The organism is Pseudomonas sp. Root329 (genome assembly GCF_001424925.1).
Taxonomy (GTDB): domain Bacteria; phylum Pseudomonadota; class Gammaproteobacteria; order Pseudomonadales; family Pseudomonadaceae; genus Aquipseudomonas; species Aquipseudomonas arabinosi.
The window spans coordinates 1-57671 of sequence record NZ_LMCV01000015.1; the positions used below are offsets into that span (position 1 = coordinate 1).

The following is a 57671-nucleotide window of genomic DNA, read 5'->3' on the forward strand; positions in this document are numbered from 1 at the left end:
TCGTATCGCTTGCCCATTTTGGACATTGTTATGCACCTTCGCCCTCTTGAATGATTGAGTCAATCAACAAGGGCGACAGGTAGCCTGACACGGAGGGGTTTGTAAAAAAAGTGAGTCGCCGTAAGGGCGAAACCCTAAGTGGCCGTTACCGCAGGAACGGATATACACACCAGACCAAATCCCCACAGCAAACCCTTGCCCCAACGCCACAGCCGTCTAACATCAACCAAACGGAAAATATGTCCCAATCCCCCTCAAGTTGAAGGACCCAACAACCGACACAGTACGAATAGGCAAACACTCCAAGCCACAGCATTTCGGCCAAGCTACAGGCAAAACCCAATGTGATTGATTGTCCCTTTGACTGCCATCACCGGATTGCCAATACTCATGGCAACTTGACGCTACCCGCACGGAACAAGGAAATGACTCTTTGAAGCTGGAACTCAAGAACAGCTTGTCGGTGAAGTTGCTCCGGGTCGTGCTCCTGTCGGCATTGATCGTCGGCGTGGTCTTGAGCTGCGCGCAGATCGTTTTCGATGCCTATAAAACACGCCAGGCCGTGGCCAGCGATGCCCAACGCATCCTCGACATGTTCCGCGACCCCTCGACCCAGGCTGTCTACAGCCTGGACCGGGAAATGGGCATGCAGGTGATCGAAGGCCTGTTTCAGGACGACGCTGTGCGCAAGGCCTCCATTGGCCATCCCAACGAAGCCATGCTCGCGCAAAAGTCTCGCGAGCTGCAGCATTCCGACAGTCGCTGGCTGACCGACCTGATCCTCGGCAAGGAGCGCACCTTCACCACCCAACTGGTGGGTCGCGGCCCTTACAGCGAGTATTACGGCGACTTGAGCATCACCCTCGACACCGCCACCTACGGCCAGGGTTTCATCGTCAGTTCGGTGATCATCTTCATCTCCGGCGTGTTGCGTGCGATGGCCATGGGGCTGGTGCTGTACCTGGTCTATCACTGGCTGCTGACCAAGCCGCTGTCGCGGATCATCGAACACCTCACGGAAATCAATCCGGATCGCCCCAGCGCACACAAAATCCCGCTACTCAAGGGGCATGAAAAGAACGAACTGGGGATCTGGATCAACACCGCCAACCAGTTGCTCGAATCCATCGAGCGCAACACCCATTTGCGCCACGAAGCGGAAAACAGCCTGCTACGCATGGCCCAGTACGACTTCCTCACCGGCCTGCCGAACCGCCAGCAATTGCAGCAGCAACTGGACAAAATCCTGGTAGACGCCGGCAGGTTGCAACGTCGGGTCGCGGTATTGGTGGTCGGCCTGGACGACTTCAAGGGCATCAACGAACAATTCAGCTACCAGACCGGCGACCAACTGCTGCTGGCCCTGGCCGATCGCCTGCGCGCTCACAGCGGACGCCTTGGCGCCCTCGCCCGCCTCGGCGGCGACCAGTTCGCCCTGGTTCAGGCCGACATCGAACAACCCTACGAAGCGGCCGAACTGGCCCAAAGCATTCTCGATGACCTGGAAGCGGCCTTTGCCCTCGATCATCAAGAGATTCGCCTGCGCGCCACCATCGGCATCACCCTGTTCCCCGAAGACGGTGACAGCACCGAGAAGCTGCTGCAAAAAGCCGAGCAGACCATGACCCTGGCCAAGACTCGCTCGCGCAACCGTTATCAGTTCTATATCGCCAGCGTCGACACCGAGATGCGCCGCCGTCGCGAGCTGGAAAAAGACCTGCGCGACGCCTTGGCCCGAGGCCAGTTCTACCTCGTCTACCAGCCGCAGATCAGTTATCGCGATCACCGCGTGGTGGGTGTCGAGGCGCTGATTCGCTGGCAGCATCCCGAGCACGGGCTGGTTCCGCCGGACTTGTTCATCCCCTTGGCCGAGCAGAACGGCACCATCATCGCCATCGGTGAATGGGTGCTGGATCAGGCGTGCAAGCAATTGCGCGACTGGCATGACCAGGGTTTCGTCGACCTGCGCATGGCGGTGAATCTGTCCACGGTGCAGCTGCACCACGCCGAGTTGCCACGGGTGGTCAACAACCTCCTGCAGATGTACCGCCTGCCACCGCGCAGCCTGGAGCTGGAAGTCACCGAAACCGGCCTGATGGAAGACATCAGCACGGCCGCCCAGCACCTGCTGAGCCTGCGCCGCTCCGGTGCGCTGATCGCGATCGACGACTTCGGCACCGGTTACTCGTCATTGAGTTATCTGAAAAGCCTGCCGCTGGACAAGATCAAGATCGACAAGAGCTTCGTTCAGGACCTGCTCGATGACGACGACGATGCGACCATCGTTCGGGCCATCATCCAGTTGGGCAAGAGCCTGGGCATGCAGGTGATTGCCGAAGGCGTGGAAACCCCCGAGCAAGAGGCCTACATCATCTCCGAGGGCTGTCACGAAGGTCAGGGCTATCTCTACAGCAAGCCGCTGCCGGCGCGCGAATTGAGCGCGTATCTGAAACAGGCCCAGCGCAGTAACGCTGCTATTTTGTAAAAGATCAAAAGATCGCAGCCTCGTTTCACTCTGTAGGAGCTGTCGAGTGAAACGAGGCTGCGTTCTCTTGATCTACCTCACGCGTCCCCGCGAATAAGAAATATTTCCAAGCACAACCCTTTACACATAATGCGAAAGATTTGCATTATGTCGCAGTTTTGCGCGCTTGCTGCGCCATTCCACCCCTTCTCGAAGCAGGATGTTCGCCATGATTCGTATGCCTCTGGCTACCGCCAGTCTGTTGGCCATCGCTATTTCCCTCGCCGGTTGTGGCGAAGGCAAAGACAAAGCTGTCGCTGCGCAAGCACCGACTCCGGCCGCCAGCACCACGGCCCCGGCTGCTGCACCTGCCGCTGCCAGTAAAGTCGACGAAGCCGCCGCCAAAGCCGTTGTCGCGCATTACGCCGACATCGTCTTCGCCGTTTACAGCGATGCCGAATCCACCGCGAAGACCCTGCAAACCGCCGTCGACGCCTTCCTCGCCAAGCCGAACGCCGACACCCTGAAAGCTGCCAAGGCTGCCTGGATCGCTGCCCGCGTTCCTTACCTGCAGAGCGAAGTGTTCCGCTTCGGCAACACCATCATCGACGACTGGGAAGGTCAGGTGAACTCCTGGCCGCTGGACGAAGGCCTGATCGACTACGTCGACAAATCCTACGAGCACGCACTGGGTAACCCGGGCGCCACGGCCAACATCATCGCCAACACCCAGGTTCAGGTCGGCGAAGACAAGGTCGACGTGAAAGACATCACCCCGGCAAAACTTGCCAGCCTGAACGAGCTGGGTGGCTCCGAGGCCAACGTCGCCACCGGCTACCACGCTATCGAATTCCTGCTCTGGGGCCAGGACTTGAACGGCACTGGCCCTGGCGCCGGCAACCGTCCAGCTTCCGACTACCTGGAAGGCAAAGGCGCAACCGGCGGTCATAACGATCGTCGTCGCGCTTATCTGAAGTCCGTGACCCAACTGCTGGTCAGCGACCTGGAAGAAATGGTCGGTAACTGGAAGCCGAACGTGGCCGACAACTACCGCGCCACCCTGGAAGCCGAGCCAGCTGAATCCGGCCTGCGCAAAATGCTGTTCGGCATGGGCAGCCTGTCCCTGGGCGAACTGGCGGGCGAGCGCATGAAGGTTTCCCTGGAAGCGAACTCCCCGGAAGACGAACAGGATTGCTTCAGCGACAACACCCACAACTCGCACTTCTACGATGCCAAAGGCATTCGTAACGTGTACCTGGGCGAATACTCCCGCGTCGACGGCACCAAAATGACCGGCGCCAGCCTGTCGTCCCTGGTGGCCAAGGCTGACCCGGCTGCCGACACCGCGCTCAAAGCCGACCTGGCCGCCACCGAAGCCAAAATCCAGATCATGGTCGATCACGCCAACAAGGGTGAGCACTACGACCAACTGATCGCCGCCGGCAACACCGCTGGCAACCAGATCGTCCGCGACGCTATCGCTTCCCTGGTCAAGCAGACCGGTTCGATCGAAGCCGCCGCTGGCAAACTGGGCATCAGTGACCTGAACCCGGACAACGCTGATCACGAGTTCTGATCAACGCTGTTTGAATAAAAAGGCGACCTTCGGGTCGCCTTTTTATTGGCCCTAACGCAGATCAAAATGTGGGAGCGGGCTTGCTCGCGAAGGCGCCGTCACATTCAACATTATTGGTGACTGACAAACCGCTTTCGCGAGCAAGCCCGCTCCCACAGGGGATTGTGATTAACCTGATGATCATCGCAAAACCCTGCGCTACATCAACCAAACGATAATTCCTCTTATTCAATCTCCCCTGCCCTGTTAGACTTTGCGCCCCTTGTTTTGCTCGTCTTGCAGGATGTCTGATGCCCTCGCTGCCTCTTCGCTTTCCCGCACTGTTTCTGGCCCTGGGCCTGAGTGCCTGCGATGACGCCCCGCGTTTTACCCAGGCCGAACCCGGTGAAGCCCGGTCCGGTGGCAGTGCAACCGTGCGCAAGACCGATCAGAACTCATTTTCTTTGCCGTCCGCCAACCTGTCGCCGTCACGGCGCGTGGACTTCAGTGTCGGCAACAGTTTTTTCCGTAATCCCTGGGTGATCGCGCCGTCGACCACCACTGCCCGGGATGGCCTCGGGCCGTTGTTCAACACCAACGCGTGCCAGGGCTGCCACATCAAGGACGGCCGCGGTCATCCGCCCACGCCTGATGCGCAGAACGCCGTGTCGATGCTGGTACGCCTGTCGATTCCCGATGCGCCGGCCTATGCCAAGGTCATCGAGCAGCTCGGTGTCGTCCCGGAGCCGGTTTACGGCGGACAATTCCAGGACATGTCCGTGCCGGGTGTCGTGCCGGAAGGCAAAGTGCGCGTCGATTACACGCCCGTTCCGATTCGCTTCAAGGACGGCACCGAAGTCGAGTTGCGCAAACCGATGTTGCAGATCACCCAGCTCGGCTACGGCCCGATGCACCCTGACACGCGTTTCTCGGCCAGGGTTGCACCGCCAATGATTGGCCTGGGCCTGCTCGAAGCAATTCCCGACAAGACGATCCTGGCCAATGCCGAGGCTCAGGCAAAAGACAAAAACGGTATCGCCGGGCGCCCGAACCAGGTCTGGGATGACGCGCAGCAAAAAACCGTTCTCGGCCGATTTGGCTGGAAGGCCGGCCAACCAAACCTCAATCAACAGAATGTTCACGCGTTTTCCGGTGACATGGGTCTGACCACAAGCCTGAGGCCCGTCGACGACTGCACCGATGCGCAAACCGCCTGCAAGCAGGCACCGAATGGCAATGGCCCGGATGGCGAGCCGGAAGTCAGCGATAACATCCTGCGCCTGGTGCTGTTCTACAGCCGTAACCTCGCCGTACCGGCCCGCCGCGATGTCAGCGCCCCCGAGGTGCTGGCCGGCAAGAATCTGTTTTTCCAGGCCGGATGCCAGTCCTGCCACACCCCGAAATACACCACCGCCGCCAATGCCGCAGAACCTGAACTGGCCAATCAAGTGATTCGCCCTTACAGCGATCTGCTGCTGCATGACATGGGCGACGGTCTGGCCGACAACCGTACCGAATTCCAGGCCAGCGGCCGCGACTGGCGCACCCCGCCGTTGTGGGGCATCGGCCTGACGCAGGCGGTCAGTGGCCACACCCAGTTTTTGCACGATGGCCGCGCCCGCAATCTGCTCGAAGCCGTGCTCTGGCATGGCGGCGAAGCCACAGCGGCGCAGCAACAGGTTTTGTCTTTCAACGCCGAACAGCGCGCTGCGTTGCTGGCGTTCTTGAATTCCCTTTAATACGTATTCCATAGCGGGAGCCCGACATGTTCCGTCCCAAATTGTTGTTCACCAGCCTTGCCGCGCTAGCCTTGGGCGCCTGTTCCCCTCAGGATCCGCAGGCCGTCACGTCAGCAGCCATCGCCAAGTCGGTGATCCTGCCGACCTACACGCGCTGGGTTGAAGCCGACCGCCAGCTGGCTGTCAGTGCGTTGGCCTACTGCGAAGGCAAGGAAAACCTCGACACCGCCCGCGCCGACTTCCTGCATGCGCAGAAAGCCTGGGCCGAGTTGCAGCCGCTGCTGATCGGGCCGCTGGCCGAGGGCAATCGCGCCTGGCAAGTGCAGTTCTGGCCGGACAAGAAAAACCTCGTCGGCCGTCAGGTCGAGCAACTGGTCACCGCACAGCCGCAGATCGATGCCGCTGCCCTGGCCAAGTCCAGCGTTGTGGTTCAAGGCCTTTCTGCCTACGAATACATCCTGTTCGACAGCAAGCCTGATGTGGCCAACGCTGAACAGAAAGCCAAGTACTGCCCGCTGCTGATCGCGATTGGCGAGCGTCAGAAACAACTGGCCGAAGAGATTCTGAAAAGCTGGAACAACACCGACGGCATGCTCGCGCAGATGAGCAAATTCCCGAACCAGCGCTACGCCGATTCCCACGAAGCCATCGCCGATCTGTTGCGCGTGCAAGTCACCGCCATCGACAGCCTGAAGAAAAAACTCGGCACGCCGATGGGCCGTCAAACGAAGGGTGTGCCGCAACCGTTCCAGGCCGATGCATGGCGCAGCCAGTCGTCCCTGACCGGCCTCGAAGCCAGCCTCGCCGCCGCCAAAACGGTGTGGGAAGGCGTCGACAACAAAGGCCTGCGCGGCCTGTTGCCGAGCGAGCAGAAACCGTTGGCCGACAAGATTGACGCCGCTTACGCCGCGTCCCTGAAACTGTTCGCCAGCAATCAGCGCTCGCTGACCGAGATGCTCAATGACGATGCCGGTCGCCAGCAACTCAACGATCTCTACGACAGCCTCAACGTCGTCCACCGCCTGCACGAAGGCGAACTGGCCAAGGCGCTGGGCATCCAACTGGGCTTCAACGCCAACGACGGTGACTGATGAGGGCAAGTTCCATGCTGCGACGCCAGGCTCTGACGTTAGGTAGTTTGCTGCTGGGTGCGGTGACACTGGGCGGCTGGACGCTGTTCAAGCAGAAGGACAAAAGCCCGCTGCTGCTGTCGGCGCGGGACGACACCGACGGCAAGCACTACGCCGTCGGTTACCGGCTGGACGGCACCCGGGTGTTTGCCACCCAGGTCGGCCAGCGCTGCCACGACATCATCAACCACCCGACGCTGCCGATTGCGCTGTTCGTCGCCCGTCGTCCTGGCACCGAGAGTTACCTGATCGACCTGCGCGACGGCACGCTGCTGCAAACCGTGACCTCGCTGCCGAACCGGCACTTCTACGGTCACGCGGTGATTCACAAGAGCGGCGACTGGCTGTACGCCACCGAGAACGACACCTCCGATCCAGGTCGCGGCTTGCTCGGTGTGTATAAGTTCGAAGGTGAGCGGCTGGTGCACAGCGGCGAGATTTCGACCCACGGCGTCGGCCCGCATCAGGTGTCGTGGATGCCCGACGGTGAAACCCTGGTGGTGGCCAACGGCGGCATTCGCACCGAGGCCGAAAGCCGCGTCGAGATGAACCTCAACGCCATGGAACCGAGCCTGGTCCTGATGCAACGCGACGGCACCCTGCTGAGCAAGGAAACCCTGGCCCAGCAGATGAACAGCGTGCGGCATTTGGGAATTGCCAGCGACGGCACCATCGTCGCCGGTCAGCAGTTCATGGGGCCGTCTCACGAGTCGTCGGAGCTGCTGGCGATCAAGCGTCCCGGGCAGCCTTTCGTGGCCTTTCCGGTACCTGAGCATCAGTTGCAGGCCATGGGGCATTACACAGCCAGCGTCGCGGTGCACAGCGAATTGCGCCTGGTCGCGTTGACTGCGCCACGGGGCAACCGCTTTTTCATCTGGGACCTGGACAGCGGTGAAGTGCGCCTGGACGCGCCGCTTCCCGATTGCGCCGGGGTCGGCGCGGTAGCCGATGGCTTTGTCGTGACCTCGGGTCAAGGACGCTGCCGGTTCTACGATTGCCGCCAGACAAGCCTTGTAGCAAAACCCCTCGATCTACCCGCAGGGCTCTGGGACAACCACCTGCACCTCATCTAGACACGGTCCTTTGTAGCAGCTGGCGCAGCCTGCGTTCGGCTGCGAAGCAGTCGTGATATCAGGCGCCGCGATGTTTCATGAAAACCGAGGTGTCTGGATTTACGACTGCTTCGCAGCCGAACGCAGGCTGCGCCAGCTGCTACAGGTCGGGGTGACGCCCACCTGTAAGTTCTGCCAGTTGGAATCAATCTCCCACTCGGAGTAATGTGCCCCGACTGTCTCACCTGATTTTCTCCAAGGAAGTGGAAATATGCTGCGTCGCCGCATGCTGATCATGTTGGGTGTTGTTTTGCTGATCGTGCTGGTGCTGGCCGGTTACAAAGCCTTCTCCATCTATACGATGATTCAGGGCTTTGCTGTGCCGAAACCGGCGATCAGTGTCGCCGTGGCCACGGCCACCGAACGGCCGTGGCAAGCCCGCCTGCCCACCGTCGGCACGCTCAAGGCGCTGCAAGGCGTGGACCTGAGCCTGGAGACCGACGGCACCGTCATCGATTTGCAGTTCGAGTCAGGCCAGAAGGTCAAGGTCGGCCAACCGCTGCTTTTGCTTGATAGCGTGGTAGAAACCGCCCTGCTCGAAACTGCTCAGGCCGACCTGGGTCTGGCGCAGCTCGATTACGGTCGCGGCAGTCAATTGGTGGGCAGCCAGGCCATTTCCAAAGGCGAATTCGACCGGCTCTCTGCAGTGCTGAAAAAGAGCCGGGCCACGGTCAATCAGCTCAAGGCGGCGCTGGCCAAAAAACGCTTGCTCGCACCGTTCAGCGGGACCATCGGCATTCGTCAGGTGGACATCGGTGACTATCTCGCCAGCGGCACCATGATTGCCACCCTGCAAGACCTCAGCAGCCTCTATGTAGACTTCTTCGTGCCCGAGCAGTCGGTACCGAAAATCGCCCTCGGCCAACCGGTGCAGATCATTGTCGCGGCCTACCCGACACAAACCTTCCCCGGCACCATCAGCGCGATCAACCCGAAAGTCGAAAACAGCACGCGCAACGTCCAGGTCCGCGCGACCCTGGCTAATCCCGACGGCAAACTGCTGCCGGGGATGTTCGCCAGCCTGCAAGTGTTGTTGCCCGACCCGCAGCCGCGCATCGTCGTGCCGGAAAGCGCGATCACCTACACGCTGTACGGCAACTCGCTCTATGTCGTCGCGCAGAAAAAAGCCGAAGACGGCAGCCTGGAAAAAGACGACAAGGGCCAACCGATCCTGATCGCCGAACGACGTTTCATCGAAACCGGCGAGCGCCGCGATGGGCAAGTGATGATCACCAAAGGCGTGCAGAACGGCGAAAAAGTGGTCACGGCCGGCCAGATCAAACTGGACAACGGCGCACACATTGCGATCAGCGACGACAAGACCTTAGCCGAGAAGAACAGCCCGCCGCGCGCGGACTGATCAAGGAATCCCCATGGCTTTTACCGACCCGTTCATCCGTCGCCCGGTGCTCGCCACCGTAGTCAGCCTGCTGATTGTGCTGCTGGGCTTCCAGGCCTGGAGCAAGTTGCCGCTGCGCCAATATCCACAAATGGAAAACGCCCTGATCACGGTAACCACCGCTTATCCCGGGGCCAACGCCGAAACCATTCAGGGCTACATCACCCAACCGATGCAGCAAAGTCTGGCGAGCGCCGAAGGCATCGATTACATGACCTCGGTCAGTCGCCAGAACTTCTCGGTGATCTCGATCTATGCGCGCATCGGCTCCAACAGCGACCGCTTGTTCACCGAACTGCTGGCCAAGGCCAACGAGGTGAAGAACCAACTGCCTCAGGACGCCGAAGACCCGGTACTGAGCAAGGAAGCCGCCGACGCCTCGGCACTGATGTACATCAGCTTCTTCAGCAAGGAACTGAGCAACCCGCAGATTACCGACTACCTGTCGCGGGTCATCCAGCCGAAACTGGCGACCCTGCCGGGCATGGCTGAAGCCGAGATTCTCGGCAACCAGGTATTTGCCATGCGTCTGTGGCTGGACCCGGTCAAGCTCGCCGGTTTCGGCCTGAGTGCCAGCGACGTGACCGATGCCGTACGCAAATATAACTTCCTCTCCGCCGCCGGCGAAGTGAAAGGCGAGTACGTCGTCACCAGCATCAACGCCAACACCGAGCTCAAATCCGCTGAAGCCTTTGCCGCGATTCCGCTCAAGGTCGAGGGCGACAGTCGCGTGCTGCTCAGCGATGTGGCGCGGGTTGAAATGGGTGCGGAAAACTACAACTCGATCAGCTCCTTCGGCGGCACACCTTCGGTGTACATCGGCATCAAGGCCACGCCCGGCGCCAACCCGCTGGACGTGATCAAGGAAGTGCGCAAGATCATGCCGGACCTGGAAGCCCAGCTGCCGCCAAACCTTAAAGGTGAAATCGCCTACGACGCCACACTGTTTATCCAGGCCTCGATCAACGAGGTGATCAAAACATTGTTCGAAGCGGTGTTGATCGTGATCGTGGTGGTGTTCCTGTTTCTCGGCGCGCTGCGTTCGGTGGTGATCCCGGTAGTCACCATCCCGCTGTCGATGATCGGCGTGATGTTCTTCATGCAGATGATGGGCTACTCGATCAACCTGCTGACGTTGTTGGCGATGGTATTGGCCATCGGCCTGGTGGTGGACGACGCCATTGTGGTGGTGGAAAACATCCACCGGCACATTGAAGAAGGCAAGACACCGCTGGATGCAGCCATCGAAGGCGCCCGGGAAATCGCCATGCCGGTGGTCTCGATGACCATCACCCTGGCAGCGGTCTATGCGCCGATCGGCTTCCTGACGGGGCTCACGGGGGCGCTGTTCAAGGAGTTCGCCCTGACCCTGGCCGGCGCGGTGGTGATCTCCGGCATTGTCGCCCTGACCCTGTCGCCGATGATGTGCGCCTTCCTGCTGCGTCACGACGAAAATCCCAGCGGCCTGGCCCATCGCCTGGACCTGATATTCGAAGGTCTCAAGCGCCGTTACCAACGCATGCTGCACGCAACCCTGAGCACCCGGCCGGTGGTGCTGGTGTTCGCGGTGATCGTGCTGTGCCTGATTCCGGTACTGCTCACGTTCACCAAGTCGGAACTGGCGCCGGACGAGGACCAGGGCATCATTTTCATGATGGCCAACGCCCCGCAACCGGCCAACCTCGACTATCTGAGCACCTACACCGACGAGTTCGTCACGATCTTCAAGACGTTTCCCGAGTACTACTCGTCGTTCCAGATCAATGGCTTCAACGGCGTGCAATCGGGGATCGGCGGCTTCCTGCTCAAGCCGTGGAACGAACGCAGCCGCACTCAGATGCAAATCCTGCCCGAGGTCCAGCGCAAACTGGAGAGCATTTCCGGGTTGCAAATCTTCGGCTTCAACCTGCCTTCCCTGCCCGGTACCGGCGAGGGGCTGCCGTTTCAGTTCGTCATCAACTCCGCCAAGGATTACGAGTCGCTGCTGCAAGTGACCGACCGGGTGAAAAAGCGGGCAATGGAATCCGGCAAATTCGCCTTCGTCGACGTCGACCTGGCGTTCGACAAACCTGAAGTGGTGGTGGATATCGATCGCGCCAAAGCCGCACAGATGGGTGTTTCCATGCAGGATCTGGGCGGAACGCTCGCGACATTGCTGGGTGAGGCGGAGATCAACCGTTTCACCATTGAAGGTCGCAGCTACAAAGTCATCGCGCAGGTCGAACGGCCCTTCCGGGATAACCCCGACTGGCTGAACAATTATTATGTGAGGAACACCCAAGGCGAACTGCTGGCCCTGTCGACCCTGATCACCGTGACTGACCGGGCGCGTCCACGGCAGTTGAACCAGTTCCAGCAACTCAACTCGGCCATCCTGTCCGGGGTGCCGCTGGTCAGCATGGGTGAAGCCATCGACACCGTGCGCCAGATCGCTCGGGAAGAGGCCCCGGTGGGTTATGCCTTCGACTATGCCGGCGCATCCCGGCAATACGTCCAGGAAGGCAGTGCGCTGTGGGTCACCTTCGCCCTGGCGCTGGCGATCATTTTCCTGGTACTGGCCGCCCAGTTCGAAAGCTTCCGCGATCCGCTGGTGATTCTGGTGACCGTCCCCTTGTCGATCTGTGGTGCGCTGATCCCGCTGTTCCTGGGCTGGTCGAGCATGAATATCTACACCCAGGTCGGCCTGGTGACGTTGATCGGGCTGATCAGCAAACACGGAATCCTGATCGTCGAATTTGCCAACCAGTTACGCAAGGACAAAGGCCTGACGCCGCGCGAGGCTGTGGAGGAAGCAGCGGCCATTCGTCTGCGTCCGGTGTTGATGACCACCGCTGCGATGGTGTTCGGCATGGTGCCGTTGATCATCGCCACGGGGGCGGGCGCCGTCAGCCGGTTCGACATCGGCACGGTGATCGCCACGGGGATGTCGATCGGGACTTTGTTTACGTTGTTTGTGCTGCCGTGTGTTTACACCTTGCTGGCTAAACCCGATAAGTCTAAAGAACACACATAACCTTGTGGGAGCGGGCTTGCTCGCGAATGCGGTGTACCTGTCACATCAATGCTGAATGACACACCGCATTCGCGAGCAAGCCCGCTCCCACATTTGGTCGATGTCGTTGCTGAAAGGCGGGAATAAAAAAGGCCTCGCATTTGCGAGGCCTTTTATTTGGGCTTCAATCTGTTCAACTTTGCGGCCTCAGTCCTTGAGAAAGTCCGAACATGAACAGCAATAAATCATGATCGGGGCGGGATGCCACGGATGCCTTGGCAACTCGTGGCAATGGACAATGCGCGTCGCCGCTCACTGAACTGAGGACCTGCGGGCGGGGCTGCTCCCATGCCGCCACCGCCAATGAAGCAACTGCCAAGGCTCCTATTAAAAATACACCTCGTGCAATTTCGAGTTTCATTGCTATAAACCCTTGATAGCGCTGCCAAACGCCGTCTTATAAAAGTAGACGAGTTTTTGCCAGTCCGTCGTGCTGAACGACGAGTGGCGACGCAGTTGCTTCATGTCATGAGTAGCCGCCTGCCGAGCGGTCAAACGCTGCCGGCATTTCTCCAGATCGATCAAGGCCACTTCAACCTTGGCAGCCTCGCCTTCGCCGGTGACGCGCACGAATACGTGCTTGGCATAAAGGCAGCTGTGCTGCCAGCGGCCCTTGTGCATCCGGGCCAGGTTCTCGGCCAGCTCCTTCAACACTCGATCATGCACAGCCTCACCGTGATGCTCGCGACCGCCGCCAGCGTACCAGTGATCGATTTCCTCGAAGCCGTCCAGCGCCTTGGTGATCAGCAATGCGCGCCATTTATGCACCGGATCGCGCTGTGCACCGCAGAAAACGATTTCCGGAACGCAAACGTCGAGCAGGTTCAGGCCGATGAGCGCATCGCGCTCGCGCAACACCGTCGGTCGACCGAACGGGTGCAGCAAGCTGCGATGGATATGCCCGGATTGACGTTTAACGTACAGCAGCTGTCCATTGCCGCTCACGACGCGCTGCACGCCGCTTTCTCCACCGCGACGGGCGTTGGGTTCTTCTACCCATTCACCGCGCTGATTCCAAAAATAATCGAAGCGGTCCTGGGGAGCGACTTCCGTTTCTGCTGCACATTGCACTGCCATTCTGTTACCTCTTGCGTAATACGTAGACCCGCCACATGGCATAGAGCGGTAAAAAGTCCAGTTGTTCCTGAATATGAAAACCCGCTTGCTCGAATTCCTTTTCAACCGTAGCAGCCGGTAACACAAATCGATTTTGGTAACCTACATGCCCACGGGTTCTCTCAAGGCGCTTGCGTTTCCACGCTTTGAAATTGCCATCCACCCACAAGGAAAGGATCACGCTGTCGCGAGTGACTCGCTCGAACTCGCGCAAAATAGCCCGTCGATGCTCGGCTTCACCGATGTGATGGAGCAAACGCATGCAGAAAATGCTGTCGACGGCGTTATCAGGCAAAGCAATGTCGAATGCAGAAGTGTGCAAGGGTTGTACCCGTTTCACCACCTCGGCAGGTTGCGCCTGCATGGCAATCTTCAGCATTGATTCAGAGTTGTCGGCCCCGATGATGGCTCGATTGGTTTTTTCCGCCAGCAATGGCCAGAAACGCCCCGCACCGCAGGGCAAATCGAGGATCAGCCCCGGCTCACCGGCCAGTGCCAACGCCTTGCGCGCCAGTTGCTCGTCACGCCAGTGGGACAGGCGACGGCCAAAGCCATCCTGGTGTTTGCGCAGGTATCGTTGAGCGTGTTGATCGTCGTATTTTTCGGAAAAATCCAGTTTGATCGGGCCGTCCATCATCAAGGTTTCCTGAGCTGCTGATGGCTCCCACGATAGGTCGCGCCGTGTCAGCGTCAGGTCATGCCGCTGTGAAAAAAACGTCATGTAAAACCCCAAATCATTTCGAGGATTTACGGGACGAAAACAATTGCACGGGGTTAATGCGTTTCAATAAGGCGATCAGTTACTCGTTGACAACTCCACCTGAAAGCGACAGCCGTTGGGTTCCATGTTCGTCAGGCTGACGCTCCAACCCTGGTTTTCACAGATCCGTTGCACCAGCGACAGCCCCAGCCCCAGGCCTTCACCGCGTTTCTCACTGCCCCGCACAAACGGCTCGAACATCGCCTCGCGTTTTTCCTCGGGAATGCCCACGCCACTGTCTTCGACGATGAAACCGGTGGCCGTCAGCGTCAGGCGGATGAACCCGCGCTCGGTGTAATGCAGCGCATTACGCAGCAGGTTGCCCATGACCGCGTGCAGAAGGGTTGCGTTGTAGCAAGTGTTGGCCGGATTGCCCGGTTCAAAGATCAGCGTCAGTCCCTTGGACTCGATCGGCTCGCGCCACAGATTGAGCAGTCCATCAGCGACCTGGTTCAGAGTCTGCTGGGGCGACATGCTGGCGTCTTCACGTTGTGCGCGGGCCAACATCAGGAAGGTTTGCACCAGCTCGCGCATCTCTTCACAGGCCCGGGCGATTCGCTGGACCTGAGCACGTCCACGCTGATCGATGCCGGGGTTTTCCAGCAACAGCTCGCAGGAACTGGCGAGCACCATCAATGGCGTGCGCAGTTCGTGGCTGACGTCACTGGTGAATAACCGTTCGCGGGTCAACGCCTGGCGCAAGCGCCCGAGGGTGGCGTCGAAGGCCACAGCCAACTCGCCCACCTCATCAGCGGCGTAATCCGGCGCCAGCGGTGGCGCCAGACCTAACAATTGATCACGGTGACGGACCTGGCGAGCCAGTCGCACCACGGGCGCCATCACTTTGCGCGCCAGTATCCAGCCAAGAAACACCGCCAATGCCAGACTCAGGACGAAGCCCACCAGCACCACGGCAAACAGCACCCGTTCACGCTCTTCGAAATCGCTCTGATCCTGTAACAGCACATAACGCCGGCCGTCGACGACTTCGACCATCGCGTGATACGACAGCTGTTCGCGAAACACTTCGTGAAAACCCGGCGGCAGATGGCGTAAATCCTTGGGCAACTGAAAATCACCCGGCCCGCCACTGAAATAGAACAGCTGGTCCGGCTCGGGACGATGGCTCCAGTCCGTGACACTGTCCATCAGCAACAGCCGTTGTAAATCGCCCCCCAGACCTGCCGAAATCAGTTTTTCTTCCACCAGGTGCACAGTCGCCACAATGCCCATGGCAAAGGCTCCCGCGACCAGTGCGCTCATCAGCGCAAAGGCGATGATGATCCGCTGAGCAAGGCTCTGTTTAAACTCCATCACGCCCCTCGGCCAAGCGATAACCCACACCGTGCACGGTTTGCAGCAACGGTTTGGCGAACGGCTTGTCGATCACTTGACGCAATTGATGGACGTGGCTGCGCAGGCTGTCGCTGTCCGGACAGTCATCCCCCCACAGCGCCTCTTCGAGAATTTCGCGGCGCAGTACGTGCGGACTTTTCTGCATCAGCACGGCGAGCAACTTCAGGCCCACCGGGTTGAGCTTCAGCAGTCGCCCCTCGCGGGTCACTTCCAGGGTGTCGAGGTCGTAGTTCAGATCGCCGACCTGCAAAGTACGGCGACCGCCACCCTGGGTGCGACGCATGACCGCCTCGATGCGCGCCGCCAATTCAGACAGGGCAAAGGGTTTGATCAGGTAATCATCGGCGCCGGATTTGAAACCTTGCAGCCGGTCGTCCAATTGATCGCGGGCGGTGAGCATGATCACCGGCGTGTCGCGGCGCGCGTCTTCGCGCAGGCGTTTGCACAGGGTGTAACCGTCGATGCCAGGCAACATGATGTCGAGCACGATCAAGTCGTAATGCTCGGTGGCCGCCAGGTGCAAGCCTGACAAACCGTCCTGCGCGCAATCCACGGTGTAACCCTTGAGCCCCAGGTAATCGGCCAGATTGGCCAGGATATCGCGGTTGTCTTCAACCAATAGAATTCGCATGGGTATCTCCTGCGTACACAGTAACGGCCGTCTTGGCCCGCGCAGCTTAAGGCCAAGCGTGGCTGAGGGCTAGGGTTACGGTGCCTGGAATCAATCCGCTCAACCAAATGATAGAGTTAACACGTTTTTCACTATCGATTCACAAGCCGACTACAGTGGACGCGCGAGAATCCCACGCAATTGTTGTTAAGGAATGTACACACAATGGACCTCTTCAAGACCGCGCCAATGCGCTTTCTCTTGCTCGTGACCGGCACTTGGCTGGTCATTTTCTTGCTGACCCGGATGGTTTTGCTGCTCACCCACCTGGATGAGGCCGGTAGCGGATTTCTGTCGGTGTTTGGCATCGGCCTGCTCTACGACCTGGGCTTCATTGCCTATGCAGCAATGCCGATGGGTCTCTACTTGCTGCTCTGCCCACCGGCCTTATGGCGCCGCCGCGGCCATCGCTGGTTCCTTCAGGGACTGCTGACCGTCAGCCTGTTCGCCATGTTGTTCACCGCGGTAGCCGAGTGGCTGTTCTGGGATGAGTTCGGTGTGCGCTTCAACTTCATCGCCGTCGATTACCTGGTGTATTCCGATGAGGTGTTGAACAACCTGTTGGAGTCTTATCCAATCGGTACGCTGCTGAGCATCCTTGCCGTGTTGGCCGTCGCCTTGAGCTTTGCGTTGCGCAAACCTTTCAATGCCGCGCTGGACGCACCGTTGCCGCCACTGCGCGGGCGCCTGCTGAATGCGCTGGCCCTGTTGATCGTCGCGGGGCTGAGCTTGCAACTGCTCAGCCAGGATTCGCCGCGCGCCCAGGGCGGTAATGCCTATCAAAACGAACTGGCGAGCAATGGGCCCTATCAGTTTTTTGCAGCATTCCGTAACAACGAACTGGATTACCCGCAGTTCTATAGCAGCCTGCCGCCGGCAATCGTTGCACAGCAGATTCGTGCCGAACTGAGCGAACCCAACGCACGTTTCATCGGCGAGGATCCGCAGGACATTCGCCGGATGATCGACAACCCGGGCACTGTGCGCAAACCCAACATTGTACTGGTGACGATTGAAAGCTTCAGCGCCAAGTACATGGGCAGTAACGGCGACGAGCGCAACCTGACACCCAACCTCGATGCCTTGCGCAAGCAGAGCCTGTACTTCAACAACTTCTATGCAACCGGCACCCGCACCGATCGCGGCCTTGAGGCCATTACCCTGGCGATCCCGCCAACCCCAGGGCGTTCGATCGTCAAGCGTGTAGGGCGTGAAAGCGGTTTCGCCAGCCTCGGCCAGCAACTCAGCGCCGTGGGTTACGACAGCGTGTTCGTCTATGGCGGACGCGGTTACTTCGACAATATGAACGCGTTCTTCAGTGGCAACGGTTACCGTGTGGTGGACCAGAGCAGCGTCGATGAATCAGAGATCAACTTCAAAAATGCCTGGGGCATGGCTGACGAAGATCTCTACAAGCAGACCCTCAAACTGGCCGACGCTGACTACGCAAAACAGCAGCCGTTTCTGCTGCAACTGATGACCACCTCCAACCATCGCCCTTACACCTACCCGGACAACCGGATCGACATCAAATCCGGCAACGGTCGCGACGGTGCAGTGAAGTACACCGACTATGCCATTGGTCAGTTCCTCGATCAGGCGCGCCAAAAGCCGTGGTTTGACAATACAATCTTCGTCTTCGTCGCCGACCACACGGCCGGCAGCGCCGGCATGGAAGACTTGCCGATCAAAAACTATCAGATTCCGCTGTTCATCTATGCACCGAAGCTGATCGATGCACGGGAAACCGCGCAACTGGCCAGCCAGATCGACCTGGCGCCGACCTTGCTGGGTTTGCTGAACCTGGATTATCAATCGACCTTCTTCGGCCGCAACTTGCTGCAGGACAATCCACTGCCGCCCCGCGTGGTCGTTGGCAATTACCAGCATTTGGGCTTGTTCGACGGCAAGGATTTGGCGATCCTGAGCCCTCGCCAAGGGCTGCGGCGCCATGATGAAGCATTGACCGAGAGCCGCGAGTCCCGGGCCACCGCCAGCGATCCGTTGATTGTCCGTGCTATCACCTATTACCAAACCGCCAGTTATGGCTTCAAACAACAGCTACTTGGCTGGAAGGCGCCCATGGAGGGCACTGGCCAAGTCAGCGCACATTAATCGAATCGCCCCGGGCTTGATGCCCCGGGGCTTTTCCTTTGTTCAGGATCCAACATGCCATCAATTGCTGTCCGCCCCGCCTCCCGCCCGCTCAATTTCTGGGTGTGCCTGGGCGTTCCCGCCATCGCAGCGATCACTCTGATGCTGCTCGAATTGACGTCCCTGGACATGGACCTTGCCAAGCTGCTCTATGACCCGGTCGCGGGTGATTTCATCGGGCGGCACAGTTACTTCCTGGAAGACATCCTGCATGACCGCGCCAAGCAAGTGGTCATCGCCTTCTCGGTGTTGTCCATCTTCGGTTTCATCGCCTCCTTTTTCATGGACAGTCTCAAACCGATCAAACGGGAATTGGGCTGCCTGGTGCTGTCTCTGGCGCTGGCAACCTCCTTTGTTACGCCAGTCAAAGCGGTGACGGCCGTTCAATGCCCGTGGAGTCTGGAGCAATTCGGTGGTCACGAAACCTATAGCGAACTGCTCAGCCCTCGCCCGCACACCGATAAACCGGGCCGTTGCTGGCCCGGCGGTCATGCGGCGACCGGTTTCACACTGTTTGCGCTGTTCTTTGTTCTGCGCGACCGTCGTCCGCGTCTGGCGCGCAAGGCGTTTGTGTTCGCTTTCGCGTTGGGCACGGTGTTTTCCATCGGCCGGATGATGCAAGGGGCTCACTTCTTTTCGCACAACGTGTGGACGGCGATTTTCTGCTGGCTGATTTGTCTGGGGGCGTATTACTACATCCTTTATCGCCCGGCCTCGAAGGCTGAGCGAGAGGCCAAGGCAGAACCGGTCAGCGCCTGATACACAGATCCAAATGTGGGAGCGGGCTTGCTCGCGAAAGCGGTGTTTCATTCAACACATAAGTTGACTGATCTACCGCCTTCGCGAGCAAGCCCGCTCCCACATTTGACTGATGTGACTATCAAAACTCCGGGCAATAAAAAACCCCGCCTGCTTATCGCAGGCGGGGTTTTTTAGTACAGGGGTAAGGCTGGCTTACATCATGCCGCCCATGCCGCCCATACCGCCCATGTCTGGCATGCCGCCGCCAGCTGGACCGTCTTCCTTGATCTCAGCGATCATGGCTTCGGTGGTGATCATCAGGCTGGCAATCGACGAAGCCGCTTGCAGAGCCGAACGAGTCACTTTGGCCGGGTCCAGGATACCCATTTCGATCATGTCGCCGTATTCGCCGGTAGCAGCGTTGTAACCGTAGTTACCCGAACCCTGCTTGACCTTGTCGACCACTACGCTTGGCTCGTCACCGGAGTTGGCAACGATCTGACGCAGTGGCGCTTCAACAGCGCGACGCAGCAACTGGATGCCAACGTTCTGGTCATCGTTGTCGCCTTTCAGCTCGGAGATTGCCTGCAGAGCGCGAACCAGTGCCACGCCGCCGCCAGGTACCACGCCTTCTTCAACGGCTGCACGGGTAGCGTGCAGGGCGTCTTCAACGCGGGCTTTCTTCTCTTTCATTTCAACTTCGGAACCAGCGCCAACCTTGATCACTGCAACGCCGCCGGACAGTTTGGCCAGACGCTCTTGCAGTTTTTCACGGTCGTAGTCGGACGAAGTGTCGGCCACTTGCTGACGGATCTGCAGAACGCGAGCCTGGATGTCAGCCTCAACGCCGGCGCCGTCGATCACGGTGGTGTTTTCTTTGGACAGGATCACGCGCTTGGCATTACCCAGGTGTTCCAGGGTAGTGCTTTCCAGGCTCAGACCGATCTCTTCGGAGATAACGGTACCGCCAGTCAGAACAGCGATGTCCTGCAGCATGGCCTTGCGACGGTCGCCGAAGCCTGGAGCCTTGACGGCTGCGACTTTAACGATGCCACGCATGTTGTTCACAACCAGAGTCGCCAGGGCTTCGCCTTCAACGTCTTCGGCCACGATCAGCAGTGGACGGCCGGCTTTGGCAACGGCTTCCAGTACTGGCAGCATTTCGCGGATGTTCGAGATCTTTTTGTCGACCAGCAGGATCAGCGGACCGTCCAGCTCGGCAGTCATGGTCTCTGGCTTGTTGACGAAGTACGGGGACAGGTAGCCACGGTCGAACTGCATGCCTTCAACAACCGACAGTTCGTTTTCCAGGCCCGAGCCTTCTTCAACGGTAATCACGCCTTCTTTACCGACTTTTTCCATGGCTTCGGCAATGATGTCGCCGATGGAGCTGTCGGAGTTGGCCGAGATGGTGCCGACCTGAGCGATGGCCTTGGTGTCAGCGCAAGGCTTGGACAGGGCTTTCAGCTCTTTGACGATTGCGATGGTCGCTTTGTCGATACCGCGCTTCAGGTCCATCGGGTTCATGCCGGCAGCGACGGCTTTCAGGCCTTCGTTGACGATCGATTGAGCCAGAACGGTAGCGGTGGTGGTGCCGTCGCCTGCGTCATCGTTGGCACGGGAGGCAACGTCTTTGACCAGCTGCGCGCCCATGTTTTCGAAGCGATCTTTCAGCTCGATTTCTTTGGCAACGGACACGCCGTCCTTGGTGATGGTCGGAGCGCCGAAGCTCTTCTCGATGATCACGTTACGGCCTTTAGGGCCCAGGGTCGCTTTTACTGCGTCAGCCAGGACGTTGACACCGGCGAGCATTTTCTTGCGGGCGGAATCGCCGAATTTAACTTCTTTAGCAGCCATGATCGATATTCCTTAAATACTTTGTAGTAGCGGGAAAATGAGCGGGGAATCAGCCTTCGATAACGGCGAGGATTTCGCTCTCGCCAATTACCAGCAGGTCTTCGCCGTCGACTTTCACGGTGTTGCTGCCGGAGTACGGGCCGAACACAACCTTGTCACCCACTTTCACAGCCAGTGCACGCACTTCACCGTTTTCCAGTGCTTTGCCTGGACCTACGGCGAGAACTTCACCCTGGTTTGGCTTTTCAGCAGCCGAACCTGGCAGGACGATACCGCCAGCGGTTTTCTTTTCTTCTTCGCTGCGACGGACGACGACGCGGTCATGCAGAGGACGAAGCTTCATTGTCGATCTCTCCTAATTGTGGTTTTCATCGGCCGGTGTATTCCCGGCGGGTTTAACAAATCCGGCGGTGCCGGGTGCGGTTCGTCGAGCGAACCGCGGAAGTCTGTCTGGCGCAATCGCCAGAAACCTTGCGGTGACCGTTACATAAGGGCGCATAAGCTTATTACAAGGGCGAGGAAGCAAATTTTTTCAGGTTGCTGCCCCACAAACGAACACGGCACCCGAAGGTGCCGTGCCGGTGGTGCGGATTACTTGGTATCGCGGTGTTCGAATTCGCCTTCGATCACGTTGGGCTCGCGGCCCAGCGGCTGGCGCGGAGCAGGACCGCCACGAGGCTGAAGGTCGTCGGCGAATGCACGCTGACGGATTGCCGCCTCTTCGGCACGCTGGCGCATTTTATTGGCCATCAGTCGACGAGAGATCGGCAGCAACATGATCAGACCCAGCACGTCAGTGACGAAGCCCGGCAGGATCAACAGGCCACCCGCCAGCGCCAGCATCAAGCCTTCGAGCATGGTCTGGGCCGGCAACTCGCCGCGGTTCAGGCTTTCACGAGCACGCAATGCGGTTGCCAGACCAGCGATACGCAGCACGAACACGCCGAGCATCGAGCCGAGAATGACCAGCAGCAGGGCCGGGAAAAACCCGATCGCCCCGCTGACCTTGACGAATACGAACAGCTCCAACACCGGAAACAGTACAAAGAGCAATAAAAAAGGGCGCATCAAATGGTTCCTCAACGCAAGAATGCCTTGCCAGTCTTCCCTAGATGACGTCGCCGATTCGTGAATTCAAGCGTCGGCCACTTCATTTTTCGGCCAATGTTCGGCGTGAGCCAGGAAAACCAAGGCTTCGCGCACTTGTGTCGGCGTATTACACGGCGCTTGAAACGGCAACCAATAGAGCCCCTGACCAATGCGCAGGTGCATGCCTTCGGTGTCGATACCCGCCAGTTGCGCCGGCTCGGTTTTCGGCAGGCCCGCCAGTTCGACGTAGTGGGCGATGGCTTTGGCGTGATCGGCATTCATGTGCTCGACCATGCTCGCTTCGGCCTTACCGGCAAACGGGTTGGCCAGCGTTAACTGATCGACCCAGTGAATCGCACCGAAGCCGCCGATGTAGCGGTGACGTACCGGTTTGAGCACCCAGAAATCGAAATCGTGAGCCTTGTGGTAGCTCTGCGAATCCGGGAAATAGCGGTAGTAACGCTCAGCCGCCGCTTCGATGGCGGCCTCGTCCTCGAGCTTTTCCGCTTCGGCGAGGTAGGTCAGGCGACCAACGGCTTGCACATCTTCAGCCCCGCGCTCGCCCACAAACAGCGAGCATTTTGGATCCTTCTGCAGGTTATGCGTGTGCTGGGCGATGCGGCTGATAAGGATCAGCGGCCGGCCCTGTTCATCCAGACAGTACGGAACCACGGAGCCAAACGGGAAACCGGGCATCGCCTTGGAGTGTGTCGAGAGCACTCCACGGTATTCCTTGAGAAGCAATTCTCGGGCATTCTTGGCTGCTTCAACGCTCAATTTATGACTCCTTATTAGAATCCGTCAAAAAAACGGACAGGCGCCGGGGATAAGTTCCAGTGCGCCATCGGGGCAGTTCTCATGTGCAGCCAGGCCATCAGGTGCAGATCGAGAGGCTACTCTCTGAAAGGAAACCACTCCTCTGACTGCTATTGGGGCATGCGAATGAAACTCACTGACAAAGTAATCATTATCACGGGCGGTTGCCAGGGTTTAGGCCGTTCCATGGCCGAGTATTTCGCCGGTAAAGGCGCGAAGCTGGCGCTGGTGGACCTGAACCAGGAAAAGCTCGACGACGCCGTCGCCGCTTGCACGGCCAAAGGCGTCGAGGCTCGCGCTTATCTGTGCAATGTCGCCAATGAAGATCAAGTGACGCACATGGTTGCCCAGGTTGCCGAAGACTTCGGCGCGATCCATGGCCTGATCAACAACGCCGGGATCCTGCGCGATGGCTTGCTCATCAAGGTCAAGGACGGCGAGATGACCAAGATGAGCCTGGCCCAGTGGCAGTCGGTCATCGACGTCAACCTGACCGGCGTCTTCCTGTGTACCCGTGAAGTCGCGGCCAAAATGATCGAGCTGAACAACAGCGGCGCGATCATTAATATCTCGTCGATCTCCCGTGCTGGCAACGCCGGCCAGAGCAACTATTCCGCCGCCAAGGCCGGTGTCGCCGCGATGACCGTGACCTGGGCCAAGGAATTGGCACGCTACGGTATTCGTGTGGCAGCCATTGCACCGGGCTTTATCGAAACCGAAATGACGCTGAGCATGAAGCCTGACGCGCTGGAGAAGATAACGTCCGCGATTCCACTCAAGCGCATGGGCACGCCTGAAGAGATCGCCCATTCAGCGAACTACATTTTCGAAAACGACTACTACAACGGTCGGATTATGGAGCTGGATGGCGGGTTGCGGATCTAGGGTCAACACAAAACAAATGTGGGAGCGGGCTTGCTCGCGAAAGCGGTGTATCAGTCAACATTAATGCTGAATGACACACCGCTTTCGCGAGCAAGCCCGCTCCCACATTGGATCGCATTTCTTCAGCGAATCAATCGTCGCTGATGGTGATGTTCGGCATGGCCGGTGTCGCCGCTTCCTGCAACACGATTCGCGCGCCGACATGGCGGGCCAGTTCCTGGTAAACCATTGCAATCGGGCTGTCAGGCTCGGCGATCACCGTTGGCTTGCCGCCATCGGCCTGTTCGCGGATGGCCATCGCCAGCGGCAACGAAGCCAGCAGCTCGACGCCGTACTGGTTGGCCAGCTTCACACCACCGCCCTCACCGAACAGATGCTCGGCATGCCCGCAGTTGGAGCAGATGTGCACGGCCATGTTTTCCACCACGCCCAGCACCGGGATGTTGACCTTGCGGAACATCTCCACGCCCTTGCGTGCGTCCAGCAATGCCAGATCTTGCGGCGTGGTAACGATCACCGCGCCGGCCACCGGGACTTTCTGCGCCAGGGTCAGCTGGATGTCGCCGGTGCCTGGCGGCATGTCGATGACCAGGTAATCCAGATCGCCCCAGGCTGTCTGAGTGACGAGTTGCAACAAGGCGCCGGAAACCATCGGCCCGCGCCAGACCATCGGCGTGTTGTCGTCGGTCAGGAACGCCATGGACATGACTTCGACACCGTGGGACTCGATCGGAATAAACCACTTCTGATCCTTGACCTTCGGTCGGGTGCCTTCAGGGATGCCGAACATGATGCCCTGGCTCGGCCCGTAAATATCCGCGTCGAGAATCCCGACCTTGGCGCCTTCGCGGGCCAGGGCCAGGGCCAGGTTGGCGGCGGTGGTTGATTTGCCCACACCGCCCTTGCCGGACGCCACGGCCACCACGTTCTTGACGTTGGCCAGACCCGGGATCTGCGCTTGAGCCTTGTGCGCGGCAATAACACTGGTGATCTCGACGCGGGCGATGGTCACGCCGTCCAGCCCTTCAATGGCCATTTGCAGCAACTGCGCCCAGCCACTCTTGAACAGACCGGCGGCGTAACCCAGCTCCAGCTGGACGCTGACGCGATCACCCTGGATGTCGATGCCGCGTACGCACCCGGCGCTGACCGGGTCCTGGTTCAAATAAGGGTCGGTGTATTGGCGAAGGACGGCTTCCACCGCTGCGCGATTGACGGCGCTCATGGGCAACTCCGATAGCAAGACTGGAAAATCAGGCGGGTATCGTACCCGTTCTATAGTCCGGACGGCATGCTTTCAGGATGTGACAAATAACCCATGGTCGAATGCTACCTGTAGCAGCTGGCGAAGCCTGCGTTCGGCGGCGTAGCCGTCGTAAAACCAGACAGCGCGGTGTTTCAGGTAGTCTGGAGCGTCCGGATTGGCGACGGCTTCGCCGCCGAACGCAGCCTTCGGCAGCTGCTACAAAGGTCCGAGGTGCCGGTCGCGGGGGTGAAAAATATGCGCCGGCGCTTTATAGTGGCCGACCTCCGTTTCATCAAGTAGCCGAGCCCCATGTCCGAGCCACGCAAGATCCTCGTCACCAGCGCCCTGCCCTATGCCAATGGTTCGATCCATCTTGGCCACATGCTGGAATACATCCAGACCGATATGTGGGTGCGCTTCCAGAAGCACCGCGGCAATCAATGCATTTATGTCTGCGCCGACGACGCCCACGGTTCGGCCATCATGCTGCGCGCGGAAAAGGAAGGCATCACCCCGGAACAACTGATCGCCAACGTCCAGGCTGAACACAGCGCCGACTTTGCCGAGTTCCTGGTGGACTTCGACAACTTCCACTCCACTCACGCCGAAGAAAACCGTGAGCTGTCGAGCCAGATCTACCTGAAGCTGCGCGACGCCGGGCACATCGCCCAGCGTTCGATCACTCAGTACTTCGACCCGGAAAAGAAAATGTTCCTGGCCGACCGCTTCATCAAGGGCACCTGCCCGAAATGCGGCACCGAAGACCAGTACGGCGACAACTGCGAAAAATGCGGTGCGACCTACGCGCCGACCGACCTGAAGGATCCGAAGTCGGCGATCTCTGGCGCCACTCCGGTGCTCAAGGATTCCCAGCACTTCTTCTTCAAGCTGCCGGACTTCCAGGAAATGCTGCAAGCCTGGACTCGCAGCGGCACCCTGCAAGAAGCCGTGGCGAACAAGATCGCCGAATGGCTGGACGCCGGCCTGCAACAGTGGGACATCTCCCGCGATGCGCCGTACTTCGGTTTCGAAATCCCTGACGAGCCAGGCAAATACTTCTACGTCTGGCTGGACGCGCCGATCGGCTACATGGCCAGTTTCAAGAACCTCTGCGACCGCACGCCTACACTTGATTTCGACGCGTTCTGGGGCAAGGATTCCACCGCCGAGCTGTACCATTTCATCGGCAAGGACATCGTCAACTTCCACGCCCTGTTCTGGCCAGCCATGCTCGAAGGCGCCGGTTTCCGTAAACCGACCGGCATCAACGTGCACGGCTACCTGACCGTCAACGGTCAGAAAATGTCCAAGTCCCGCGGCACCTTCATCAAGGCCCGGACCTATCTCGACCACCTGTCGCCGGAATACCTGCGCTACTACTACGCGGCGAAGTTGAGCCGTGGCGTCGATGACCTGGACCTGAACCTCGAAGACTTCGTGCAGAAGGTCAACTCCGACCTGGTCGGCAAAGTCGTCAACATTGCCAGCCGTTGCGCCGGTTTCATCCACAAAGGCAACGCCGGTGTATTGGTGGCGGGTAATGCCGCGCCGGAACTGACCGAAGCGTTCCTGGCCGCAGCGCCGAGCATCGCCGAAGCCTACGAGGCTCGCGACTTCGCCCGTGCCATGCGCGAGATCATGGGCCTGGCCGACCGTGCCAATGCCTGGATCGCCGACAAGGCGCCGTGGTCGCTGAACAAACAGGAAGGCAAGCAAGACGAAGTCCAGGCCATCTGCGCCCTGGGCGTCAACCTGTTCCGCCAGTTGGTGATCTTCCTCAAGCCGGTGCTGCCGCTGCTGGCCGCCGATGCCGAGGCGTTCCTGAACGTCGCGCCGCTGACCTGGAACGACCACGCCACCTTGCTCAGCAACCATCAGCTGAACGAGTTCAAACCGTTGATGACCCGTATCGACCCGGTAAAAGTGCAAGCCATGAGCGACGCCTCGAAAGAAGACCTGACCGCCAGCGCTACCGACACCGGCGACGCTGCACCTGCCGGCAATGGCGAACTGGCCAAGGATCCGCTGTCGCCGGAAATCGAGTTCGATGCCTTTGCCGCTGTCGACCTGCGCGTCGCCCTGATTCTCAAGGCCGAACACGTGGAAGGTGCCGACAAACTGCTGCGCCTGACCCTGGACATCGGTGACGAGCAACGCAACGTGTTCTCCGGGATCAAGAGCGCTTATCCGGATCCGTCCAAGCTCAATGGTCGTCTGACCATGATGATCGCCAACCTCAAGCCACGGAAAATGAAGTTCGGCATCTCCGAAGGTATGGTGATGGCGGCCGGCCCTGGCGGTGAAGAAATCTACCTGCTCAGCCCTGACAGCGGCGCCAAGCCAGGTCAGCGCATCAAGTAAGGCTCTGCTGTAAACCGATCCCACAGTCGTACCTGCTGCGACTGTGGGATTTTCATGTCTGGCCCACCCTCCGTCCTTGCCGGATAATGCCTAAGCTTTTTAGACCGCTCCGTTAAAAAGCCCCGTTCTTGCCGGCACGATCATGACCGAAATTGTTCTTACGCTTATCAGCACTGCCTTGATCAACAACCTCGTGTTGCACTGGCCGCTGGGCGTCGATCCGCTGTTGGGCAACGAGCATCGGCAAGTCCACGCGCTGGGCCTTGCGACAATGTGTTTGATGCTGATCGTCGGCACGGTGGGCTACTCGGCCTACCGTTGGTTGCTGGTCCCGCTGGAGCTGACATCGCTGCGCCTTTTCGTCTTCCTGCCATTAAGCGTTCTGCTGATTGGCCCGCTGCTGAAATTGCTTTCCCAGACACTTCCAAAGCTTGCGTTCGATGGCCTCTGGCCCCTGCTGCTGGGCAATGCTGGCGTACTCGGCCTGACGCTGCTCAACGCTCAGGACGACAAAGGCTTCTTCCACGCCATGGCCCTGAGCCTGGGTGCCGGCTTGGGTTTCTGGCTGGTACTGAGCCTGTTCAGCGACTTACGCCAACGCACACTCGAAAATGATATCCCCCTGCCCTTTCGCGGCCTGCCGATCGACCTGATCGGAGCCGGACTGATTGCAGTGGCCTTTCTCGGATTCAGCGGACTGATCAAAACATGAGTCTGATTCAACGCATCGACGCCCTCTTGCCGCAGACCCAATGCGGCAAGTGCGGCCACCCCGGATGCAAACCGTACGCCGAAGGCATTGCCAGCGGCGAATCGATCAACAAGTGCCCGCCGGGCGGCAGCGAAACCATCGCGGCCCTGGCCGAACTGTTGAAAGTGCCGGTGCTGGAACTGGACGTCAGTCGCGGTTCAGCCCCGGCGCAGATCGCCTACATTCGTGAAGCGGAGTGTATTGGTTGCACCAAGTGCATCCAGGCCTGCCCGGTGGATGCCATTGTCGGCGCGGCGAAATTGATGCACACGGTGATCGTCGATGAATGCACCGGGTGCGACCTGTGTGTGGCGCCGTGCCCGGTGGACTGCATCGAGATGCGGCCATTGCCGCTGGCCACGGTGCTGCCGATTGTCGGCGGCCTGGCGTTCAGCCTTGAGGAACAACGCGCTCGGGCGGCCAAGCGCAATCACGCGCGGCGCCGATTTGAACAGCGCAACGCTCGCCTGCATCGCGAAGAAGAACAGAAAATCGCCGAACGTCAGGCCCGAGCCCAGCGCGCCGTCCAGCACAGTGAGGTAGCGACGCTCGATCCGGTTCAGGCCGCTCTTGAGCGAGTCCGTGCACAGAAAGCAGCGAATGCGGATGTGGCGCTGAAAAAGGCCAAGATCGATCTGGCGATGAGTCGGGCGCAACTGTACAAGTCACTCAAGGCGTTTGGGCATCCGCCGACCTTCGAACAGCAGTCGCAACTGATCGTCCTGCAACAGCAATTCGAGGTTGCCGAACAGGCGTTGGCGAAACTGGAAAGTACTGCACCGCCAGCCGCGGCGCCTGTCGTTCCGGCAAAAAATGCGCAGCTGAATCGGGCAAAGATCCAGTTGGCCATGCGCCGCGCCGAACTCAAGAAAGCCCAAACCAACGAAGCGCCGATTGAGCAAATTGAAGCCCTGGAACTCGCGGTGAATGAAGCCGAGCGTCAGGTGGATGCCTATGCAGCCCCTTGAATCGGTCGACGAGCGCCTTCAGCAAGCCATGAAGCTGGTCTTGCTGGCCACCGTGCCGGGAATGCTGGTGTTTTTCTGGCTGTATGGCTGGGGCGTGTTGATCAACCTGATTCTGGCGGGTGTTACCGCACTGGCCGTTGAAGCGACCGTGTTGCGCTTGCGCAAGCTTGCGCTCAAGCCGACCTTGAGTGACGGCAGTGCGCTGGTCAGCGCGATGCTGTTGACTCTGGCCTTGCCGCCTTATTGCCCGTGGTGGCTGACGGTCTGTGCCGCGGCGTTCGCGATGGTGTTCGGCAAACACCTGTATGGCGGCGTTGGCAAGAACCCGTTCAACCCGGCAATGTTGGGCTACGCCCTGGTGCTGGTGACCTTTCCCCAACAGATGACCCACTGGCCGCCATCCCATGGGCTGGACCTGATCGGCGGCTTGCAGCAGGTGTTCGGGTTCAGCCTCGGTCAGACGCCAGATGCCTGGGTCCAGGCCACGGCACTGGACAGCCTGCGGATCAACAAAAGCCTGACCATGGATGAACTGTTTGCCGCTAACCCGGCGTTCGGCCACTTTGGCGGCCGGGGCATGGAATGGGTCAACCTGGCCTTTCTGGCAGGTGGCGCGTTTCTGCTGCAACGACGGGTGTTTAGCTGGCATGCGCCGGTCGGCATGCTCTCCAGCCTGTTCATCATCAGCCTGCTGTGCTGGAACGGCTCGGGCTCCGACTCCCATGGCTCGCCGCTGTTTCATCTGCTCACTGGCGCAAGCATGCTGGGTGCATTCTTCATCGTCACGGAACCGGTGTCCGGCGCAAAAAGCCCCGGCGCGCGACTGCTGTTCGGCGCGGGCGTCGGGCTGCTGACGTACCTGATTCGTACCTGGGGTGGATATCCGGACGGCGTCGCCTTTGCCGTGCTGTTGATGAACCTCTGTGTGCCGACGCTGGAGCGGTTTGCCGCCTCCAGACTGGAACGGGGTGCGCCATGAGCCGAGCGTCGAGCGGTGTGATCCTGGTGTTGCTGGCAGGCCTGGGGTTTGGCGCGACTTACCTCGTGCAACACACCAGCGCGCCGCGCATTGCAGCCGAACAGCGCCTGATCGACAGCCGTAACCTGCTGGACCTGCTCCCGGCTGAAAGCTACGACAATCAGCCGCTGGAACAGTCGCTCATCCTGCAAAACACTGGGTTGGGCAACAGCACGCTGCTGGGTGGCTACCTGGCGACCAAGACGGGCCAACCCAGCGCCGTGTTGCTGCGCAGCCAAACCCTGGGTTACGAGGGTTCCATCGAATTGCTGATCGCCATCGGCGCAAACGGCAAGGTGCTGGGCGTAAAAACGCTCAAGCAATCGGAAACTCCGGGGCTGGGCGGTCGACTCGCTGACTGGCCCAATGCCTGGCTTCAGGCTTTTTCCGGAAAATCCCGAACCGAACCGGCCGACAACGGCTGGGCCTTGAAAAAGGATCAGGGGCAATTCGATCAAATGGCCGGGGCGACCATTACGTCGAGAGCGGTCATCAACGCCATCCATGACGCGTTGCGCTATTTCGACGAACATCAGCAACAGTTGATCGGGAGCAGCGCACATGAATAAGTCATCGACGCTGCAGAGTTCACTGATGCTTGCACCGCTGATCGGTGCCTCGGATTCATGGGTGTCCGCTCTGGGCTTGTGGCTGATGTTCATCGTGGTGATCAGTGCCTTTGGAGTGAGCATGGGCGCGTTGCGATCCCGACTTGTCCCGGAGACACGTTTGCTTGCCAGCGTCATGCTGGCTGCCACGCTGACCAGCTGCGCGGAACTCGCTGCGCAAGTCTGGTCGCTGCAATGGCACCAACATGTAGGGTTCTATGCAGGATTGATTGCCTTGCAATGCGTTGTGCTGGAACACACCGGTTTTTTCCAGAGCGCCTGGCGTGATCGCCTGCGCCTGTGTGGCCTTTTCGGCGCGTTGATGGCGGGCCTTGGCTTGCTACGCGAACTCATCGGCAGCGGGACACTCGGTAGCCATCTGCCATGGCTGGCTGGCACTGCGCAAGCGGACTGGCAAGGCTGGGTACTGACCGCCGACGGGGGGTTGCGCCTGGCCACCCTGGCCCCTGGCGGATTCATTCTGCTGGGACTGCTGATCGCCGCACGTCAGGCCTGGACCCGCTCGACGCCCTCTCACTGACCGCCTTCGAGGATATGCACTGCCCATGAATGCCGCAAAACGTCTGGAAATTTTTCGCCGATTTCACGAAGACAACCCGGAACCGAAGACCGAACTGGCCTACTCCTCGCCGTTCGAATTACTGATCTCCGTGATTCTCTCGGCGCAGTCGACCGATGTCGGTGTCAACAAGGCCACCGCCAAGCTCTACCCGGTGGCCAATACACCGGCGGCGATTTATGCCCTGGGTGTCGAGGGGCTGTCGGAATACATCAAGACCATCGGCCTGTTCAACAGTAAAGCGAAAAACGTGATTGAGACATGTCGCTTGCTGATGGAGCGTCATGGAGGCGAAGTGCCGCAAACCCGTGAAGAACTGGAAGCGTTACCCGGCGTCGGCCGCAAGACTGCCAACGTGGTGCTCAACACCGCATTCCGCCAACTGACCATGGCCGTGGATACGCATATTTTCCGGGTCAGCAATCGTACCGGCATTGCTCCGGGCAAAAATGTGGTCGAGGTTGAGCAAAAACTGATGAAGTTCGTGCCGAAGGAATATCTGCTCGACTCCCATCACTGGCTGATCCTCCACGGACGCTATGTTTGCCTGGCCCGCAAGCCTCGCTGCGGCAGTTGCCGAATCGAAGACTTGTGCGAATACAAGCAAAAGACATCGGACGATTGAGGCGCTATTAGGTTTTTCGATTTATCGATTGAAAAAATCTTTTTTACCCGCAGGGAGATTATCGATATAAGGAGCGCCAAAGGCAGCCTTAGCCTGGAGTAACACTATGAGCACTGGCAAAGAGCAATTGGACGTAGAAGACGACTTCACCCCTGTTGAGGCTGATGATGCTGAACCGGTGGTTGAAGTGGCGAAGACCAACCTGAGCAAACGCCGCACCATCGACAATCTGCTGGAGGAGCGCCGACTGCAAAAGCAATTGGCCGATTACGATTTTGACCTATGACACCTAAAAGCCTCCCGAAACGGAGGCTTTTTACTAAGTGCCGACCCCTGATACCCCCCTGCTCATTGCGCCTTGTCAAACGCTGAGACAGTCACACCAGACCATTGCGTTGCGCCAATTCGATCAGGTCGACCAGGGAGCGAGCATTGAGCTTCAACAACAAACGAGTCTTGTAAGTACTAACGGTTTTATTGCTGAGGAACATTCCATCGGCGATCTCCTTGTTGGTCTTGCCTCGGGCCAATTGTTGCAAGACCATCATTTCCCGTCCCGACAGTCGATCTACCATATCGGCTTCACTGGCGTTCCCCAAACTGGAACGTACGGTATGCAAGGCTTGATTCGGAAAATAACTGTAGCCCGACAATACTGCCTTTATTGCACTGAGTAACTCGGTGAGATCCTGTTGTTTGCAGACATACCCTGCGGCACCGGATTGCATGCAACGCATGGAAAAATGCCCAGGTGCCTGGGAAGTCAATATCAACACTTTCATGGGCATCGCTGTCGATGTCAGACGCGCAATGACTTCCAGCCCATCAAGTTTCGGTATTCCAATATCCAGGATGACAATATCCGGCATATGCTCACGGGCAAGTTGCAACGCATCCACGCCATTATCTGTCTCTGCAATAACTTCGTAGCCGTGACGCTCCATTAGCATACGTACCGCAAGACGAATGACGGGGTGATCATCCACGATCAGCACTTTATTCATGGGCAAGTCCAATTTTCGCTGTTCGAATTTTTAGAGCCCGCACAATAGCCTAGTCGTTTCACCCATGGCATGCCGCCCCCCTCGGCCACCCGCACCGAGAGACATTCCCTACAGACATTAAGGAATAGTCTTACAAAATCCCCAAAAATAAAATTTTTTTAACCTGAAAACATTTCGATTATCCGCAGTTTTTTTGTTTCTATTTACAACCAGAAAACCAAATAACAGGGTTCGTCGCAAGAGACCCAACGAATACTGACTATTGAGCTACCCTTAAAAGTAACTGATATTTACCACTTGAAACCCCAAACCACAAACACCGCACATCAAGACTGTAATAAAAAATCACACCAGGCAACACTTCAACAACAAACTCAATCCATCACCCCCTAAAACTCAACAACAGAGGTACCCGCCGCACACTCAATACCGTTACTATCAAACCTTCGAAATCCAAAGCTTAAAAGGAGTACCGCACCAATATAAACACCGGCCACTTAGTTATTAAAATTAAAACCAAACACATTAATCAACCGAGAAAAGACAATATTCTAATGAGCAAAAAACATGATCAAATCAAAGAAAAAAATCATCAACCCCATGACAGTTATTGCAATATTTGCCGCTATTTCTGAAACATCGGCTGCCGTCTCACTGCCCTTTCTCGACAATAATGAGCGGGAGCTCTATGTCTGGTTCCTGATCAGTTTCCCTTTTTATTTGCTTTTTCTTTTCTTCGCCACACTCAACTTCAACTACCGGTCGCTGTACGCGCCATCCGATTTCGGCAAGGGAAAGCATTTTATAAAAGTGATGGACAACGCAGAACGCGGCCAGCGGCCCGATAACCTGAAGGACCCTCCCGTCCGGATCGGTATTCAGACGGGCCTCTCGGCTCTACAGCACGTTTGCCTGGCCGAGCAGTTAAAAAACCTGCACATCGTCGATGCGCGGTGGCTGAACAAGAAAATGGAATTCGGTGCATGGATTGAAAAAAACCGGCACCCACAGGGAAGCCCAGCACAAGTGATCGTATTTCTCACCTGTACCGATTCGGAGGCATTACTGAAGGAAAGCGCAAGCAAGCAATCAAAACAGGCAAAGAATCGCAGCGGCCCAACACTTTGCATTGCTTACAATTTGAATTCACACGGTCTGACGATTCTTGATCACTCTTTTTACCTGACACGCAGCAGGTAACGTTTGAAGAGCATTCAGAGAGAGGAAACAAAAGGAAGGTATTACAGATACAAAAAGAGCGCTGATAACACGATGTCCAGCAGGAAAACTCCCCCCTATTCAAAATTGTGGCCTTGTCACCGACAAGGCCACAACTCTATTAACGTCGTTCCACTACGGTTTCAAAGATCTCAGAAAAGCTTCCGGCCTTTGTTCGCCGCAATACGCATGCGCAAGGCGTTGAGCTTGATGAAGCCCGCCGCATCGGCCTGGTTGTAGGCGCCGCCATCTTCTTCGAAGGTCGCGATGTTGGCATCGAACAACGATTCGTCGGACTTGCGACCGGTGACGATCACGTTGCCCTTGTACAGCTTCAGGCGCACAACGCCGTTCACATGGGCCTGGGATGCGTCGATCATCTGTTGCAGCATCAGACGCTCAGGGCTCCACCAGTAACCGGTGTAGATCAGGCTGGCGTATTTAGGCATCAGCTCGTCTTTGAGGTGAGCCACTTCGCGGTCCAGGGTGATCGACTCGATTGCACGGTGAGCGCGTAGCATGATGGTGCCGCCAGGGGTTTCGTAGCAGCCACGGGACTTCATGCCCACGTAACGGTTCTCGACGATGTCGAGACGGCCGATACCGTGTTCGCCGCCGATACGGTTCAGGGTCGCCAGCACAGTGGCCGGGGTCATTTCGACGCCGTCCAGTGCGACGATATCGCCGTTGCGGTAGGTCAGTTCCAGGTATTGCGCTTTGTCAGGAGCCTTCTCCGGGGAGACGGTCCATTTCCACATGTCTTCTTCGTGCTCGGTCCAGGTGTCTTCCAGCACGCCGCCTTCATAGGAGATGTGCAGCAGGTTGGCATCCATCGAGTACGGGGATTTTTTCTTGCCGTGACGCTCGATCGGGATGTTGTGCTTTTCAGCATAATCCATCAGCTTTTCACGGGAGAGCAGATCCCATTCGCGCCACGGAGCAATCACTTTCACGCCTGGCTTCAAGGCGTAGGCGCCCAGTTCGAAACGAACCTGGTCGTTGCCCTTGCCGGTGGCGCCGTGGGAAATGGCGTCAGCACCGGTTTCGTTGGCGATTTCGATCAAGCGCTTGGCGATCAACGGACGAGCGATGGAAGTACCCAGCAGGTACTCGCCTTCGTAAACGGTGTTGGCGCGGAACATCGGGAAAACGAAATCGCGCACGAATTCTTCGCGCAAGTCGTCGATGTAGATCTCTTTCACGCCCATGGCCTGTGCCTTGGCGCGTGCAGGTTCGACCTCTTCGCCCTGACCCAGGTCAGCGGTGAAGGTCACGACTTCACAGTTATAAGTATCCTGCAGCCACTTGAGGATCACCGAAGTGTCCAGGCCGCCGGAATACGCCAGAACGACCTTGTTTACGTCCGCCATGCCATCACTCCACGGGGTTCTACGGAAAGCCGTCAAGTCTACCGCTCATGCAGGATAATTTACAGAGGCGCGACAGCTTATGACGACGAAGCGACAGATTATGTCGAGTGAGCGACGATAACAGCGGGTTCAGGAGGTCGACGCGGCGCTCGCCGATACAGTGGCCTGAGGGGCCGGCTTTTCGGTGGGCGCAACACGCGCGAGTTGCACATTGACCCGACGGTTCTTCGCCCGGTTGGCGGAATTGGTATTGGGCGCCAATGGATAACGCTCGCCGTGAAAGCGCACAGTGATTTGTGACTCCTGAACACCGTTGGCCTTGAAGAACTCCATGACGGCCAGGGCCCGACGCCGCGACAAATCACGATTGGTCAGGCGGTTGCCGCTGTTGTCGGAGTGGCCATCGAGTTCGATGTGGTTGACCGTCGGGTCGGCCTTCATGAAATCCAGCATCACCTGCAATTGAGCCTTGGCCTGCGCGTCGAGATCGATGCCTTCGCCGGGGAAGCCGATCTGCGATTGTTTAACCTGCTCGAAATTCTTCGGCAGCAGCTTCGCCACGCAGCCCTGATAGTCGTTAAAGGCCTGGCTGAACTTGACTGGCAACAGACGCACTTCCGACACCCGGCCATCGCCCGAGTAATGTCGAACGACCGGACTGCGACCATCCATCAGGCCACTGAGCAAGCGGCCAGCCTGAACTTGCGAACTGTTGAACAACACATTGCCGCTGCCGATTCGTACAGAACCGAGGTTGATGTCGCCACGCCCCGGCTGCCAGGGTGCAGCCGCCGCCAGCAAGGTGGCCGAACCGCCGCCGATCATCGCGTTATAGGCCTTCAGACGAAACGTCGCTTGCTCGCCAGCGCGGCGCACGAACTCACCCGAACCAAAATCGGTGATCGGCTGAGTCAGGCGGCACTCGAACTTGTCCCCTTCGACCGTCCACTCGATGCTCTCCAGACGGGTCTGGAAAGTGAGCGCCATCGCAGGAAGGCTGGCAAACACGCTGAGCAAGGCTAAATAACGCTGGCGCACGGGAGGCTCCACTGGCTTTTACAACAAAAAGACCGACACACAGATGTTTACGGCATACCTGTTGGATATCGGAAGCTTCCAGCAAAACTTGATAGCGAGTGCCTGGAAGAGTCTTTTCCGGTAGCATTCCCCTCAGTTTGACCCGCCTGGAATCCCCTCATGTCCGACCGCCTGACCCTGCTGCGTCCCGACGACTGGCATATTCATCTTCGCGATGGTGCTGTGTTGCCCAATACAGTCGCGGATGTCGCGCGCACCTTTGGTCGCGCCATCATCATGCCCAACCTGGTACCTCCGGTGCGTAACACCGCTGAAGCCGACGGCTATCGCCAGCGGATTCTCGCTGCACGCCCGGCCGGCAGCCGCTTCGAACCATTGATGGTGCTGTACCTGACCGACCGCACCCAGCCCGAAGAAATTCGCGAGGCCAAGGCCAGCGGCTTCATTCACGCCGCCAAGCTGTACCCGGCCGGCGCGACCACCAACTCGGACTCTGGTGTCACCAGCATCGACAAGATTTTCCCTGCACTTGAGGCCATGGCCGAAGTCGGGATGCCCTTGCTGGTTCACGGTGAAGTCACCCGTGGCGATGTCGACGTTTTCGATCGCGAAAAATTCTTCATCGATGAGCACATGCGTCGTGTGGTCGAGCGCTTCCCGAGCCTCAAAGTGGTGTTCGAACACATCACTACCGCCGACGCCGTGCAGTTCGTCAACGAGGCTTCGGCCAATGTTGGCGCGACCATCACCGCGCATCACCTGCTGTACAACCGCAACCACATGCTCGTGGGCGGGATTCGGCCGCACTTCTATTGCCTGCCGATCCTCAAGCGCAACACCCATCAGGAAGCCCTGCTCGACGCCGCCACCAGCGGCAGCGACAAGTTCTTCCTCGGCACCGACTCGGCGCCCCACGCCCAGCACGCCAAAGAAGCCGCTTGCGGCTGTGCCGGTTGCTACACCGCTTATGCAGCGATCGAGATGTATGCCGAAGCCTTCGAACAGCGCAACGCGCTGGACAAGCTCGAAGCCTTCGCCAGCCTGAACGGCCCTCGTTTCTACGGCCTGCCGGTGAACACCGATCGCATCACCCTGGTCCGCGAAGAGTGGACCGCCCCAACCAGCCTGCCATTTGGCGAGCTGACCGTAATCCCGCTGCGCGCCGGTGAAAAACTGCGCTGGCGCCTGCTGGAGGAACACGCGTGAGTGAAGACCATTTCGACGACGAACAGGACGGTCAAGGCGGCGGAGGTGGTTCGCGCCACCCGATGGCTGAGCGCTTCCGTGGATACCTGCCAGTCGTTGTCGACGTTGAAACCGGTGGTTTCAACTCTGCCACTGACGCCTTGCTGGAAATCGCCGCAACCACCATCGGCATGGATGAAAAAGGGTTTGTGTACCCCGATCACACCTACTTCTTTCGCGTAGAGCCTTTTGAAGGCGCGAACATCGAAGCAGCCGCTCTGGAATTTACCGGGATCAAACTCGATCACCCGCTGCGCATGGCAGTGAGTGAAGAAGCAGCGCTGACCGACATCTTCCGCGGCATCCGCAAGGCCCTGAAAGCCAACGGTTGCAAACGGGCGATTCTGGTCGGGCACAACAGCAGCTTCGATCTGGGTTTCCTCAACGCCGCTGTCGCGCGCCTGGATATGAAGCGTAACCCGTTTCATCCATTCTCCAGTTTCGATACCGCGACCCTGGCCGGTCTGGCTTACGGCCAAACCGTACTGGCCAAGGCCTGTTCGGCAGCTGACATCGACTTCGACGGTCGTGAGGCCCACTCGGCTCGCTACGACACTGAGAAGACGGCCGAGTTGTTCTGCGGCATCGTCAATCGCTGGAAACAAATGGGCGGCTGGGAAGACTACAACGACTGATTCGTCGTCAGGTTTATCCCGCCCATAAAAAAACCGGCCTCAACGGCCGGTTTTTTTATGCCTTAAACGTGCCTTACAGCGCAGCAGCGTGCTCGGTCAGGTAAGCCGCGACGCCTTCGGTCGAAGCGGTCATGCCTTTGTCGCCTTTTTTCCAGTTGGCAGGGCAAACTTCACCGTGCTCTTCGTGGAATTGCAGAGCGTCGACCAGACGAACCAGCTCTTCGATGTTACGGCCCAGCGGCAGGTCGTTGATGATCTGCGAGCGGACAACGCCTTTGTCGTCGATCAGGAACGCACCACGGAAAGCTACGCCGTCAGCGGACTGAACGTCGTAAGCCTTCATGATTTCCTGCTTGATATCGGCAGCCATGGTGTAACGGACCTGGCCGATACCACCATTGTTGACCGGGGTGTTGCGCCAGGCGTTGTGGGTGAAGTGCGAGTCGATCGAAACGGCGATCACTTCAACGTTGCGTGCCTTGAAGTCAGACATGCGGTTGTCCAGAGCGATCAGCTCGGACGGGCAAACGAAGGTGAAGTCCAGTGGGTAGAAGAACACCAGGCCGTATTTGCCTTTGATGGCCGACGACAGGGTGAAGCTGTCTACGATTTCGCCATTGCCGAGTACGGCCGGTACGGTGAAGTCTGGGGCTTGTTTGCCTACGAGTACGCTCATTGGATATCTCCTGGTGTAAAAACGTGAAGTTCCGGGTTTGCGCCAGCCTGCCACCTTCAGGCGACAGCCCTGTGACACGAACCCGCTTCATAAGGACCGGCCATCATACACTGCGTTTTTGCCCTGTCCTTAACGGTTTTTTTGTCAGGGGAAATGCTGTCGACAGGTTTTCCTCGTGATCGATGCCGAGAGGAAACCGTTCGTCAGCCCTGAGCAAAGCTTTCAGAAACCACTTTGACAATCATTCTCGTTAACATTAAGATCCATCGCAATTGAGTCACAACCAGCGACGGTTTTCACTTATGTATGTTTGCCTCTGCACTGGCGTCACCGACGGTCAAATCCGCGAAGCGATCTATGAAGGTTGCTGCAGCTATAAGGAAGTCCGTCAGGCCACCGGCGTAGCTAGCCAATGCGGTAAATGTGCCTGCCTTGCCAAGGAAGTGGTCCGCGAAACCCTGACCAAATTGCAATCGGCTCAGGCCGCGATTCCCTACCCTGTAGAATTTACTGCCGCGTAAGTAACGTATTTCAAAGAACCGGACTTGATGTCCGGTTTTTTTATGTCTGAAAATCAATCGCTTACGCTCTAGACGCGGAACACAAACATTCTTATTCAGATTAATTTTCACTTAAGTTTCAATAACTTAGGTTTGACACTCTTAATTACGCGGCTCAAACTCAGCCTTATAGACAGCTACTTAGGGCAGGACCCCATCATGAAAGGCGACGTTACAGTCATCCAGCATCTCAACAAGATCCTTGCCAATGAGCTGGTCGCGATCAATCAATACTTCCTGCATGCACGCATGTACGAAGATTGGGGCCTGAACAAGCTCGGCAAGCACGAATACCACGAATCCATCGACGAGATGAAGCACGCGGACAAGCTGATCAAGCGCATCCTGTTCCTTGAAGGCCTGCCGAACGTCCAGGACCTGGGCAAGCTGCAGATCGGCGAACACACCAAGGAAATGCTTGAGTGCGACCTGCGTATCGAGCGCACCGGTCATGCGGACCTCAAAGTGGCTATCGCTCATTGCGAAACCGTTGGCGACTTTGGTAGCCGTGAACTGCTTGAAGATATTCTTGAATCCGAAGAAGAACATATCGACTGGCTGGAAACCCAACTGGGTCTGATCGATAAAGTCGGTCTTGAGAACTATCTGCAATCGCAGATGGGCGAAGAGTAGGAGCTGTGTAGGAGCTGTCGAGTGCAACGAGGCTGCGATCTTGGCGATGGCAGCAACGACATTGCAATAACTTATTAAGCACAATAAAAAGCCCCGTCCCTCGATAGAGGGGCGGGGCTTTTTAGTTGCTGAAGATCAAAAGATCGCAGCCTCGTTTCACTCGACAGCTCCTACAGGGGAGCCAATCGTCTTAGGCTTCGGTCTTGTTGGCAGCAGCAGCTTCGACAGCAGCCTTGATGGTGGTTTGCAGCGAACCGTCTGCAGCCATCTCGGTCATGATGTCGCTACCGCCGACCAGCTCACCGCCAACCCACAGTTGCGGGAAGGTTGGCCAGTTGGCGTATTTTGGCAGGTTGGCGCGGATTTCCGGGTTCTGCAGGATGTCCACGTAAGCAAATTTTTCACCACACGCCATCACGGCCTGCGCGGCTTTCGCGGAGAAGCCACACTGCGGGGCATTCGGCGAACCTTTCATGTAAAGCAGAATGGTGTTGTTAGCAATCTGCTCTTTAATCGTTTCGATGATATCCATGGAGCACCTCGGCTGAACTTTCCGACTCAGGGGTCGGCACGGTGGCGCATTGTAACGGAAACCCGAGCACCCTGCTCGGTCTCCCCGACAGACTTGATCAAGCCGCCGCCACGGTCACTGGCACACCGTTCAACGCCGCATTGCCCGACAGCTCATCGAGCTGACACTCGTCGGTCAAGTCATTGGCGCTGGAGCCCGGCTGACCACTGGCAATGGCCATCTGCACACCCGGCCGCGCATGGCCCCAACCGTGCGGAAGGCTGACCACGCCTTTCATCATATCCAGACTGCCGAGCACTTCAACTTCGATCTCACCGACCCGCGAACTGACCCGCACGCGCTGTCCGTCGTTGAGCCCACGGCTGGCCAGGTCATCCGGGTGCATCAGCAATTGATGGCGCGGCTTGCCCTTCACCAGGCGATGGTAGTTGTGCATCCACGAGTTGTTGCTGCGCACATGACGGCGGCCAATCATCAGCAACTCATCGGCCGCTGGTGCTTGCAAGGCTGCAAAGCGCGCCAGGTCGGCAAGGATCGCTGGTGGCGCAGACTGGACGCGCTGGTTGGCGGTTTTCAGGCGTGGCGCCAGGTTGGATTTCAGCGCCCCGAGATCGACACCATGCGGGTGATCGAACAAGGTCGCCAGCGACAATTTCTGTTCCGAAGCATCTCCATACAACCCCATCCGCAAGCCACGGTCGATCATCTGCGCTGGCGGGATCGTCGGTTTCAGTTCCTTGCCGGTCTTCGCAGCAAAGGCCTTGGCCAGCCCCACGAAAATCTCCCAGTCATGCAACGCACCTTCAGGTTTGGCCAGGATCGCGCGATTGAACCGACTGACGTTACGCACCGCAAACATATTGAAAGTCGTGTCGTAATGATCGTTTTCCAGGGCCGAGGTGGACGGCAGAATCAGGTCGGCATAACGCGTGGTTTCATTGATGTACAGGTCGATGCTGACCATGAACTCCAAACCGTCCAGCGCCTGTTCCAGTTGTCGGCCATTGGGCGTCGACAGCACCGGATTACCCGCCACGGTAATCAGCGCGCGGACCTGCCCTTCCCCTTCGGTAAGCATCTCTTCGGCCAGCGCCGAGACCGGCAGTTCTCCACCATATTCAGGACGCCCGGAGACCCGGCTCTGCCACAGATTGAAATGCCCACCTGAGGTGGACGCCACCAAATCCACCGCCGGTTCGGTGCACAACGCACCTCCCACGCGATCAAGATTGCCGGTGACCAGATTGATCAGTTGCACAACCCAATGACACAAGGTGCCGAACGCCTGGGTCGAGACGCCCATGCGGCCGTAACAGACCGCTGTCGGCGCCGCCGCAAAGTCCCGCGCCAGTTGGCGGATCTGTTCGGCGGGCACCGCGCACAGTGGGCTCATGGCCTCGGCAGTGAAATTCGCGACCGCCTCCCGCACCTCATCCAGACCGTCCACCGGCAAATGACTGTCGCGGGTCAGGCCTTCAGCGAACAAAGTGTTGAGCAGTCCGAACAACAACGCCGCATCGCCACCGGGGCGCACGAACAGATGCTGGTCGGCAATCGCCGCGGTTTCGCTGCGGCGCGGATCGACCACCACCACTTTGCCGCCGCGGGCCTGAATGGCCTTCAAGCGCTTCTCCACATCCGGCACGGTCATGATGCTGCCGTTGGAGGCCAGCGGATTGCCGCCGAGGATCAGCATGAAATCGGTGTGATCGATGTCTGGGATCGGCAACAGCAAACCGTGGCCGTACATCAAATGGCTGGTCAGGTGATGGGGCAACTGATCGACCGAGGTCGCGGAAAACCGGTTGCGAGTTTTCAACAGGCCGAGAAAGTAATTGCTGTGGGTCATCAACCCGTAGTTGTGCACGCTGGGGTTGCCTTGATAGACCGCCACCGCGTTTTGCCCATGACGCTCCTGAATCGCCGCCAGACGTTCGGCTACAAGGTTGAAGGCGTCTTCCCACTCGATGGGTTGCCATTCACTGCCAACCCGCAGCATCGGCTGACGCAGACGATCCGGATCGTTCTGAATATCTTGCAGGGCGACGGCCTTGGGGCAGATGTGCCCGCGGCTGAATGTATCCTGAGAGTCACCCTTGATCGACGTGATCTGCACCGCGCCTTCGACCTCGGTAGTTTCGATGGTCAGGCCGCAGATGGCTTCGCACAAGTGGCACGCACGGTGATGGAGAGTCTTGGTCATGGCCAGTCTCTGTCTTGTTCTGGGCGGGCAATATCGGCCGCGGGAACAAAACTATGGCGCCTGATCCACTGCTGCGCCAGCGACGTTCGTCTTGTGAATCGGCGGCCATCAGGCCAGCCGATGACCGCTGGGGATCAGTTCGGCGGCAGCCTCGGCGGCGCCTGCAACTGGATCTCCTGGATGGTTTCGATCTGCTCTTGAGCGAGATGAACACCGGTGAGTTCGCCGATCAGCCGCCAGTGCTCGTCGAGCCCGGTGCTGATGGTTGCCATACGGTCGATCATCCGCCGGCCGGCAGCCTTGGTCACTTCGTCTTCACTGCGCATTAACTCGAAGGACATCGAGGTCATGGACGCGGTGAGGTGGGTCAGCGAGCGAGCCGTGAGGCCGAGTAATTCCATTAACTGTCGTTCTTTCGATTCCATTCCGAAGGCTTCCTGCGTCGTTCGTGCGTTAGTTATAACCCGCCACTTTGCATTAGCAAATGTTTCAGACCAGACACATCCCTCAATCCTGAGCACAAATGTTTCGAATGACAGGTCAGAAACCGACCGTTGCTATGCCGTCCCCGCCCCGTTTGATTGCAAAGCCCCGCGACCCCAGTGTACAAATGACGGGCTGCTGTCAGGAAACAGGCTTCAAAAGCGCTACTGCGGTCATCCCGTAGCCCCTCTGAAATCCCCTAAAAACCGTAGCCCTATTGGTAAGACGCGACATTTAATTATAAGATCGCGCCTTCCCCTATTTCGTCGCCCCGTGCGGCTTACGCCGCAGGTCTCGCCCGTTTTTCAGTTAAACAAGGCTTTGAGTATCTGCGGTCTGTTGCAAAAAGGTAGTCAATGATGAGCGCAAGGCACTTTCTCTCCCTGATGGATTGCACGCCCGAAGAGCTGGTCAGCGTGATCCGTCGAGGCGTTGAGCTCAAAGACCTGCGTAACCGCGGCGTACTGTTCGAGCCTCTGAAAAACCGCGTGCTCGGGATGATTTTCGAGAAATCGTCGACCCGCACCCGAATTTCGTTCGAAGCTGGCATGATCCAGCTCGGTGGCCAGGCGATCTTCCTGTCGCCGCGCGACACCCAACTGGGCCGTGGCGAGCCGATCGGCGATGCCGCCATTGTCATGTCGAGCATGCTCGATGCGGTGATGATCCGCACGTTTTCCCACAGCACACTGACCGAGTTCGCCGCCAATTCGCGCGTCCCGCTAATCAACGGCCTGTCCGACGATTTGCACCCGTGCCAGTTGCTGGCCGACATGCAGACGTTCCTCGAACACCGCGGTTCGATCCAGGGCAAAACCGTGGCCTGGATTGGCGACGGCAACAACATGTGCAACAGCTATATAGAAGCGGCGATCCAGTTCGACTTCCAGTTGCGCGTCGCTTGCCCGGAAGGCTTTGAACCCAACCCTGAATTCGTGGCCAAGGCCGGTGATCGGGTCACCATCGTCCGCGATCCGAAGGATGCCGTACGCGGCGCCCACCTGGTCAGCACCGACGTCTGGACCTCCATGGGCCAGGAAGAGGAAACCGCCAAACGCCTGAAGCTGTTCGCGCCATTCCAGGTCAACCGCGCCCTGCTCGACCTGGCCGCACCGGACGTGCTGTTCATGCATTGCCTGCCGGCCCACCGTGGCGAAGAAATCAGCGTCGACCTGCTCGATGACCAGCGTTCCGTCGCGTGGGATCAAGCCGAAAACCGTCTTCACGCACAAAAGGCCCTGCTCGAGTTTCTCGTCGAGCCGGCGTATCACCACGCATGAGCCATCCATTACTGCTGAACCTGCGCAACCTCGCCTGCGGCTATCAAGACCAGCGCGTCGTGCAGAACCTCAACCTGCATTTGAATGCCGGCGACATCGGTTGCCTGCTGGGCTCTTCGGGTTGCGGAAAAACCACCACGCTGCGGGCGATTGCCGGTTTCGAACCGGTGCACGAAGGTGAAATACAGTTGGCGGGCGAGACGATCTCCCGCGCCGGTTTCACCCTTGCCCCGGAGAAACGCCGGATAGGCATGGTGTTCCAGGATTACGCACTGTTTCCGCATTTGAGCGTGGCCGAAAACATCGCCTTCGGGATCCGCAAGCACCCGCAAAAGGATCGCGTCACCGAAGAGTTGCTGGAACTGGTCAACCTGAAAAACCTCGGCAAGCGCTTCCCCCATGAGCTGTCCGGTGGTCAACAGCAGCGCGTCGCACTGGCCCGCGCCCTGGCGCCGGAACCGCAATTGCTGCTGCTTGACGAACCCTTTTCCAACCTTGATGGCGAGCTGCGACGCAAGCTCAGCCATGAGGTGCGCGACATCCTCAAGGCCCGTGGCACCAGCGCGATTCTGGTGACCCACGATCAGGAAGAGGCCTTCGCGGTGAGCGATCATGTGGGGGTTTTCAAGGAAGGTCGTCTGGAACAGTGGGACACGCCCTACAACCTGTATCACGAACCACTGACGCCGTTTGTGGCCAGTTTCATCGGCCAGGGTTATTTCATTCGCGGTCAGCTGAGCAGCCCCGAGTCGGTACAGACCGAACTGGGTGAGTTACGCGGTAATCGTGCCTACACCTGGCCGGTTGGCGGTGCGGTGGATGTGTTGCTGCGTCCGGACGATATCGTTTATGCACCGGACAGCACGTTGAAGGCGCGGATTGTCGGCAAGTCTTTCCAGGGTGCGTCCACCTTGTATCGCTTGCAGTTGCCGACCGGCGCGCAGCTGGAATCGATTTTCCCGAGCCATGCCGATCATCAGGTGGGTTCAGAGGTCGGCATTCGTGTCGCGGCTGAACACCTGGTGCTGTTTCAGGCGTCGGGCAGTACGGCGGCGCAGATTCCGGTCGTCGAGTCCGGTGTTCGCCGCTACAGCAGCGCCCACTGAGAAACACGGACCTATGTGGGAGCGAGCTTGCTCGCGATAGCGGTATGTCCGTCAATGATGATGTCGACTGACAGTCCGCAATCGCGAGCAAGCTCGCTCCCACAGTAGGTTTCGGTTAACCCAGCATTAGCGTTCCGCTGGCAACGAGCGTCGCATTCCCGCCGATTTTCACCCGATCCCCTTCCAGCCGACAGTACAACTCCCCGCCTCGAGCCGAACGCTGACAAGCCGTCAGGCTCGACTTGCCCAAACGTTTCGACCAGTACGGAATCAGGCTGCAATGGGTCGAACCCGTCACCGGGTCTTCGTTGATGCCGATTGCCGGCGCGAAGTAGCGGGACACAAAATCATGCTTACTGCCCCTGGCCGTGACAATTGCCCCCGGCCACGGCAGTTTCGCCAGCGCCGCCATGTCCGGCTGACATTCGAGCACCGCCTGCTCGGATTCCAGCACCACGAACAACTCGTTCGACCCCAGCACATCAACCGCTTCCACACCCAGCGCGCGCTCGACATCCAGGGTCACGCCCACTTCCGACGGAATGAGCGCCGGGAAATCCAGCCACAAGCGCTCACCCTCACGGCTCACACTCAGCGGGCCGGACTTGCAGATAAAGTCCAGCCGCTCGACCGGCTCTTTATAGATTTCAAACAGAACGTAAGCGCTGGCCAGGGTTGCATGACCGCACAACGGCACTTCGGTGGTCGGAGTAAACCAGCGGATGTGCCAGTTCTGCCCTTCGCGCACCACGAAAGCGGTTTCGGCGAGGTTGTGCTCGGCGGCGATCTTCTGCATCAACTCATCGGCAAGCCAGGCATCGAGGCGATAGACCATCGCCGGGTTGCCACTGAACGGCCGATCACTGAACGCATCGACCTGATGAAACTCAAGCTGCATAACCTTCTCCCTTTGTCAGGCCACGGAGCATGAAGCTGCCGACAACCCGACACCAGTGACAGAGCCCGTAAATTTGCACCATACAGCGCCGGACCGGAAGCCCTCGTCAGGCGCGGCCGATATCAGCGAACTTCGCCTGGGTATGTTCGGCCAGCACCGCGGGTGCCAATTCGACCTCCAGCCCTCGTCGCCCCGCGCTGACAAAAATGCTGGCGAAGGGCTGCGCCGAATTATCGATAAAGGTGCGCAAGCGCTTTTTCTGTCCCAGCGGACTGATGCCGCCCAAGAGGTAACCGGTGGATCGTTGCGCAGCGGCAGGATCGGCCATTTCGACTTTTTTTACGCCTGCAGCATGAGCCAGGCCTTTCAAGTCCAGACTTCCGACGACCGGCACCACGGCCACCAGCAATTCACCTTTCTCGCTGGCCGCCAGCAAGGTCTTGAACACCTGCGCCGGGTCCAATCCCAACTTTTCCGCGGCCTCCAGCCCGTAGGACGCTGCCTTCGGATCATGTTCATAACTGTGTACGCGATGTTCGGCACGAACTTTTTTCAACAAATCCAATGCGGGGGTCATGACAGCTCCAGACTGGGCGGCAGAAGAAAAATACTGCGCTGGATTCTAGGTCATTGATCGACAAATGGCTCTATTGCGGCGCTATTTCAAAGGTTTGGCGGCGCCTTATGCCGTTCGTCCACCTTCGGCCTGCCGCGTGAACGATGCGGTCATTCATGTGACTAATAGTTCGATTGTGACTGACGGTTCACTTTCGACCTTTGACATCAGCGTTTCTTGTCTATATTTTTTCGAATCTGAATACTGTACGAATGTTCCTACGCAGCACCCAGCAGTAGGCCGAGAACAGGATGGGGATCCTGTCTCGGTGAAAATCGCGCTTTGACCATGATGCAAAAGCGCCAGACAACAACAAAAATGAGGTTTTCAATGACAACTGCTTTACAACAACCGTCGCTCTCAAGCCAATGCATGGCCGAATTCCTGGGCACTGCGCTGCTGATCTTTTTTGGTACAGGTTGTGTTGCCGCGCTCAAGGTCGCGGGTGCCAGCTTCGGCCTTTGGGAAATCAGCATCATCTGGGGGTTCGGCGTGAGCATGGCGATCTACCTGACCGCCGGCGTTTCCGGGGCTCATCTCAATCCCGCCGTCAGCATTGCCCTGAGCATTTTCGCTGACTTCGAAAAGCGCAAACTGCCCTTTTATATTCTCGCCCAGATCGCTGGTGCCTTCTGTGGAGCGTTGTTGGTTTACACGCTGTACAGCAATTTATTCTTCGATTACGAACAAACTCACCATATGGTTCGTGGTACTCAGGCCAGCCTCGAATTGGCGTCGGTGTTCTCCACCTTCCCCAACCCGGCCTTGACCACGGCACAAGCCTTTCTGGTTGAGGTGATCATCACTGCCATCCTGATGGGCGTGATCATGTCCCTGACCGACGACAACAATGGCTTGCCAAAGGGTCCGCTCGCTCCGCTGCTGATCGGCCTGCTGATTGCCGTGATTGGCAGCTCGATGGGGCCGCTGACCGGTTTTGCGATGAACCCGGCGCGCGACTTCGGTCCTAAACTGATGACTTTCTTCGCTGGCTGGGGTGAAATTTCCTTCACCGGCGGGCGCGATATCCCGTATTTCCTGATTCCGATTTTTGCACCGATTGTCGGTGCCTGCCTCGGTGCTGCAGCGTATCGCGGGCTGATTGCCCGCCATCTGCCCAGCGCCCTACCTGCTACAAAGGAAGCAGTACCGGCCATTGACGGCAAACCAAGAACTTCTTGATACCGTTGGCGCGTGATCCTGCCCATCAGATCACGCGCCGGACCTCACTCCCCTTTTTTCGTCCAAGGCAATCGACATGACCGACACTCAGAATAAGAACTACATCATTGCCCTCGATCAGGGTACGACCAGCTCCCGCGCGATCATTTTCGACCGCGACGCGAACGTGGTCTGCACCGCCCAGCGCGAATTCGCACAGCATTACCCGCAAGCCGGTTGGGTTGAACATGACCCGATGGAAATCTTCGCCACTCAAAGCGCCGTGATGGTCGAGGCCCTGGCTCAAGCCGGCCTGCATCACGACCAGGTTGCGGCCATCGGCATCACCAACCAGCGCGAAACCACCGTGGTCTGGGACAAGACCACCGGCCGTCCGATCTACAACGCGATCGTCTGGCAGTGCCGCCGCAGCACCGAGATCTGCCAGCAGCTCAAGCGCGACGGTCACGAGCAATACATCAGCGACACCACGGGCCTGGTTACCGACCCGTACTTCTCCGGCACCAAGCTCAAGTGGATCCTCGACAACGTCGAAGGCAGCCGCGAACGTGCGCGCAAAGGCGAGCTGTTGTTCGGCACCATCGACAGCTGGCTGATCTGGAAATTTACCGGCGGCAAGGTGCACGTCACCGACTACACCAACGCCTCGCGCACCATGCTCTTCAACATCCACACGCTGGAGTGGGACGCGAAGATGCTGGAGGTGCTGGATATTCCGCGCGAGATGCTGCCGGAAGTTAAATCCTCGTCCGAAATCTACGGCCACACCAAAAGCGGCATCGCCATCGGCGGGATCGCCGGTGACCAGCAAGCGGCCCTGTTCGGCCAGATGTGCGTCGAACCAGGTCAGGCGAAAAACACCTATGGCACCGGCTGCTTCCTGCTGATGAACACCGGCGACAAAGCCGTGAAGTCCAAGCACGGCATGCTCACCACCATCGCTTGCGGCCCGCGCGGCGAAGTGGCTTACGCACTGGAAGGTGCTGTGTTCAACGGCGGCTCCACCGTTCAATGGCTGCGTGATGAACTGAAAATCATCAACGACGCCCACGACACCGAATACTTCGCCAACAAGGTCAAGGACAGCAACGGCGTGTACCTGGTACCCGCCTTCACCGGCCTGGGCGCTCCGTACTGGGACCCGTATGCCCGTGGCGCGCTGTTCGGCCTGACTCGCGGCGTACGCGTGGATCACATTATTCGTGCAGCCCTTGAGTCGATTGCCTATCAAACCCGCGATGTTCTCGACGCCATGCAACAGGATTCCGGCGAACGCTTGAAATCCCTGCGTGTCGACGGCGGTGCCGTTGCGAACAACTTCCTGATGCAATTCCAGGCCGACATCCTCGGTACTCAGGTCGAGCGTCCGCAAATGCGCGAAACCACTGCACTGGGTGCGGCTTACCTGGCCGGTCTGGCGTGTGGCTTCTGGGGCAGCCTGGATGAGTTGCGTGGCAAGGCGGTGATCGAGCGCGAATTCGAACCAACCCTGGACGAAACCGCGAAGGAAAAACTCTACGCTGGCTGGAAAAAAGCTGTCAGCCGCACCCGTGATTGGGAACCGCATGAAGGCGCTGAATAAGCCGAGCTGAGTACTCGTATCGGTATGTAACTGGTAGGGAGCAGATTCGTGCGGCATCATGGGCAAATTTTGCACGGCAGCCCAAAGGAAGCCCCATGAATCTGCCTCCCCGTCAGCAGCAAATCCTCGAACTGGTCCGCGAACGCGGCTATGTCAGCATCGAGGAAATGGCTACGCTGTTCGTCGTTACACCGCAAACCATCCGCCGCGATATCAATCAGCTCGCGGAAGCTAATTTGTTGCGTCGCTACCATGGCGGCGCAGCCTACGATTCCAGTGTCGAAAACACCGCCTACGCCATGCGTGCCGATCAGATGCGTGATGAAAAACAGCGTATCGGTGAAGCCATTGCGGCTCAAATCCCGGATCACGCCTCGCTGTTCATCAATATCGGTACCACCACCGAATCCATCGCCCGGGCGTTGCTGAACCACAATCACCTGAAGATCATCACCAACAACCTGCATGTGGCTTCGATGCTCAGCGCCAAGGACGACTTCGATGTCCTGCTGACGGGTGGCAACGTGCGGCGAGACGGTGGCGTGGTCGGTCAGGCCAGTGTCGACTTCATTAACCAGTTCAAGGTTGATTTTGCCTTGGTCGGCATCAGCGGTATCGATGAAGACGGCAGTCTGCTGGACTTCGACTATCAGGAAGTTCGGGTGTCGCAGGCGATCATCGCCAATGCCCGACAGGTCATCCTCGCGGCGGATTCCAGCAAATTCGGGCGCAACGCCATGATTCGTCTGGGGCCGATCAGCTTGATTGATTGCCTGGTGACCGATCAGCAGCCTGTGCCGGCGTTGGCGCAGTTGCTGAGTCAGCACAAGATTCGGCTCGAAGTCGTTTAACTCCCCTCACATCTTCGTCGACTGTACCGACGCCATCGCGAGCAGGCTCGCTCCCACAGGTTCCGCGTAACCCTTGTGGGAGCGAGCCTGCTCGCGAATACGGTCGCCCATGCGGCACACCTTCCGCGGCTTACCGCACATCTTAGATGTTCGAAAATTTTCCTTTCACGGCCCTTCGATCAGTATTTTCAATCGAAGTTAACTGGCTGTGGGCGACTTTATGGGCTACCATTTTCGCAAATGAACATTAATGTTCGAATTCCAATACAGAAAATCATAAAAGCCCGAGGCTAGCCGATGCCCACTTCTACCTTGCCTACGCCCCCTCTCGCTGAGATCTACGATATCGCCGTCATCGGTGGCGGGATCAATGGCGTGGGGATCGCAGCGGATGCCGCCGGTCGCGGTCTTTCGGTGTTTCTTTGCGAGAAGGACGACCTGGCCAGCCACACCTCGTCAGCCAGCAGCAAGCTGATCCACGGTGGCCTGCGCTACCTTGAACATTACGAATTCCGTCTGGTGCGCGAAGCTCTGGCTGAACGCGAAGTGCTGCTGGCCAAGGCGCCGCACATCGTCAAGCAGATGCGCTTCGTGCTGCCGCACCGCCCGCACCTGCGTCCGGCGTGGATGATCCGCGCCGGCCTGTTCCTTTATGACAACCTCGGTAAACGGGAAAAGCTCGAAGGCTCGAAAAGCCTGAAGTTCGGCCCGGACAGCCCGCTGAAAAGCGAAATCACCAAAGGCTTCGAATACTCCGATTGCTGGGTCGATGACGCCCGTCTTGTCGTGCTGAACGCCATGGCCGCCCGCGAAAAGGGCGCCCACGTTCACACCCAAACCCGTTGCGTCAGCGCCCGTCGCACCAAGGGAATGTGGCACCTGCATCTGGAACGCGCCGATGGCAGTCTGTTTTCGATCCGCGCCAAGGCTCTGGTAAACGCCGCCGGCCCTTGGGTCGCCAAGTTCATTCGTGACGACCTGAAGATGGAATCGCCGTACGGCATCCGCCTGATTCAGGGCAGCCACCTGATCGTGCCGAAGCTGTACGAAGGCGAACACGCGCACATTCTGCAAAACGAAGATCAGCGCATCGTCTTCACCATTCCGTACCTGAACCACTTCACCCTGATCGGCACCACCGACCGCGAGTACACCGGCGATCCGGCTGCAGTTGCGATCACTGAAGGCGAAACCGATTACCTATTGAAAGTGGTCAACTCCCATTTCAAGAAACGCATCAGCCGCGACGATATCCTGCACAGCTATTCCGGCGTTCGCCCACTGTGCAACGACGAATCCGACAACCCTTCGGCCGTTACCCGCGACTACACCCTGGCGCTGTCGGGCACCGGCGAAGAAGCGCCGCTGTTGTCGGTGTTCGGCGGCAAGCTGACCACCTACCGCAAACTGGCCGAGTCGGCGCTGGCGCAACTGGCTCCGTACTTCAAGGACATCAAGCCAAGCTGGACCGTCAGCGCTACCCTGCCGGGCGGCGAAGACATGACCACCCCGCAAGCCTTGTGCGCCTTGATCCGCGACAAATTCGACTGGGTGCCGACCGAAATCGCCCGCCGCTGGGCCACCACCTACGGCAGCCGGACCTGGCGCATGCTGGAAGGCGTGCAGAATCTCGGCGATATGGGCGAACACATCGGCGGCGGTCTCTACACCCGCGAAGTCGATTACCTGTGCAGCGAAGAGTGGGCAACCACCGCGCATGACATTCTGTGGCGCCGTAGCAAGCTTGGGCTGTTCACTACTCCGGCGGAACAGGAAAAGCTCAAGGATTACCTGAACAAGGTCGAACAGAACCGTAGCAAGATAGAAGCGGCCTGATCCCTAACCCGCTTAAACGAAAGCCCCTGAATCGTGAGATTCAGGGGCTTTTTGCATTCTAGAGAACACCACCGATCAAAATGTGGGAGCGGGCTTGCTCGCGAAAGCGGTCTGTCAGTCACATAGATGTTGTTTGATACACCGCTTTCGCGAGCAAGCCCGCTCCCACAGGAGGGATATGCACAGGACATGGCATTCGGTTTTCCGAACGCGACTTGTCAGTCGATTCGGATAACCGGATTACTGATCCTGAAAAAATGCGCCTTAAATATTTAATATCCTTATAAATCAATAAGTTGATCTGTTAAGCCTGGCCTGGCACGAGTCATGCTCTACACTCTTGGACGAATGTCCGCTGAGCCAACACTTCAGGAGCCGGCAAGCATTCAAAGCACAAAAAGGGCCGATGAACTGGCTCCATATAAAAACAATGTCGAGGAAAATTTGATGCGCATCGTTCCCCATCTCCTGGGCGCAGCCATTGCTGCCGCTCTGATCAGCACTCCAGTTTTCGCCGCCGAACTCACCGGCACCCTGAAGAAGATCAAAGAGTCCGGCGTTATCACCCTCGGGCATCGTGACGCTTCCATTCCGTTTTCCTATATCGCGGACGCTTCCGGCAAACCGGTTGGCTACTCCCACGATATCCAGCTGAAAATCGTTGAAGCCATCAAGAAAGACCTGGACATGCCGAACCTCCAGGTCAAATACAACCTGGTGACCTCGCAAACCCGTATCCCGCTGGTGCAGAACGGCACCGTGGACGTCGAGTGCGGCTCCACCACCAACAACGTCGAGCGTCAGCAGCAAGTTGACTTCTCCGTCGGCATCTTCGAAATCGGCACCAAGCTGCTGGCCAAGAAAGATTCGCCTTACAAAGACTTCGCCGACCTCAAAGGCAAGAACGTCGTGACCACCGCCGGCACCACGTCCGAACGCATCCTCAAGTCGATGAACGCCGACAAGCAGATGGGCATGAACGTCATCTCCGCCAAAGACCACGGCGAATCCTTCCAGATGCTGGAATCGGGTCGTGCCGTCGCGTTCATGATGGACGACGCCTTGCTGGCCGGTGAAATGGCCAAGGCCAAGAAGCCAACCGATTGGGCCGTGACCGGTACTGCACAGTCCTACGAAATCTACGGCTGCATGGTCCGCAAGGGCGACGAGCCGTTCAAGAAGGCCGTGGATGACGCGATCGTTGCGACCTACAAGTCCGGCGAGATCAACAAGATCTACGAAAAATGGTTCATGCAGCCAATCCCGCCAAAAAACCTGAACCTGATGTTCCCGATGAGCGACGAGCTCAAGGCCCTGATCGCCAATCCGACCGATAAAGCGGCTGACGAAAAGAAATCCTGATTTCTGACTAACCTTATCTCCTGAGAGGGCCGCTGCCCTTTCAGGGGATAGTCACTCCCTGCTGGCATTTCTGGAAACACTCGAACCGGTGGTTGTCGAGCCGCTCGTGTGTGCCTGATCTTCAATCGGGCGGGAACGGAGCTTCCCCAGGCGGGCACTTGTACATCGAACGATCTGAGGGGAGACCCTAATGAATTACAACTGGGACTGGGGCGTGTTCTTCAAGTCCACCGGCGTGGGCAGCGAGACGTATCTCGACTGGTACGTCGCCGGTTTGGGCTGGACCATCGCCATCGCCGTCGTGGCCTGGATCATTGCCCTGCTGCTGGGCTCGATTCTGGGTGTCATGCGCACCGTGCCGAACCGCATCGTATCGGGCATCGCGACCTGTTACGTCGAACTCTTCCGTAACGTGCCGCTGCTGGTTCAGCTGTTCATCTGGTACTTCCTGGTGCCCGATCTGCTGCCTCCGGACCTGCAAGAGTGGTACAAGCAGGATCTCAATCCGACCACCTCGGCTTACCTCAGCGTCGTCGTCTGCCTGGGTCTGTTCACCGCTGCCCGCGTTTGCGAACAAGTGCGTACCGGTATCCAGGCGCTGCCTCGCGGCCAGGAATCCGCCGCTCGCGCCATGGGCTTCAAGCTGCCGCAAATCTACTGGAACGTGCTGCTGCCCCAGGCTTACCGGATCATCATTCCGCCGCTCACCTCGGAATTCCTGAACGTGTTCAAGAACTCTTCGGTCGCGTCGCTGATCGGCCTGATGGAGTTGCTTGCGCAGACCAAACAGACCGCCGAGTTCTCCGCCAACCTGTTCGAAGCCTTCACCCTGGCAACGCTGATCTACTTCACGCTGAACATGGGCCTGATGCTGCTGATGCGCATGGTCGAGAAGAAAGTAGCCGTACCGGGCCTGATCTCCGTAGGGGGTAAATGATGGAATTCGACTTCTCGGGCATCGTCCCGTCCCTGCCGGGTTTGTGGAACGGCATGGTCATGACCCTGCAACTGATGGCGCTGGGCGTGTCCGGCGGGATCATCCTCGGCACGATCCTGGCGCTGATGCGCCTGTCCCACAGCAAACTGCTGTCGAACATTGCCGGCGCCTACGTTAACTACTTCCGCTCGATTCCGCTGCTGCTGGTCATCACCTGGTTCTACCTGGCGGTGCCGTTCGTACTGCGCTGGATCACCGGCGAAGACACCCCGATCGGCGCGTTTGCCTCGTGCATCGTGGCGTTCATGATGTTCGAAGCGGCGTACTTCTGCGAAATCGTCCGGGCCGGTGTGCAGTCGATTTCCAAGGGCCAGATGGGTGCATCCCAAGCCTTGGGCATGACGTATGGCCAGATGATGCGTTTGATCATCCTGCCGCAAGCATTCCGCAAGATGACCCCGCTGCTGCTGCAACAGAGCATCATCCTGTTTCAGGACACCTCGCTGGTCTACGCGGTCGGTCTGGTGGACTTCCTCAATGCCTCGCGTGCCAGTGGCGACATCATCGGTCGCTCCAACGAGTTCCTGATCTTTGCAGGTCTCACGTACTTCACAATCAGCTTTGCCGCCTCGCTGCTGGTCAAGCGTCTGCAAAAAAGGTTTGCCGTATGATCTCTATCAAGAATGTCAACAAGTGGTATGGCGACTTCCAGGTACTGACTGACTGCAGCACCGAGGTCAAAAAAGGCGAAGTGATTGTGGTGTGCGGGCCGTCCGGTTCCGGCAAATCCACCCTGATCAAATGCGTCAATGCCCTGGAACCCTTCCAGAAAGGCGACGTAGTGGTCGATGGCACGTCCATCGCCGACCCGAAGACCAACCTGCCGAAACTGCGTTCACGCGTTGGCATGGTGTTCCAGCATTTCGAACTGTTCCCGCACCTGACCATCACCGAAAACCTGACCATCGCGCAGATCAAGGTGTTGGGCCGCAGCAAGGAAGAAGCCACCAAGAAAGGCCTGCAACTGCTGGAGCGCGTCGGCCTCTCGGCACACGCTCACAAGCACCCGGGCCAGCTCTCCGGTGGTCAGCAACAGCGTGTGGCGATTGCCCGTGCGCTGGCGATGGACCCGATCGTCATGCTGTTCGATGAACCGACCTCGGCGCTTGACCCTGAAATGGTCAACGAAGTACTCGACGTGATGGTGCAACTGGCCCACGAAGGCATGACCATGATGTGCGTGACCCACGAAATGGGCTTCGCCCGTAAAGTGGCGGACCGGGTGATCTTCATGGACCAGGGCAAGATCATCGAAGACTGCAAGAAAGAGGAGTTCTTCGGCGACATCAATGCCCGCGCCGAGCGTACGCAGCATTTCCTCGCCAAGATTCTGCAGCACTAAGAAAGGCACCGCTCCCCAAATGTGGGAGCGGGCTTGCTCGCGAAGAAGCCATAACATTCAGCATTGATGTTGACTGACACACTGCTTTCGCGAGCAAGCCCGCTCCCACACTGGGCCGGTGGTGGTCTGGAGATTTGTGTTGTGGTTGACCCAAGGCATCTGTGATGAAATGCGACCCCAATCTCTATCGCGCCGCGCCGCCATCACTCGCCGTGAAACCCCGTCTGATTCGCCATCTGTTCCTGCCGCCGCTGGTCATCGCCCTGATGATCGGGTTGGGTTACCTCGGCTTCTGGGTCAGTGAACACTACGGGATTCGCAGCCTCAGCGAGAATGGCCAGCGTCAGCTGGAACTGCACGCCCGCGCCGTCGAGAGCGAGATCAGCAAGTACACCTATCTGCCCAGCCTGCTGGAACTCGAATCCAGCGTTTCGAAGCTGTTGGCCGACCCGTCACCGGAACACCGGCAGACGGTCAATGAATACCTCGAAGGCTTGAACCGTCGCAGCCGCAGTCGGGCTATCTATGTGATGGACACCACTGGCCGTGTCATGGCCACCAGCAACTGGCGCGATGTCGACAGTTACCTGGGCGAAGACCTGTCCTTTCGCGCCTATTTCCAGAATGCCGTGCGCGGTCAGCCGGGGCGCTTCTATGGCATCGGCAGCACCAGCGGCGAACCCGGTTACTACCTGGCTCATGGCCTGGAAGAACACGGCAAGATCATCGGCGTCGCGGTGGTCAAGGTCCGCCTCGAAGCCATGGAAGAACGCTGGCAACGCGCGCGGCTGGAAGCTTTCGTCAGCGATGAAAACGGCATCATCATTCTTTCCAGCGATCCGGCACGGCGCCTGAAATCGGTTGTGCCGCTGAGCGACGAAACGAAAGAAAAACTCGCTCGCAGCCTGCAGTACTACTGGTTCCCGCTGAACGAACTGCAACCGCTGGCGCGGGAAAAACTGGCCGAAGG

General features: G+C 58.4%; 53 protein-coding genes (1 of these 53 running past the window's edge). 34 read left to right on the forward strand and 19 right to left on the reverse strand.

The genetic code is table 11. The features are described 5' to 3' along the window. Positions 1-433 precede the first annotated feature (433 nt). From ASC74_RS14455 to ASC74_RS14485, 7 genes are all read left to right on the forward strand, one after another. Positions 434-2485, forward strand: coding sequence for a putative bifunctional diguanylate cyclase/phosphodiesterase (locus ASC74_RS14455; protein ID WP_056741994.1), 2052 nt, complete (start codon positions 434-436; stop codon positions 2483-2485). 208 nt (positions 2486-2693) lie between these two features. Further along, complete coding sequence (locus ASC74_RS14460) at positions 2694-4040, forward strand: imelysin family protein (protein ID WP_056741995.1); 1347 nt, start codon at positions 2694-2696, stop codon at positions 4038-4040. Positions 4041-4330: 290 nt separating this feature from the next. Continuing rightward, positions 4331-5758 (forward strand): di-heme oxidoreductase family protein, encoded by a 1428-nt coding sequence (locus tag ASC74_RS14465; protein WP_056741996.1) that lies wholly within the window; start codon positions 4331-4333, stop codon positions 5756-5758. 26 nt (positions 5759-5784) lie between these two features. Further along, complete coding sequence (locus ASC74_RS14470; protein WP_046047112.1) at positions 5785-6849, forward strand: imelysin family protein; 1065 nt, start codon at positions 5785-5787, stop codon at positions 6847-6849. A gap of 14 nt (positions 6850-6863) precedes the next feature. Further along, the gene (locus ASC74_RS14475; protein ID WP_056741997.1) at positions 6864-7961 is read left to right on the forward strand and encodes a DUF1513 domain-containing protein; all 1098 of its coding nucleotides are present in this window, start codon (positions 6864-6866) and stop codon (positions 7959-7961) included. 250 nt (positions 7962-8211) lie between these two features. Next, entirely contained in the window at positions 8212-9360 is a 1149-nt protein-coding gene (locus ASC74_RS14480; RefSeq protein WP_056741998.1) for an efflux RND transporter periplasmic adaptor subunit, read from the forward strand. A gap of 13 nt (positions 9361-9373) precedes the next feature. Then, positions 9374-12412: a multidrug efflux RND transporter permease subunit gene (locus tag ASC74_RS14485; protein ID WP_056741999.1), complete on the forward strand. Its 3039-nt coding sequence runs from the start codon at positions 9374-9376 to the stop codon at positions 12410-12412. A 172-nt stretch (positions 12413-12584) separates the two neighbouring features. Here ASC74_RS14485 and ASC74_RS31110 read toward each other — a convergent pair whose 3' ends face one another. The 5 genes from ASC74_RS31110 to colR all read right to left on the reverse strand — a co-directional run bounded on the left by ASC74_RS31110 (position 12585) and on the right by colR (position 16314). Continuing rightward, entirely contained in the window at positions 12585-12812 is a 228-nt protein-coding gene (locus tag ASC74_RS31110) for a hypothetical protein (protein WP_082555825.1), read from the reverse strand. 2 nt (positions 12813-12814) lie between these two features. Beyond that, positions 12815-13528, reverse strand: coding sequence for a lipopolysaccharide kinase InaA family protein (locus ASC74_RS14490; protein WP_056742000.1), 714 nt, complete (start codon positions 13526-13528; stop codon positions 12815-12817). A gap of 4 nt (positions 13529-13532) precedes the next feature. Next, on the reverse strand, positions 13533-14201 hold the full coding sequence (locus ASC74_RS14495; protein ID WP_056742047.1) for a class I SAM-dependent methyltransferase: 669 nt from the start codon (positions 14199-14201) through the stop codon (positions 13533-13535). A 162-nt stretch (positions 14202-14363) separates the two neighbouring features. Beyond that, entirely contained in the window at positions 14364-15641 is a 1278-nt protein-coding gene (locus tag ASC74_RS14500) for a sensor histidine kinase (RefSeq protein WP_056742001.1), read from the reverse strand. Beyond that, a complete protein-coding gene (gene colR / locus ASC74_RS14505; protein WP_008155536.1) occupies positions 15631-16314 on the reverse strand; it encodes a two-component system response regulator ColR in 684 nt (227 codons plus the stop codon). The genes ASC74_RS14500 and colR overlap by 11 nt, the downstream gene beginning before the upstream one ends. Before the next feature lie 204 nt (positions 16315-16518). Between colR and ASC74_RS14510 the strand changes: the two genes are divergently transcribed. Beyond that, positions 16519-18468, forward strand: a complete 1950-nt coding sequence (locus ASC74_RS14510) for an LTA synthase family protein (protein ID WP_056742002.1) — start codon at positions 16519-16521, stop codon at positions 18466-18468. A gap of 54 nt (positions 18469-18522) precedes the next feature. Continuing rightward, a complete protein-coding gene (locus ASC74_RS14515; protein ID WP_056742003.1) occupies positions 18523-19266 on the forward strand; it encodes a phosphatase PAP2 family protein in 744 nt (247 codons plus the stop codon). Between the two features lie 195 nt (positions 19267-19461). Here ASC74_RS14515 and groL read toward each other — a convergent pair whose 3' ends face one another. The 4 genes from groL to ASC74_RS14535 form a co-directional block, all read right to left on the reverse strand. Next, positions 19462-21105, reverse strand: a complete 1644-nt coding sequence (gene groL / locus ASC74_RS14520) for a chaperonin GroEL (protein ID WP_008155543.1) — start codon at positions 21103-21105, stop codon at positions 19462-19464. A gap of 49 nt (positions 21106-21154) precedes the next feature. Further along, a complete protein-coding gene (locus ASC74_RS14525; RefSeq protein WP_008155545.1) occupies positions 21155-21448 on the reverse strand; it encodes a co-chaperone GroES in 294 nt (97 codons plus the stop codon). A gap of 248 nt (positions 21449-21696) precedes the next feature. Next, a complete protein-coding gene (locus tag ASC74_RS14530; RefSeq protein WP_056742004.1) occupies positions 21697-22173 on the reverse strand; it encodes an FxsA family protein in 477 nt (158 codons plus the stop codon). A gap of 66 nt (positions 22174-22239) precedes the next feature. Next, the gene (locus tag ASC74_RS14535) at positions 22240-22971 is read right to left on the reverse strand and encodes a HugZ family pyridoxamine 5'-phosphate oxidase (protein ID WP_056742005.1); all 732 of its coding nucleotides are present in this window, start codon (positions 22969-22971) and stop codon (positions 22240-22242) included. A 165-nt stretch (positions 22972-23136) separates the two neighbouring features. Between ASC74_RS14535 and ASC74_RS14540 the strand changes: the two genes are divergently transcribed. Continuing rightward, entirely contained in the window at positions 23137-23895 is a 759-nt protein-coding gene (locus ASC74_RS14540; RefSeq protein ID WP_056742006.1) for an SDR family oxidoreductase, read from the forward strand. A 130-nt stretch (positions 23896-24025) separates the two neighbouring features. Here the strand turns inward: ASC74_RS14540 and apbC are convergent, their stop codons facing one another. Then, on the reverse strand, positions 24026-25120 hold the full coding sequence (gene apbC / locus ASC74_RS14545) for an iron-sulfur cluster carrier protein ApbC (protein WP_046047101.1): 1095 nt from the start codon (positions 25118-25120) through the stop codon (positions 24026-24028). A 330-nt stretch (positions 25121-25450) separates the two neighbouring features. Between apbC and metG the strand changes: the two genes are divergently transcribed. From metG to ASC74_RS14585, 8 genes are all read left to right on the forward strand, one after another. Then, a complete protein-coding gene (gene metG, locus ASC74_RS14550; protein ID WP_046047100.1) occupies positions 25451-27502 on the forward strand; it encodes a methionine--tRNA ligase in 2052 nt (683 codons plus the stop codon). A gap of 142 nt (positions 27503-27644) precedes the next feature. Further along, positions 27645-28214 (forward strand): Rnf-Nqr domain containing protein, encoded by a 570-nt coding sequence (locus tag ASC74_RS14555; RefSeq protein ID WP_056742007.1) that lies wholly within the window; start codon positions 27645-27647, stop codon positions 28212-28214. Continuing rightward, the gene (rsxB, locus tag ASC74_RS14560) at positions 28211-29221 is read left to right on the forward strand and encodes an electron transport complex subunit RsxB (RefSeq protein ID WP_056742008.1); all 1011 of its coding nucleotides are present in this window, start codon (positions 28211-28213) and stop codon (positions 29219-29221) included. Before ASC74_RS14555 ends, rsxB begins: the two co-directional genes overlap by 4 nt. Continuing rightward, the gene (locus tag ASC74_RS14565; RefSeq protein WP_056742009.1) at positions 29208-30200 is read left to right on the forward strand and encodes an RnfABCDGE type electron transport complex subunit D; all 993 of its coding nucleotides are present in this window, start codon (positions 29208-29210) and stop codon (positions 30198-30200) included. Before rsxB ends, ASC74_RS14565 begins: the two co-directional genes overlap by 14 nt. After that, a complete protein-coding gene (locus ASC74_RS14570; protein WP_056742010.1) occupies positions 30197-30808 on the forward strand; it encodes an RnfABCDGE type electron transport complex subunit G in 612 nt (203 codons plus the stop codon). The genes ASC74_RS14565 and ASC74_RS14570 overlap by 4 nt, the downstream gene beginning before the upstream one ends. Continuing rightward, positions 30801-31388 carry an Rnf-Nqr domain containing protein gene (locus ASC74_RS14575; RefSeq protein WP_056742011.1) on the forward strand — a complete coding sequence of 196 codons (588 nt, stop codon included), beginning with the start codon at positions 30801-30803 and terminating at the stop codon, positions 31386-31388. The genes ASC74_RS14570 and ASC74_RS14575 overlap by 8 nt, the downstream gene beginning before the upstream one ends. A gap of 25 nt (positions 31389-31413) precedes the next feature. Next, entirely contained in the window at positions 31414-32052 is a 639-nt protein-coding gene (gene nth, locus ASC74_RS14580) for an endonuclease III (RefSeq protein WP_008155568.1), read from the forward strand. 106 nt (positions 32053-32158) lie between these two features. Beyond that, positions 32159-32338, forward strand: coding sequence for a PA3496 family putative envelope integrity protein (locus ASC74_RS14585; protein ID WP_007898493.1), 180 nt, complete (start codon positions 32159-32161; stop codon positions 32336-32338). 91 nt (positions 32339-32429) lie between these two features. On the opposite strand, the gene ASC74_RS14590 is transcribed toward ASC74_RS14585, so the two are convergent. Beyond that, complete coding sequence (locus tag ASC74_RS14590) at positions 32430-33056, reverse strand: response regulator transcription factor (protein ID WP_008155570.1); 627 nt, start codon at positions 33054-33056, stop codon at positions 32430-32432. Between the two features lie 567 nt (positions 33057-33623). Between ASC74_RS14590 and ASC74_RS14595 the strand changes: the two genes are divergently transcribed. Beyond that, entirely contained in the window at positions 33624-34256 is a 633-nt protein-coding gene (locus tag ASC74_RS14595) for a hypothetical protein (protein WP_056742012.1), read from the forward strand. Positions 34257-34426: 170 nt separating this feature from the next. Here the strand turns inward: ASC74_RS14595 and ASC74_RS14600 are convergent, their stop codons facing one another. Both ASC74_RS14600 and ASC74_RS14605 read right to left on the reverse strand, forming a co-directional pair. Further along, positions 34427-35644, reverse strand: coding sequence for an argininosuccinate synthase (locus ASC74_RS14600; RefSeq protein ID WP_007898502.1), 1218 nt, complete (start codon positions 35642-35644; stop codon positions 34427-34429). A 129-nt stretch (positions 35645-35773) separates the two neighbouring features. Next, complete coding sequence (locus ASC74_RS14605) at positions 35774-36682, reverse strand: flagellar protein MotY (RefSeq protein ID WP_056742013.1); 909 nt, start codon at positions 36680-36682, stop codon at positions 35774-35776. Positions 36683-36841: 159 nt separating this feature from the next. Here ASC74_RS14605 and pyrC point away from each other — a divergent pair, with 159 nt between their 5' ends. Both pyrC and rnt read left to right on the forward strand, forming a co-directional pair. Further along, positions 36842-37888: a dihydroorotase gene (gene pyrC, locus ASC74_RS14610; protein WP_056742014.1), complete on the forward strand. Its 1047-nt coding sequence runs from the start codon at positions 36842-36844 to the stop codon at positions 37886-37888. After that, complete coding sequence (gene rnt, locus ASC74_RS14615) at positions 37885-38562, forward strand: ribonuclease T (RefSeq protein ID WP_046047091.1); 678 nt, start codon at positions 37885-37887, stop codon at positions 38560-38562. Before pyrC ends, rnt begins: the two co-directional genes overlap by 4 nt. Positions 38563-38635: 73 nt before the next feature. Here the strand turns inward: rnt and ASC74_RS14620 are convergent, their stop codons facing one another. Further along, positions 38636-39238: a peroxiredoxin gene (locus ASC74_RS14620; protein ID WP_008155583.1), complete on the reverse strand. Its 603-nt coding sequence runs from the start codon at positions 39236-39238 to the stop codon at positions 38636-38638. A gap of 302 nt (positions 39239-39540) precedes the next feature. On the opposite strand from ASC74_RS14620, the gene ASC74_RS14625 reads away from it, so the two are divergent. Both ASC74_RS14625 and bfr read left to right on the forward strand, forming a co-directional pair. Continuing rightward, positions 39541-39759, forward strand: a complete 219-nt coding sequence (locus ASC74_RS14625) for a bacterioferritin-associated ferredoxin (RefSeq protein WP_008155585.1) — start codon at positions 39541-39543, stop codon at positions 39757-39759. 198 nt (positions 39760-39957) lie between these two features. After that, entirely contained in the window at positions 39958-40431 is a 474-nt protein-coding gene (gene bfr / locus ASC74_RS14630; protein WP_056742015.1) for a bacterioferritin, read from the forward strand. Between the two features lie 190 nt (positions 40432-40621). Here the strand turns inward: bfr and grxD are convergent, their stop codons facing one another. The 3 genes from grxD to ASC74_RS14645 form a co-directional block, all read right to left on the reverse strand. Continuing rightward, positions 40622-40963, reverse strand: coding sequence for a Grx4 family monothiol glutaredoxin (grxD, locus tag ASC74_RS14635; RefSeq protein ID WP_007943565.1), 342 nt, complete (start codon positions 40961-40963; stop codon positions 40622-40624). Positions 40964-41060: 97 nt separating this feature from the next. Next, positions 41061-43166: a molybdopterin oxidoreductase family protein gene (locus tag ASC74_RS14640; protein WP_056742016.1), complete on the reverse strand. Its 2106-nt coding sequence runs from the start codon at positions 43164-43166 to the stop codon at positions 41061-41063. Between the two features lie 134 nt (positions 43167-43300). Continuing rightward, positions 43301-43591, reverse strand: coding sequence for a hypothetical protein (locus ASC74_RS14645; RefSeq protein WP_046047088.1), 291 nt, complete (start codon positions 43589-43591; stop codon positions 43301-43303). Between the two features lie 417 nt (positions 43592-44008). Here ASC74_RS14645 and argF point away from each other — a divergent pair, with 417 nt between their 5' ends. Then, the gene (gene argF, locus ASC74_RS14650; RefSeq protein ID WP_056742017.1) at positions 44009-44929 is read left to right on the forward strand and encodes an ornithine carbamoyltransferase; all 921 of its coding nucleotides are present in this window, start codon (positions 44009-44011) and stop codon (positions 44927-44929) included. Beyond that, positions 44926-46035 (forward strand): ABC transporter ATP-binding protein, encoded by a 1110-nt coding sequence (locus tag ASC74_RS14655; protein ID WP_033057464.1) that lies wholly within the window; start codon positions 44926-44928, stop codon positions 46033-46035. Before argF ends, ASC74_RS14655 begins: the two co-directional genes overlap by 4 nt. Before the next feature lie 115 nt (positions 46036-46150). Here the strand turns inward: ASC74_RS14655 and ASC74_RS14660 are convergent, their stop codons facing one another. Together ASC74_RS14660 and ybaK are read right to left on the reverse strand one after the other, a co-directional pair. Next, positions 46151-46933: a PhzF family phenazine biosynthesis protein gene (locus ASC74_RS14660; RefSeq protein ID WP_056742018.1), complete on the reverse strand. Its 783-nt coding sequence runs from the start codon at positions 46931-46933 to the stop codon at positions 46151-46153. A 106-nt stretch (positions 46934-47039) separates the two neighbouring features. After that, positions 47040-47510: a Cys-tRNA(Pro) deacylase gene (gene ybaK, locus ASC74_RS14665; protein WP_007971306.1), complete on the reverse strand. Its 471-nt coding sequence runs from the start codon at positions 47508-47510 to the stop codon at positions 47040-47042. Positions 47511-47879: 369 nt separating this feature from the next. Between ybaK and ASC74_RS14670 the strand changes: the two genes are divergently transcribed. The 9 genes from ASC74_RS14670 to ASC74_RS14710 form a co-directional block, all read left to right on the forward strand. Continuing rightward, positions 47880-48731, forward strand: a complete 852-nt coding sequence (locus ASC74_RS14670; RefSeq protein WP_056742019.1) for an MIP/aquaporin family protein — start codon at positions 47880-47882, stop codon at positions 48729-48731. Positions 48732-48807: 76 nt separating this feature from the next. Next, positions 48808-50313: a glycerol kinase GlpK gene (gene glpK / locus ASC74_RS14675; RefSeq protein WP_033057460.1), complete on the forward strand. Its 1506-nt coding sequence runs from the start codon at positions 48808-48810 to the stop codon at positions 50311-50313. A 95-nt stretch (positions 50314-50408) separates the two neighbouring features. Next, positions 50409-51164: a DeoR/GlpR family transcriptional regulator gene (locus ASC74_RS14680; RefSeq protein WP_007916700.1), complete on the forward strand. Its 756-nt coding sequence runs from the start codon at positions 50409-50411 to the stop codon at positions 51162-51164. 297 nt (positions 51165-51461) lie between these two features. After that, entirely contained in the window at positions 51462-53000 is a 1539-nt protein-coding gene (gene glpD / locus ASC74_RS14685) for a glycerol-3-phosphate dehydrogenase (RefSeq protein WP_056742020.1), read from the forward strand. 447 nt (positions 53001-53447) lie between these two features. Continuing rightward, entirely contained in the window at positions 53448-54362 is a 915-nt protein-coding gene (locus tag ASC74_RS14690; RefSeq protein WP_046047083.1) for a glutamate/aspartate ABC transporter substrate-binding protein, read from the forward strand. Positions 54363-54552: 190 nt separating this feature from the next. After that, complete coding sequence (locus tag ASC74_RS14695) at positions 54553-55299, forward strand: amino acid ABC transporter permease (protein ID WP_008156468.1); 747 nt, start codon at positions 54553-54555, stop codon at positions 55297-55299. Next, the gene (locus tag ASC74_RS14700) at positions 55299-55970 is read left to right on the forward strand and encodes an amino acid ABC transporter permease (RefSeq protein WP_056742021.1); all 672 of its coding nucleotides are present in this window, start codon (positions 55299-55301) and stop codon (positions 55968-55970) included. Before ASC74_RS14695 ends, ASC74_RS14700 begins: the two co-directional genes overlap by 1 nt. Then, positions 55967-56701, forward strand: a complete 735-nt coding sequence (locus ASC74_RS14705) for an amino acid ABC transporter ATP-binding protein (RefSeq protein ID WP_046047081.1) — start codon at positions 55967-55969, stop codon at positions 56699-56701. Before ASC74_RS14700 ends, ASC74_RS14705 begins: the two co-directional genes overlap by 4 nt. Positions 56702-56865: 164 nt before the next feature. Beyond that, positions 56866-57671 carry the start of a sensor histidine kinase gene (locus tag ASC74_RS14710; protein WP_056742022.1) on the forward strand. 1096 nt of this gene lie beyond the right edge of the window, so 806 of the gene's 1902 nt are visible here — the first part of the coding sequence; its start codon is at positions 56866-56868; its stop codon lies off the right edge, out of view.

Coding starts and splice junctions, on each gene's coding strand:
- ASC74_RS14460 (WP_056741995.1), top strand. CDS start 2,694: ATGATTCGTATGCCTCTGGCTACCGCCAGTCTGTTGGCCATCGCTATT.
- ASC74_RS14565 (WP_056742009.1), top strand. CDS start 29,208: ATGCAGCCCCTTGAATCGGTCGACGAGCGCCTTCAGCAAGCCATGAAG.
- ASC74_RS14660 (WP_056742018.1), bottom strand. CDS start 46,933: ATGCAGCTTGAGTTTCATCAGGTCGATGCGTTCAGTGATCGGCCGTTC.
- ASC74_RS14695 (WP_008156468.1), top strand. CDS start 54,553: ATGAATTACAACTGGGACTGGGGCGTGTTCTTCAAGTCCACCGGCGTG.
- ASC74_RS14475 (WP_056741997.1), top strand. CDS start 6,864: ATGCTGCGACGCCAGGCTCTGACGTTAGGTAGTTTGCTGCTGGGTGCG.
- ASC74_RS14515 (WP_056742003.1), top strand. CDS start 18,523: ATGCCATCAATTGCTGTCCGCCCCGCCTCCCGCCCGCTCAATTTCTGG.
- ASC74_RS14590 (WP_008155570.1), bottom strand. CDS start 33,056: ATGAATAAAGTGCTGATCGTGGATGATCACCCCGTCATTCGTCTTGCG.
- ASC74_RS14600 (WP_007898502.1), bottom strand. CDS start 35,644: ATGGCGGACGTAAACAAGGTCGTTCTGGCGTATTCCGGCGGCCTGGAC.
- ASC74_RS14530 (WP_056742004.1), bottom strand. CDS start 22,173: ATGCGCCCTTTTTTATTGCTCTTTGTACTGTTTCCGGTGTTGGAGCTG.
- argF (WP_056742017.1), top strand. CDS start 44,009: ATGAGCGCAAGGCACTTTCTCTCCCTGATGGATTGCACGCCCGAAGAG.
- ASC74_RS14595 (WP_056742012.1), top strand. CDS start 33,624: ATGATCAAATCAAAGAAAAAAATCATCAACCCCATGACAGTTATTGCA.
- ASC74_RS14620 (WP_008155583.1), bottom strand. CDS start 39,238: ATGAGCGTACTCGTAGGCAAACAAGCCCCAGACTTCACCGTACCGGCC.
- ASC74_RS14485 (WP_056741999.1), top strand. CDS start 9,374: ATGGCTTTTACCGACCCGTTCATCCGTCGCCCGGTGCTCGCCACCGTA.
- bfr (WP_056742015.1), top strand. CDS start 39,958: ATGAAAGGCGACGTTACAGTCATCCAGCATCTCAACAAGATCCTTGCC.
- metG (WP_046047100.1), top strand. CDS start 25,451: ATGTCCGAGCCACGCAAGATCCTCGTCACCAGCGCCCTGCCCTATGCC.
- ASC74_RS14575 (WP_056742011.1), top strand. CDS start 30,801: ATGAATAAGTCATCGACGCTGCAGAGTTCACTGATGCTTGCACCGCTG.
- ASC74_RS31110 (WP_082555825.1), bottom strand. CDS start 12,812: ATGAAACTCGAAATTGCACGAGGTGTATTTTTAATAGGAGCCTTGGCA.
- ASC74_RS14540 (WP_056742006.1), top strand. CDS start 23,137: ATGAAACTCACTGACAAAGTAATCATTATCACGGGCGGTTGCCAGGGT.
- ASC74_RS14470 (WP_046047112.1), top strand. CDS start 5,785: ATGTTCCGTCCCAAATTGTTGTTCACCAGCCTTGCCGCGCTAGCCTTG.
- ASC74_RS14690 (WP_046047083.1), top strand. CDS start 53,448: ATGCGCATCGTTCCCCATCTCCTGGGCGCAGCCATTGCTGCCGCTCTG.
- pyrC (WP_056742014.1), top strand. CDS start 36,842: ATGTCCGACCGCCTGACCCTGCTGCGTCCCGACGACTGGCATATTCAT.
- ASC74_RS14510 (WP_056742002.1), top strand. CDS start 16,519: ATGGACCTCTTCAAGACCGCGCCAATGCGCTTTCTCTTGCTCGTGACC.
- rsxB (WP_056742008.1), top strand. CDS start 28,211: ATGAGTCTGATTCAACGCATCGACGCCCTCTTGCCGCAGACCCAATGC.
- groL (WP_008155543.1), bottom strand. CDS start 21,105: ATGGCTGCTAAAGAAGTTAAATTCGGCGATTCCGCCCGCAAGAAAATG.
- ASC74_RS14480 (WP_056741998.1), top strand. CDS start 8,212: ATGCTGCGTCGCCGCATGCTGATCATGTTGGGTGTTGTTTTGCTGATC.
- ASC74_RS14655 (WP_033057464.1), top strand. CDS start 44,926: ATGAGCCATCCATTACTGCTGAACCTGCGCAACCTCGCCTGCGGCTAT.
- ASC74_RS14495 (WP_056742047.1), bottom strand. CDS start 14,201: ATGGACGGCCCGATCAAACTGGATTTTTCCGAAAAATACGACGATCAA.
- glpD (WP_056742020.1), top strand. CDS start 51,462: ATGCCCACTTCTACCTTGCCTACGCCCCCTCTCGCTGAGATCTACGAT.
- ASC74_RS14625 (WP_008155585.1), top strand. CDS start 39,541: ATGTATGTTTGCCTCTGCACTGGCGTCACCGACGGTCAAATCCGCGAA.
- apbC (WP_046047101.1), bottom strand. CDS start 25,120: ATGAGCGCCGTCAATCGCGCAGCGGTGGAAGCCGTCCTTCGCCAATAC.
- ASC74_RS14570 (WP_056742010.1), top strand. CDS start 30,197: ATGAGCCGAGCGTCGAGCGGTGTGATCCTGGTGTTGCTGGCAGGCCTG.
- ASC74_RS14525 (WP_008155545.1), bottom strand. CDS start 21,448: ATGAAGCTTCGTCCTCTGCATGACCGCGTCGTCGTCCGTCGCAGCGAA.
- ASC74_RS14645 (WP_046047088.1), bottom strand. CDS start 43,591: ATGGAATCGAAAGAACGACAGTTAATGGAATTACTCGGCCTCACGGCT.
- nth (WP_008155568.1), top strand. CDS start 31,414: ATGAATGCCGCAAAACGTCTGGAAATTTTTCGCCGATTTCACGAAGAC.
- grxD (WP_007943565.1), bottom strand. CDS start 40,963: ATGGATATCATCGAAACGATTAAAGAGCAGATTGCTAACAACACCATT.
- ASC74_RS14585 (WP_007898493.1), top strand. CDS start 32,159: ATGAGCACTGGCAAAGAGCAATTGGACGTAGAAGACGACTTCACCCCT.
- glpK (WP_033057460.1), top strand. CDS start 48,808: ATGACCGACACTCAGAATAAGAACTACATCATTGCCCTCGATCAGGGT.
- ybaK (WP_007971306.1), bottom strand. CDS start 47,510: ATGACCCCCGCATTGGATTTGTTGAAAAAAGTTCGTGCCGAACATCGC.
- ASC74_RS14465 (WP_056741996.1), top strand. CDS start 4,331: ATGCCCTCGCTGCCTCTTCGCTTTCCCGCACTGTTTCTGGCCCTGGGC.
- ASC74_RS14640 (WP_056742016.1), bottom strand. CDS start 43,166: ATGACCAAGACTCTCCATCACCGTGCGTGCCACTTGTGCGAAGCCATC.
- ASC74_RS14705 (WP_046047081.1), top strand. CDS start 55,967: ATGATCTCTATCAAGAATGTCAACAAGTGGTATGGCGACTTCCAGGTA.
- ASC74_RS14500 (WP_056742001.1), bottom strand. CDS start 15,641: ATGGAGTTTAAACAGAGCCTTGCTCAGCGGATCATCATCGCCTTTGCG.
- ASC74_RS14555 (WP_056742007.1), top strand. CDS start 27,645: ATGACCGAAATTGTTCTTACGCTTATCAGCACTGCCTTGATCAACAAC.
- ASC74_RS14700 (WP_056742021.1), top strand. CDS start 55,299: ATGGAATTCGACTTCTCGGGCATCGTCCCGTCCCTGCCGGGTTTGTGG.
- colR (WP_008155536.1), bottom strand. CDS start 16,314: ATGCGAATTCTATTGGTTGAAGACAACCGCGATATCCTGGCCAATCTG.
- ASC74_RS14680 (WP_007916700.1), top strand. CDS start 50,409: ATGAATCTGCCTCCCCGTCAGCAGCAAATCCTCGAACTGGTCCGCGAA.
- ASC74_RS14490 (WP_056742000.1), bottom strand. CDS start 13,528: ATGGCAGTGCAATGTGCAGCAGAAACGGAAGTCGCTCCCCAGGACCGC.
- ASC74_RS14670 (WP_056742019.1), top strand. CDS start 47,880: ATGACAACTGCTTTACAACAACCGTCGCTCTCAAGCCAATGCATGGCC.